49 protein-coding genes, 1 tRNA gene and 1 other RNA gene (1 of these 51 only partly in view) are annotated in these 57,671 nt (G+C 61.7%); 33 read left to right on the plus strand and 18 right to left on the minus strand.

The annotated features are described in order from the left end of the window. On the plus strand, positions 1–213 hold the final stretch of the coding sequence (locus tag INF35_RS11585) for a L,D-transpeptidase (RefSeq protein WP_193502602.1). The gene continues 954 nt to the left of window position 1, outside the view; 213 of the gene's 1,167 nt are visible here — the last part of the coding sequence; its start codon lies beyond the left edge, outside the window; it ends in the stop codon at positions 211–213. Positions 214–402: 189 nt separating this feature from the next. Here the strand turns inward: INF35_RS11585 and INF35_RS11590 are convergent, their stop codons facing one another. Further along, a complete protein-coding gene (locus tag INF35_RS11590) occupies positions 403–1,290 on the minus strand; it encodes a peptidylprolyl isomerase (RefSeq protein ID WP_193502603.1) in 888 nt (295 codons plus the stop codon). A 178-nt stretch (positions 1,291–1,468) separates the two neighbouring features. Here INF35_RS11590 and INF35_RS11595 point away from each other — a divergent pair, with 178 nt between their 5' ends. The 14 genes from INF35_RS11595 (at position 1,469) to INF35_RS11660 (ending at position 13,821) form a co-directional block, all read left to right on the plus strand. Further along, entirely contained in the window at positions 1,469–1,798 is a 330-nt protein-coding gene (locus INF35_RS11595) for a DUF1292 domain-containing protein (protein ID WP_193502605.1), read from the plus strand. 5 nt (positions 1,799–1,803) lie between these two features. Beyond that, a non-coding RNA gene (ssrS, locus tag INF35_RS11600) (6S RNA) lies at positions 1,804–1,994 on the plus strand. A gap of 145 nt (positions 1,995–2,139) precedes the next feature. Then, positions 2,140–2,916: a thioredoxin domain-containing protein gene (locus tag INF35_RS11605; protein ID WP_193502607.1), complete on the plus strand. Its 777-nt coding sequence runs from the start codon at positions 2,140–2,142 to the stop codon at positions 2,914–2,916. A 251-nt stretch (positions 2,917–3,167) separates the two neighbouring features. Then, positions 3,168–4,337, plus strand: a complete 1,170-nt coding sequence (locus INF35_RS11610; RefSeq protein ID WP_193502609.1) for a LegC family aminotransferase — start codon at positions 3,168–3,170, stop codon at positions 4,335–4,337. 49 nt (positions 4,338–4,386) lie between these two features. Continuing rightward, positions 4,387–5,436 (plus strand): nucleotidyltransferase family protein, encoded by a 1,050-nt coding sequence (locus tag INF35_RS11615; RefSeq protein ID WP_235983212.1) that lies wholly within the window; start codon positions 4,387–4,389, stop codon positions 5,434–5,436. A 34-nt stretch (positions 5,437–5,470) separates the two neighbouring features. Next, positions 5,471–6,466 carry an N-acetylneuraminate synthase gene (neuB, locus tag INF35_RS11620; protein WP_193502611.1) on the plus strand — a complete coding sequence of 332 codons (996 nt, stop codon included), beginning with the start codon at positions 5,471–5,473 and terminating at the stop codon, positions 6,464–6,466. Positions 6,467–6,538: 72 nt separating this feature from the next. Continuing rightward, positions 6,539–7,738, plus strand: a complete 1,200-nt coding sequence (gene neuC / locus INF35_RS11625; RefSeq protein ID WP_193502613.1) for a UDP-N-acetylglucosamine 2-epimerase — start codon at positions 6,539–6,541, stop codon at positions 7,736–7,738. Positions 7,739–7,761: 23 nt separating this feature from the next. Further along, on the plus strand, positions 7,762–8,574 hold the full coding sequence (locus tag INF35_RS11630; RefSeq protein ID WP_235983213.1) for an alpha/beta fold hydrolase: 813 nt from the start codon (positions 7,762–7,764) through the stop codon (positions 8,572–8,574). A gap of 31 nt (positions 8,575–8,605) precedes the next feature. After that, positions 8,606–9,592, plus strand: a complete 987-nt coding sequence (locus INF35_RS11635; RefSeq protein WP_193502615.1) for a Gfo/Idh/MocA family protein — start codon at positions 8,606–8,608, stop codon at positions 9,590–9,592. Between the two features lie 39 nt (positions 9,593–9,631). Continuing rightward, positions 9,632–10,579, plus strand: coding sequence for a Gfo/Idh/MocA family protein (locus tag INF35_RS11640; RefSeq protein ID WP_193502616.1), 948 nt, complete (start codon positions 9,632–9,634; stop codon positions 10,577–10,579). Beyond that, a complete protein-coding gene (locus INF35_RS11645) occupies positions 10,576–11,340 on the plus strand; it encodes an acylneuraminate cytidylyltransferase family protein (protein ID WP_193502617.1) in 765 nt (254 codons plus the stop codon). Before INF35_RS11640 ends, INF35_RS11645 begins: the two co-directional genes overlap by 4 nt. Continuing rightward, entirely contained in the window at positions 11,337–12,614 is a 1,278-nt protein-coding gene (locus INF35_RS11650; protein WP_193502618.1) for a YfhO family protein, read from the plus strand. The genes INF35_RS11645 and INF35_RS11650 overlap by 4 nt, the downstream gene beginning before the upstream one ends. Continuing rightward, on the plus strand, positions 12,605–13,378 hold the full coding sequence (locus INF35_RS11655; RefSeq protein WP_193502619.1) for a threonine/serine exporter family protein: 774 nt from the start codon (positions 12,605–12,607) through the stop codon (positions 13,376–13,378). The genes INF35_RS11650 and INF35_RS11655 overlap by 10 nt, the downstream gene beginning before the upstream one ends. Beyond that, entirely contained in the window at positions 13,375–13,821 is a 447-nt protein-coding gene (locus tag INF35_RS11660) for a threonine/serine exporter family protein (RefSeq protein ID WP_193502620.1), read from the plus strand. Before INF35_RS11655 ends, INF35_RS11660 begins: the two co-directional genes overlap by 4 nt. 67 nt (positions 13,822–13,888) lie before the next feature. Here the strand turns inward: INF35_RS11660 and INF35_RS11665 are convergent, their stop codons facing one another. From INF35_RS11665 to INF35_RS11680, 4 genes are all read right to left on the minus strand, one after another. Next, entirely contained in the window at positions 13,889–14,743 is an 855-nt protein-coding gene (locus INF35_RS11665) for a DegV family protein (RefSeq protein ID WP_193502621.1), read from the minus strand. Between the two features lie 159 nt (positions 14,744–14,902). After that, complete coding sequence (locus tag INF35_RS11670) at positions 14,903–15,427, minus strand: HdeD family acid-resistance protein (RefSeq protein ID WP_193502623.1); 525 nt, start codon at positions 15,425–15,427, stop codon at positions 14,903–14,905. A gap of 107 nt (positions 15,428–15,534) precedes the next feature. Continuing rightward, complete coding sequence (locus INF35_RS11675; protein ID WP_193502625.1) at positions 15,535–17,013, minus strand: DNA recombination protein RmuC; 1,479 nt, start codon at positions 17,011–17,013, stop codon at positions 15,535–15,537. Position 17,014: 1 nt separating this feature from the next. Next, a complete protein-coding gene (locus tag INF35_RS11680; protein WP_193502627.1) occupies positions 17,015–18,259 on the minus strand; it encodes a chloride channel protein in 1,245 nt (414 codons plus the stop codon). A gap of 320 nt (positions 18,260–18,579) precedes the next feature. Here INF35_RS11680 and INF35_RS11685 point away from each other — a divergent pair, with 320 nt between their 5' ends. Together INF35_RS11685 and INF35_RS11690 are read left to right on the plus strand one after the other, a co-directional pair. Further along, positions 18,580–18,915: a YerC/YecD family TrpR-related protein gene (locus tag INF35_RS11685; RefSeq protein WP_193502629.1), complete on the plus strand. Its 336-nt coding sequence runs from the start codon at positions 18,580–18,582 to the stop codon at positions 18,913–18,915. Positions 18,916–18,983: 68 nt separating this feature from the next. Then, positions 18,984–20,033, plus strand: a complete 1,050-nt coding sequence (locus tag INF35_RS11690; RefSeq protein ID WP_193502631.1) for an aldose epimerase family protein — start codon at positions 18,984–18,986, stop codon at positions 20,031–20,033. A 144-nt stretch (positions 20,034–20,177) separates the two neighbouring features. Here the strand turns inward: INF35_RS11690 and glgB are convergent, their stop codons facing one another. Next, positions 20,178–21,977, minus strand: coding sequence for a 1,4-alpha-glucan branching protein GlgB (glgB, locus tag INF35_RS11695; protein ID WP_193502633.1), 1,800 nt, complete (start codon positions 21,975–21,977; stop codon positions 20,178–20,180). A 167-nt stretch (positions 21,978–22,144) separates the two neighbouring features. On the opposite strand from glgB, the gene INF35_RS11700 reads away from it, so the two are divergent. Beyond that, complete coding sequence (locus INF35_RS11700; RefSeq protein ID WP_193502635.1) at positions 22,145–22,666, plus strand: TetR/AcrR family transcriptional regulator; 522 nt, start codon at positions 22,145–22,147, stop codon at positions 22,664–22,666. Between the two features lie 86 nt (positions 22,667–22,752). Here INF35_RS11700 and mgtE read toward each other — a convergent pair whose 3' ends face one another. Continuing rightward, on the minus strand, positions 22,753–24,114 hold the full coding sequence (gene mgtE, locus INF35_RS11705) for a magnesium transporter (RefSeq protein ID WP_193502637.1): 1,362 nt from the start codon (positions 24,112–24,114) through the stop codon (positions 22,753–22,755). A 503-nt stretch (positions 24,115–24,617) separates the two neighbouring features. Here mgtE and INF35_RS11710 point away from each other — a divergent pair. The 3 genes from INF35_RS11710 (at position 24,618) to INF35_RS11720 (ending at position 26,451) form a co-directional block, all read left to right on the plus strand. Next, complete coding sequence (locus INF35_RS11710; RefSeq protein ID WP_193502639.1) at positions 24,618–25,298, plus strand: HAD family hydrolase; 681 nt, start codon at positions 24,618–24,620, stop codon at positions 25,296–25,298. 81 nt (positions 25,299–25,379) lie between these two features. Next, positions 25,380–25,456: transfer RNA gene (locus tag INF35_RS11715), tRNA-Arg, on the plus strand. A 482-nt stretch (positions 25,457–25,938) separates the two neighbouring features. Further along, the gene (locus INF35_RS11720) at positions 25,939–26,451 is read left to right on the plus strand and encodes an NUDIX hydrolase (protein ID WP_193502641.1); all 513 of its coding nucleotides are present in this window, start codon (positions 25,939–25,941) and stop codon (positions 26,449–26,451) included. A gap of 120 nt (positions 26,452–26,571) precedes the next feature. On the opposite strand, the gene fucO is transcribed toward INF35_RS11720, so the two are convergent. The 4 genes from fucO to rhaB form a co-directional block, all read right to left on the minus strand. Beyond that, the gene (gene fucO, locus INF35_RS11725; RefSeq protein ID WP_193502643.1) at positions 26,572–27,720 is read right to left on the minus strand and encodes a lactaldehyde reductase; all 1,149 of its coding nucleotides are present in this window, start codon (positions 27,718–27,720) and stop codon (positions 26,572–26,574) included. 130 nt (positions 27,721–27,850) lie between these two features. Then, a complete protein-coding gene (rhaD, locus tag INF35_RS11730) occupies positions 27,851–28,678 on the minus strand; it encodes a rhamnulose-1-phosphate aldolase (protein ID WP_193502644.1) in 828 nt (275 codons plus the stop codon). A 64-nt stretch (positions 28,679–28,742) separates the two neighbouring features. Further along, positions 28,743–30,167 (minus strand): arabinose isomerase, encoded by a 1,425-nt coding sequence (locus tag INF35_RS11735; protein ID WP_235983214.1) that lies wholly within the window; start codon positions 30,165–30,167, stop codon positions 28,743–28,745. After that, positions 30,164–31,633, minus strand: a complete 1,470-nt coding sequence (rhaB, locus tag INF35_RS11740) for a rhamnulokinase (RefSeq protein ID WP_193502645.1) — start codon at positions 31,631–31,633, stop codon at positions 30,164–30,166. Before rhaB ends, INF35_RS11735 begins: the two co-directional genes overlap by 4 nt. Positions 31,634–31,774: 141 nt before the next feature. On the opposite strand from rhaB, the gene INF35_RS11745 reads away from it, so the two are divergent. Further along, positions 31,775–32,752 (plus strand): AraC family transcriptional regulator, encoded by a 978-nt coding sequence (locus INF35_RS11745; protein WP_193502646.1) that lies wholly within the window; start codon positions 31,775–31,777, stop codon positions 32,750–32,752. 99 nt (positions 32,753–32,851) lie between these two features. Then, positions 32,852–33,106 (plus strand): hypothetical protein, encoded by a 255-nt coding sequence (locus tag INF35_RS11750; RefSeq protein ID WP_193502647.1) that lies wholly within the window; start codon positions 32,852–32,854, stop codon positions 33,104–33,106. A 121-nt stretch (positions 33,107–33,227) separates the two neighbouring features. On the opposite strand, the gene INF35_RS11755 is transcribed toward INF35_RS11750, so the two are convergent. From INF35_RS11755 to INF35_RS11770, 4 genes are all read right to left on the minus strand, one after another. Then, complete coding sequence (locus INF35_RS11755; protein ID WP_193502648.1) at positions 33,228–36,614, minus strand: hypothetical protein; 3,387 nt, start codon at positions 36,612–36,614, stop codon at positions 33,228–33,230. Positions 36,615–37,138: 524 nt separating this feature from the next. Continuing rightward, complete coding sequence (locus INF35_RS11760) at positions 37,139–38,854, minus strand: ammonium transporter (RefSeq protein ID WP_193502649.1); 1,716 nt, start codon at positions 38,852–38,854, stop codon at positions 37,139–37,141. A gap of 242 nt (positions 38,855–39,096) precedes the next feature. Next, a complete protein-coding gene (gene ftsH, locus INF35_RS11765) occupies positions 39,097–40,983 on the minus strand; it encodes an ATP-dependent zinc metalloprotease FtsH (protein WP_193502651.1) in 1,887 nt (628 codons plus the stop codon). Positions 40,984–41,231: 248 nt separating this feature from the next. Next, positions 41,232–41,891: a lysoplasmalogenase family protein gene (locus tag INF35_RS11770; RefSeq protein ID WP_193502653.1), complete on the minus strand. Its 660-nt coding sequence runs from the start codon at positions 41,889–41,891 to the stop codon at positions 41,232–41,234. A gap of 183 nt (positions 41,892–42,074) precedes the next feature. Here INF35_RS11770 and INF35_RS11775 point away from each other — a divergent pair, with 183 nt between their 5' ends. Together INF35_RS11775 and INF35_RS11780 are read left to right on the plus strand one after the other, a co-directional pair. Next, a complete protein-coding gene (locus INF35_RS11775; protein ID WP_193502655.1) occupies positions 42,075–43,259 on the plus strand; it encodes a nucleotide sugar dehydrogenase in 1,185 nt (394 codons plus the stop codon). Positions 43,260–43,355: 96 nt separating this feature from the next. After that, positions 43,356–44,288 carry an NAD(P)/FAD-dependent oxidoreductase gene (locus tag INF35_RS11780; protein WP_193502657.1) on the plus strand — a complete coding sequence of 311 codons (933 nt, stop codon included), beginning with the start codon at positions 43,356–43,358 and terminating at the stop codon, positions 44,286–44,288. A gap of 102 nt (positions 44,289–44,390) precedes the next feature. Here the strand turns inward: INF35_RS11780 and INF35_RS11785 are convergent, their stop codons facing one another. Beyond that, a complete protein-coding gene (locus INF35_RS11785; protein ID WP_193502659.1) occupies positions 44,391–44,939 on the minus strand; it encodes a hypothetical protein in 549 nt (182 codons plus the stop codon). Positions 44,940–45,245: 306 nt separating this feature from the next. Here INF35_RS11785 and INF35_RS11790 point away from each other — a divergent pair, with 306 nt between their 5' ends. From INF35_RS11790 to INF35_RS11820, 7 genes are all read left to right on the plus strand, one after another. After that, the gene (locus INF35_RS11790) at positions 45,246–46,418 is read left to right on the plus strand and encodes a pyridoxal phosphate-dependent aminotransferase (protein ID WP_407925642.1); all 1,173 of its coding nucleotides are present in this window, start codon (positions 45,246–45,248) and stop codon (positions 46,416–46,418) included. A 17-nt stretch (positions 46,419–46,435) separates the two neighbouring features. Continuing rightward, on the plus strand, positions 46,436–46,933 hold the full coding sequence (locus INF35_RS11795) for a GNAT family N-acetyltransferase (protein WP_193502663.1): 498 nt from the start codon (positions 46,436–46,438) through the stop codon (positions 46,931–46,933). Positions 46,934–47,178: 245 nt separating this feature from the next. Beyond that, a complete protein-coding gene (locus tag INF35_RS11800) occupies positions 47,179–48,174 on the plus strand; it encodes a hypothetical protein (protein WP_193502665.1) in 996 nt (331 codons plus the stop codon). Positions 48,175–48,474: 300 nt separating this feature from the next. After that, complete coding sequence (locus INF35_RS11805; RefSeq protein ID WP_193502667.1) at positions 48,475–48,939, plus strand: MarR family winged helix-turn-helix transcriptional regulator; 465 nt, start codon at positions 48,475–48,477, stop codon at positions 48,937–48,939. A 69-nt stretch (positions 48,940–49,008) separates the two neighbouring features. Further along, positions 49,009–51,228, plus strand: coding sequence for an ABC transporter ATP-binding protein (locus tag INF35_RS11810; RefSeq protein WP_193502669.1), 2,220 nt, complete (start codon positions 49,009–49,011; stop codon positions 51,226–51,228). A 26-nt stretch (positions 51,229–51,254) separates the two neighbouring features. Continuing rightward, positions 51,255–53,069 carry an ABC transporter ATP-binding protein gene (locus INF35_RS11815; protein ID WP_235983238.1) on the plus strand — a complete coding sequence of 605 codons (1,815 nt, stop codon included), beginning with the start codon at positions 51,255–51,257 and terminating at the stop codon, positions 53,067–53,069. Positions 53,070–53,349: 280 nt separating this feature from the next. Then, on the plus strand, positions 53,350–54,078 hold the full coding sequence (locus tag INF35_RS11820; RefSeq protein ID WP_193502673.1) for a YoaK family protein: 729 nt from the start codon (positions 53,350–53,352) through the stop codon (positions 54,076–54,078). Positions 54,079–54,166: 88 nt separating this feature from the next. Here INF35_RS11820 and INF35_RS11825 read toward each other — a convergent pair whose 3' ends face one another. Then, positions 54,167–54,982, minus strand: coding sequence for a ZIP family metal transporter (locus INF35_RS11825; RefSeq protein WP_193502675.1), 816 nt, complete (start codon positions 54,980–54,982; stop codon positions 54,167–54,169). A 67-nt stretch (positions 54,983–55,049) separates the two neighbouring features. Next, positions 55,050–56,606, minus strand: a complete 1,557-nt coding sequence (gene cls, locus INF35_RS11830; RefSeq protein ID WP_235983215.1) for a cardiolipin synthase — start codon at positions 56,604–56,606, stop codon at positions 55,050–55,052. Between the two features lie 519 nt (positions 56,607–57,125). Between cls and INF35_RS11835 the strand changes: the two genes are divergently transcribed. After that, positions 57,126–57,539, plus strand: coding sequence for an Hsp20/alpha crystallin family protein (locus INF35_RS11835; protein WP_193502677.1), 414 nt, complete (start codon positions 57,126–57,128; stop codon positions 57,537–57,539). The last annotated feature ends 132 nt before the right edge of the window (positions 57,540–57,671 follow it).

Raw genomic sequence — 57,671 nt, forward strand, 5'->3', positions numbered from 1 at the left:
GACGACGAGAGCATGCGCGGCTGGGACCCCACCGATCCCGATCCGGAGAACCCCTGGGATGATGCCTATCTCACCGGCACCACCATCCGCAGCGAGGAAGCCTGGGCTGAGTGGGATGCCGCTCAGGACGATGCCCGCTGGAGCTACAGCCTCACCGAGCCCGATCTGCAGGGCTGGAGCACCGACTACAAGACCGAGGGAACCCGCGGTTAAGCCTCCGCGGCAGCTTTGTCCGTTCCCCTGCGATTATCAAAACAGCAAAAAATCCTCCCGGAGAAATATCTCCGGGAGGTTTTTTCTTTGATCTGATAAGATATCCGAGGGAGCGGAAGGCCGGCTTTCCTGCTCCGGCTTCTGTGGCTAAACCGCCGAGCTCCTGCATATACTAGGGTCAGCGGCGGGTCACTGGCCGTCCTGGCCGTCCTGGCCGTCCTGGGATTCCGGGGAATCCTCAGACGCCTGGGACTCCGCCCCGTCATCGGAAGTTTCCGCCTCCTCGGCCGAGGCTTCCTCTGCTTTGGCCAGCTCCTCGGCGGTGGGGCCGGGGTAGGTGGCGATGGTCACCTTCTCAATGGTGATGGTGTCCTCCTCGGTGGGGCGGAAGGTATCGTTGCCTTCCTCATCCAGCACCGTGTCTACACAGGCCATCCGGTCCACCACATCCATGCCCTCGTACACCTGGCCGAACACCGTGTCGGTGTTGTCGAGATAAGGCAGTCCCCCCGCCGCCCCGTAGGCTGCGATCTGGGACTCGGAGTAGCCGTTCTGGCTCAGCTGGGACTGCATTTCCTCATCCACACTGTCGGGCAGGGCCGTCACAAAATAGAACTGGCTCTCCCCGCTGTTGGGGTCCCCCTTGGTGGTGGCGGCGCACAGGGCTCCCGCGTAATGCCGCAGGGAGGAATCCGCCTCCAGCGGGATGGGATTGTCCGAGTAGATGGTGCTGCCGCCGGTGCCGGTACCGGTGGCGTCGCCTCCCTGCACTGCAAAGCCGTACTCGCTGCGCCAGATGACGGTATCGTCATAGTAGCCGCTGCGGGCCAGGCCCACAAAGTTGTACACTGCCATGGGCGCGGCGTCGGGGTAGAGCGCCACCCGCACCTCCCCCAGGGAAGTGGTGAAAATGGCGATGAGGTCCCCGTCCGAAGGGGCGGTGAACTGGCGCTCGGAACTTTCCACTTCCTCCCGTTTGGGTACCGGATACCGGCTGCTCTCACAGGCTGCAAGAGGAAGGGCGATCAGCAGTGCTGCGCACAGGGCGCAGAGATTTCGTTTTGCGATGGGTGCCAACGGCGGCCCTCCTTTCCGCCCCGCAGGGCGAAGCCCGAGGCTGCGGCCCGGGCGAAAATATCTATAATATTATACCACAGGACGGGGGAAATAGATAGCGCTTGACGGCAGTACAAAAAACAAGTAAACTAGTAGCATAGTAACGGGGCTGCGCCCCGTGGAACGGAGATTTAACATTATGTCTGACGAGCTTACCCCCGAAATGATGGAAGAGACTGCGCCCGATCTTCTGACCCTGGAGGACGAGGACGGGCAGGAATGCACCTTTGAAGTCGTGGACGCCACTGAGGTTAAGGGCACCCGCTATCTGGCGGTGGTCCCCTATGTGGAGGACCCGGCAAACCTCAACGATGATGCTGAGCTCATCATCATGCGCGTGGGCACCGACGACGAAGGTGAATATATGGATATCGTGGATGACGACGAGGAACTGCTGGAAGTGGGCCATGTCTTTGAGGAACGCCTGCGTGCCATGTTCGACATCGACGATTCCGAGCTGGAATCCTGAGTTAATAGCCCCTGCACGGTTCGATTTGTTGCAGCTTTATATAATCCTACTAATCAAATTCAGGGAGCCTGGCGTCGGCCGCCGGATTGCAGACCTCCCGCCGCTGGCGGAGGAAGGGAGCGTGAAAGCGTCCGCAGGGCACCCACCTGCCAAACGGTAGGTTTTGATTGGCTGCAGACGGCCGCGCGGGGGTTGTTTTGTATCTCACAGGCAGGGCGCGCAGATTGTGCAGCTCTGCCTTTTTTGTTGTCCGGCTTTGCGGCGCCGGACACATACGGAACAGAAAACCCGTCCGTCCCCTTTTCCTCACCCCGGGGCGGACAAGGAGGAGGGAAATTTCCATGGGCAAACGGATTGCCCCCGGGGACAAAATCCCCTTTTTTCAGTATGACACCCCATACAGCGCACAGAACAGTTTCCGCGCCCTGCTGGAGCAGAACGCCCCCCTGGTGCTGGTGTTCATGAGCAATTTCGGTCATCCGGTCACCCGCACCTTTGTGTCCCGGTACTCCCATTCCCGGTACAAGCTGACAGGGGGCGGGTTCGCCATGGTGGTGCGCTCCTACCCTGAAAAGCTGGCCGAGAACATCGGTCCCCGCAGCCTGCCCTATCCCCTGCTCTGCGATGCGGAGGGTGTTTTGTACGATCTGCTGGACATTCCTTCCAAAACGGGCTTCTGGCGGACCTGCTCTCTGGAAGGCTGGCGCATCCTGAAAAAGGCCCGCCGCCGGGGCTATGTCATGCCTGCCCACCAGCCCCAGCAGATGCCCCTGACCCTGATTCTGGATGCCGACGGCACCGTGCTGTTCAGCCACTACGGCTCCAGCCTCACCGATGTGCCCGAGGACTGCGGCGCCATGCAGAATCTGCTGGCCGAGCTGGACCTGCTGCCCGAGGAGCCGGAGGAGGAAACCGACGACTTTGCCTCCGACGACTACGAGGAAGAGGGCTACGACGAGGAGGAAGCCTACGACGAGGGCGAAGAGGAGGACTACGACCCCGACGCCGACGACTTTGCCCATGTGCCCGATGACAGCGATGTACGGGAATACAACTCTCCCAAGCTGTCCCACACGGTACTTCTGGGCCTGCTGGACGACCCTTACGAGGACGACTGAACTTTTTCCCTGTATTACCCTGTATGTTCCCGGCCTTCCGGTGGCTGTACCCGGAAGGCCGGGTTTTGTTTTTGGCCGCATTCTGCCGTGAGGGAAGGGTTTTGCCGCCCCTCTACTTGCTGTTTGGGGGCCGACAGGGTATAATGGACTGTGTATACCTGTCCGCACCGTTTGCCGGTGCGGGAGAAGTGCAAAAACTCCGGCCGACCGGGCGCTGCCGCCCGCCGACGCCGTTTTGGGAGGGCAATCTCATGTCTGAATTTATCCCGCTTTCCGTTCCGAATTTCGGTGAGGGCGAGGCCGAAGCCGCCCGCGCCGCCGTGCTGTCCGGCTGGGTCTCCACCAGCGGAGCCCGCGTCGGCGAATTTGAACAGGCCATCGCCGACTACGTGGGCATGCCCCGGGCCGTGGCCACCAACGCGGGCAGCTCGGCGCTGCACATGGCCGCCCTGGCCGCCGGCATCCACGCCGGTGACGAGGTCATCGTCCCCACCCTGACCTTCATTGCCGCCGTCAATCCCCTGACCCGCTACATCGGCGCCGAGCCGGTGTTCATCGGCTGCGACGACTCGCTGTGCATCGACCCCGACGGGGTGGAGGACTTCTGCGCCAACCACTGCACCATGCACGACGGCAAGCTCTACAACAACAAGACCGGCGCCCATGTGGCGGCCCTGGGAGTGGTACATGTCTTCGGCAACATGGCCGACATGCCCCGCCTGATGGACATTGCCAAACGCTACGGCCTCATCCTCATCGAGGACGCCACCGAGGCCCTGGGCACCCATTACATTTCCGGCCCTCTGGCGGGCAAGTTTGCCGGCACCATGGGCGACGCGGGCTGCTACAGCTTCAACGGCAACAAGATCATCACCACCGGCGCCGGCGGCATGATGGTCTCCAACCATCCCGACTGGGCCGAGCACGCCAAGCATCTGTCCACCCAGGCCAAAGCCGACCTGCTGCAGTTTGTCCACGACGAGGTGGGCTACAACTACCGCATGACCAACGTCCAGGCAACCCTGGGTCTGGTCCAGCTGGAGCGCCTGGAAGGCTTCATCGAGAACAAAAAGGCCCGGTATGAGCAGTACGTGGCCGGGCTGGACGGCAAAAAGGGCCTGCGCATCCTGCCCTTCCGGGACGAAGCCCAGGGCGTGCGCCCCAACCGCTGGTTCTTCAGCCTCTATCTGGGTGAGAGCGACCTCGACCGGGATGCCGTTATCGGGAAACTGCAGGCTCAGAACATCCAGACCCGCCCGGTGTGGGCCCTCATTCACGAGCAGGCCGATTACCCCAGAAACGAAGCCTACCATCTGGACAAGGCCCTGGATTATCGCAAGTACATCGTCAACCTGCCCTGCTCCACCGACCTGTCCGAGGAGGATTGCGCCCGCGTCATCGACGCGGTGCTGGCGCTGTAAGGCGTCCATTCCGGGTATCTCACCCCACTGATAAGGAGGTCGACCCGCCTTGCTCAAGGTAGAGGAACTGTTCATCGACGAAAATGCCACCGTGCTGGACAGCATGAAAAAGCTGGACGAGACCGGTCAGCGCATTCTCTTCATCGCGCCGGGGGGCAAGCTGCAGGCTGTCCTCACCGACGGCGACCTGCGCAAATTCCTGCTTCGCGGCGGCACGCTGACTGCCCCTGTCTCCCAGGCGGCAAACTACCATCCCAAAAGCCTGACCGTTTCCGAGCGCGGCCGTGCCCGGAAGATGCTTAAGGACTGCGGCATCGACGCAGTGCCCATTCTGGATCTGAAGGGCAGCATCACCGACATCGTCTTTGCCCACGGGCTGGACATCGACAACCGCAAGCAGGCTCCCATTCCGGTGGTCATCATGGCGGGCGGGCTGGGTACCCGGCTCTACCCCTACACCAAGATTCTGCCCAAGCCCCTCATCCCGGTGGGAGAGCATCCCATCGCCGAGCTCATCATCGACCGGTTCCGGGATTTCGGCTGCCGTCAGTTCACCATGATCGTCAACTACAAAAAGAACATGATCAAGTCCTATTTCGGCGATCTGGAGACCGACTACACCGTGGACTTTGCCGACGAGGAAGTCTTTATGGGTACCGGCGGCGGGCTCTGCCTGCTCAAAGGCCGGATGAATTCCACCTTCTTCTTCACCAACTGCGACGTGCTGCTGGACGCTGACTTCGGCGACATCTACGCCTACCACAAGCGGCAGGACAACCTCATCACCATGGTCTGCGCCTTCAAGCACTACACCGTGCCCTACGGCGTGGTGGAGCTGGGCCCCGACGGAGGCATCGCCGCCATGAAGGAAAAGCCGGAACTCAACTTCCTCACCAACACCGGCGTCTACGTGGTGGAGCCCCGTGTGGTGGAGGAGATGAACGACGGCGAGAAGATCGGCTTCCCCGATGTGATCGAGCGCTACCGCGCCGCCGGGGAAAAGGTGGGGGTCTACCCCATCAGCGAGAGCTCCTGGATGGACATGGGCCAGATGGAGGAGCTGGAAAAAATGCGCCGCAAGCTGGAAGAACAGACCTGAGGCGTTCCACTGGAATTTTGTAAGGAGGCTGCACATGCCCGTCACCATCATTGCCGAAGCCGGAGTCAACCACAACGGCGACCTGGAAATGGCCAAGAAAATGGCCCTGACCGCCAAGGAGTGCGGGGCCGATATCGTCAAGTATCAGACCGCCGTGCCCGAGCTGGTGGTCAGCCGCTTTGCCGAGAAGGCGGAGTATCAGAAGCAGACCACCGACGCCGCCGAAAGCCAGCTGGAGATGATCCGCAAGCTGCACTTTTCCTTTGAGGGCCACCGGGAACTGAAGGAATACTGCGACGAGATCGGCATTCAGTACCTTTCCGCGCCCTTCGACATTCCCAGCGTGCGGTTTCTGGGCACACTGGGGCTGCCCCTCATCAAGATTCCGTCCGGGGAGATCACCAATCTGCCCTATCTGGAGGAGGTCGCCAAGCTCAAGACCCCGGTGCTGCTTTCCACCGGCATGAGCACCCTCAACGAGATCACCGACGCCCTGGGCATTCTGGACGACAACGGCTGCCCTGAGGCCACCGTGCTCCACTGCAACACCCAGTACCCCACCCCCTACGCGGACGCCAACCTCTCGGCCATGCTGGAGCTGTTCGACCAGTTCGGCCTGCCGGTGGGCCTGTCCGACCACACCCCGGGCTGGGAGTGCGACGTGGCCGCCACCGTGCTGGGCGCCACCGTCATTGAGAAGCACTTCACGCTGGACAAGTCCCTGCCCGGCCCCGACCAGAAGGCCAGCCTGGACCCCGCCGAGTTCAAGGCCATGGTGGACGCGGTGCGCCATGTGGAGGCTGCCCTGGGGGACGGCCGCAAGCATGTGACTGCCAGCGAGGCCCCCAACAAGCCGGTGGCCCGCAAGAGCATTGTGGCGGCCAGGGCCATCCGTGCGGGGGAAGTGTTCACCACCGACAACCTGACCACCAAGCGTCCCGGCGACGGCATCAGCCCCATGCGCTGGTACGAAGTCCTGGGCCAGACCGCCAAGCGGGACTTTGCCGAGGACGAAAAGATCGAGCTGTAATCAGACTGTCGCGCGCGGAATGGGGCCTTGCCCTGTTCCCGCGCATTTTGCAGGTTTTCCGGAGGTTTTTCTATGTCTACGGTCGCCGTTGTCACCGCCACACGGGCGGAATACGGACTTTTGCGCCCCGTCATCGGGCGGCTGGCTGCCGGGCAGGAGCCCGGGCTGCGCCTGGTGGTGACCGGGGCGCACCTCTCTGCCCGGCTGGGCGCCACCGTGAGCGAGATCGAGGCCGACGGCTTTCCCATCGACGCCCGGCTGCCCATCTTCTCCGACGATCCGGCCGAGCCGGTGGCCCGCACCATCGCCCGCACCATGACGGTGTTTGACGACTACTTTGCTGCCCGCCGCCCTGATGCAGTGCTACTTTTGGGGGACCGGTTTGAAATTTTTGCCGTAGCCGCCGCCGCGGCGGCCCGGCACATTCCCATCGCCCACATTTCCGGCGGGGACGTGACCCTGGGCGCGGCGGACGAATACTACCGCCACTGTATCAGTAAGATGGCCGCTTTGCATTTTCCCTCCTGCGCCGACAGCGCCGCCCGCCTGGTCCGCATGGGGGAGGAGCCTGGCCGTGTCTTCTGCGTGGGCGGCCTGGGGGACCAGAATATCCGCACTCTGCCCAAAATGACCCGGCAGGAATTGTGCAGTTCCACCGGATTCGACCTGATGCAGCCCTTTGCCCTGGTGACCTTCCACCCCGAGACGGGTGCAAACGCTCCCGACCCTGCCGTCCAGTCGGCGGCCCTCTGTCAGGCCATGGAGGCGGTGAAAGGCGTGTTCTGGCTCATCACCGGCTCCAACGCCGACGCCGGGGGCGAGATCTGCTCCGCCGCCATGCGTTCCTTTGCCGCCGCCCACCCCGACCGGGCGGGCTTTGTCCAGAGCCTGGGGCTCAAACGCTATCTTTCCGCCATGGAGTACGCCTCCCTGGTGGCGGGCAATTCCAGCTCCGGCGTGGTGGAGACCCCCTCCTTCAGAGTGCCTGCCGTCAACATCGGCAGCCGGCAGGCGGGGCGCATTCTCTGCACCAACGTGATCTCCTGCGGCGGGGATGCCGGGGAGATTGAGGCCGCCCTGCGCCGGGCCCTCTCCCCGGAATTTGCCGCTTTGGCCAAGACCGCCCGCAGCCCCTACAACGGCGGGGACACGGCGGGCAAAATCGTCCGGGTGCTGGCCGCCCGCATGGGCACCCCGGCCATGACCGGGGCCAAGACCTTCTACGCCGGGCCGGTGCCCGCTTTTGACCCGCTGGCTGAGCCGGCGCTGTGATTTTCCTTTTGTGAGGGGTTCTTATGGCTGTTCCCATGCTGGAAGAAAAAACCGTCACCTCCCCCCGGGGCACCGCCCACTACTGGGTGAGTATGCCCGCTGCGGCCGCCGGCCCTGCCCTGGTATTTCTGCCGGGGCTGACCGCCGACCACCGGCTGTTTGAGGGGCAGATTGCCCACTTTGCGGGGCGGTATCCCCTGCTGGTCTGGGATGCCCCCGGCCACGGCAAATCCCGCCCTTACGCCGATTTTACCTATGAAAACCACGCCCGGGAACTGGAGACCATTCTGGACGCCGAGGGCCTTTCCCGGGTGGTGCTGGTAGGGCAGAGTGCCGGGGGCTTTACCGCGCAGCTGCTCATCGCCCGCCGCCCCGACCTGGCCGCCGGGCTGTTCACCATCGGTTCCTGCCCCTGCGACCCGGCCTATTACAGCGCTTCCGACCGGTTCTGGCTGAATCAGACCGAATGGATGCTGCGGGCCTTCCCCGACAAAATCCTGCGCCGGGCCATGGCCCACGCCTGCGGCGTCACCGAAGCCGCCCGGCAAAGAATGCTGAACATGCTGGTGCCTTATGATAAAAAGGAACTCTGCCGCCTGATGGCCCTGGGCTTTGCAGGCTTTGTGCCGGAAATGCGGGCGGTGGACATTTCCTGCCCGGTCTGGCTCACCGTGGGGGAGCAGGACAAAACCGGCAAGGTCCGCCAATACAACGAAGCCTGGTCCAAGCGGACAGGCTATCCCCTGCACATCATTCCCGGCGCGGCTCACAATGCCAACGATGACCGGCCGGAACTCATCAACAACCTGCTGGAACGGTTTTTGCCGCAACTCTGACCCCGGCCCGCCGGGGAGAAAGGACCCTGTCATGAAACTTCTCATTGTGGGTCTGGGCAGCATGGGCAAGCGCCGCGCGCGCCTGGCCCGGGGCCTGGACAAGGACATCCGCATTGCGGGCGTGGATACCGCCGAAGCCCGCCGGGACGAGGCCGTCAATCTGGGGCTGGCCGACGCCGCCTATCCCTCCATCCCCGAGGCTGTGGAGGCCTTTGCCCCCGACGCCGCCCTGGTCTGCACCGCGCCTCTGTCCCATGCGTCGGTCATCGGGGAGCTGCTGGACGCGGGGCTTCCTGTCTTTACCGAGTTGAACCTCGTCTCTGACGGCTATGCCGAGAACCTGGCCAAGGCAAAGGACCGGGGTCTTGTCCTGTTTTTGTCCTCCACCATGCTCTACCGACGGGAGATCCAGTACATTAAGGCACAGACTGCCGCCTTCGGCAAGCCGGTGCACTACATCTACCACATCGGTCAGTATCTGCCCGACTGGCATCCCTGGGAGAATTACAAGAACTTCTTTGTGGGCAACGCCCGCACTGGCGGCGTGCGGGAGATCCTGGGCATCGACCTGCCCTGGCTGCTGGACACCTTCGGCCCGGTGGAGGGTCTGACTATCCAGTGCGACAGCATCAGCGGCCTGGGTCTGCCCTACCCCGACTGCGCCACCCTGCTGCTGCGCCATGCCTCCGGCGCCCAGGGCCTGCTGGCTGCCGACGTGGTCAGCCCCAAAGCGGTGCGCAACTTTGAATGCTTCGGCGACGGGCTGCACCTCTTCTGGGAGGGCAACCCCAAGGCCCTCTACCGCTTTGCCGACGGCGACAAGCAGTTCGTGGACACCTACGGCGACTTCACCCACGACCCGCGGTACAGCGACAACATTGTGGAAAACGCCTATGTGGACGAGCTGGCCAACTTCTTCGCCGTGCTCAAGGGGGAGGAAGCCCCCCGTTGGAGCTTTGAGAAGGACCTGGCCGCCATTGATATCATGGATAAGGTCCAGGCCGCCGGTCAGGCGTGACCTGAGCTTATCGTCATTTATCCGGGAGGGGATCATCCCATGCAAACGCTCTCCGCGCTCTTCATCGGCCTTGGGTCCATCGGGACCCGGCATCTGAAAAACCTGCACGCCATCTGCGCCAGACGGGGCATCCGGCTGGAGGCCGACGCCCTGCGCAGCGACCTGTCCCGCCCTCTGCGCCCCGGCGTGGCCGAACTGCTCCGCGCCCAGTACACTGATGCGGCGGCCCTGGGGCAGTATGACCTGGCTTTCATCACCAACCCCACCAGCCTGCACGCCGACGCCCTCAGAGCCATCCGCGGCAAGGCAGGGGCACTGTTTATTGAAAAGCCCATCTTTTCCGCCGAGCAGACGGGGCTGGACCCCGCCGACCTGGTGCCCGCCGGGCAGAAGGCCTACGTGGCGGCTCCTATGCGCTGGTGCGGCGCCATGCTGGCCCTGAAGCAGCTGCTGCCCACCCTGCACCCCTACTGTGCCCGGGTGATCTGCTCCTCCTATCTGCCCGACTGGCGGCCGGGGGTGGACTACCGAACGGTGTACAGCGCTCACCGGGCGCTGGGAGGCGGGGTCACCATCGACCTCATCCACGAGTGGGATTATCTGGTGGACCTCTTCGGCACACCGGAGGAGGTGCACAACTTCAAGGGCACCTACTCTGAATTAGAGCTGGACTCGGACGATCTGTCGGTGTACATTGCCCGGTGGCCCCGCATGCTGGGGGAGGTCCATCTGGATTACTTCGGCCGGGGATACCGCCGCAGCATCGAGCTGTTCTGTCCCGACGGCAGTGTGGTGGCGGATTTCGGCGCGGGCACTCTTACCCTGCCCGACGGCACGGTGCAGTCTTACGCCGAGGACGTGAACGAACGCTACCTGCGGGAGATGGATTATTTTGTGGACTACGCCCTCGGTGAGGAAACCGAGAGCCTGAACTCGCCTGCCACGGCCTGCCGTGTGCTCAAACTGACATTGGGGGAACTGGTATGAAGGAACGTCTTTTGATCTCTGTCTGCGGCCGCGCAGGCAGCAAGGGTTTTGCCAACAAGAACCTGAAAAACTTCTGCGGTCATCCGCTGGTCTACTACACCCTGAGCGCCGCTGAGCTGTTCGCCAAGGCCCACCCGGAGGTGGCGGTGGACATCGCCCTCAACACCGACTCCGACCTGCTGGCCGACCTGGTGGCAAAGGAATACCCCGAGGTTGTCTACCTGCCCCGGGGCGAGGAGCTGGGCGGGGACTCGGTGCCCAAAATGCGGGTGTTTCAGGACACCCTGGCCCGCATGGAGGAGCGCACCGGCGCCCCCTATGACTACCTCATGGACCTGGACATCACCAGCCCCCTGCGCACCGCCGCCGACGTGGAGAACGCCGTGGCCAAAAAGCGCAGCCGTCCCGACCTGGACCTGGTCTTCAGCGTCACCGAGGCACGGCGCAATCCCTGGTTCAACATGGTCAAGGATGCGGGGGACCACGTGGAGCAGGTCATCCACAGCCCCTTCACCGCCCGGCAGCAGGCCCCCGCCGTCTACGATGTCAACGCCTCCATCTATGTGTTCCAGCGGGACTTTCTGGCCAGCAACACCGACGGTATGCTGTGGAGCGGCAAGATTGGCGTGTCGGTCATGATGGACACCGGCATCATCGACATTGATTCCGAGGCCGACTATCTGCTCATGGAGGCCATCGGCGCCCATCTCTACGCCCACAACCCCGCCTTTGCCGCCGTGCGCGACAACATCCGCGGATGACTGCCCGCTCTGAGGAAGCCCTCCGCCGTCGGACGCTGCAGCTCAGTCTGCTGGCCGGGCTGGGGGTGCTGCTGGCTCTCTATCTGGCGGGCGGCTGGCGGCCTTACGTCAATGCTCCTTCTGGCTTTCATTACGGCATCAACAGCCCCCTGGACGCCCTGACATTGCTTCTGCCTCCCGGCTGGCGGGTGCTGACCCAGCAGGGGCTTTTGATCCTGCGGGCCACGGCGGCCGGGGGCGTCATGTGCTGGTATCTTATGCGGCACTTTGACCGGGCCGACTGTCTGTTTGCTCCCATGTGCGCCGGGTATTCCGCCGCCGTCTACACCGGCTGCATCATCAATCTGGTCTGGGTGGACGCCGCCACCCTGCTGCCCCTCATGCTGGACGCCGCCGACCGTTCCCTGCGCACCGGGCGGGTCCGCCGCCTCTTTGTGCTGACCTTTTTCTGCGTGGCGGTCAACTGCTACACTGCCTGGCCGCTGTGTGTCTACTGCCTGTTCTACATGATCTGGCAGTTTCTCCGCCGTCCGGGACCCATGGACTGGCCGGGATTCTTCCGGGCCATGGGCAGCGGCGTCAAGGCCATGCTGCCCGGCATGGCAGTGGCTTTCCTGCTGGTTTTGCCTGTGGTTCTGTCCCAGTACCAGAGCGACGCCTTCCACCTGGCTGCCTCGGGGGAGGAGTTCGGCTTTTCCCCCATGGAGCTCATCTACTGCCTGTTTTTCGGGCGGTATTCCTCGGCCTGCGCGGCGGCAGGCATGCCCTATCTCTATATCGGCAGCATTGTCATGATGCTGGCGCTGCTCTATTTCATGAGCAACAGAGACTCCACCCGTGCCAAGTTTGCCAGCGCCTTTCTGTTGGTGGGGGTCCTGGCCAGCTACCTCTTCAACCTGCCCGGCCTGACCTGGCAGAACGGCGATGATCTGGCTGTTTTTCCCTTCCGGTACGGCTTTCTGCTCAGCGCCATGCTGCTGATCCTGGCCGCCGATACCGTGGTACAGGACCCGCCTCCCGTCTCGTCTCTGGCTGCCGCCATGTTCGTGCTGGCCATCTACCTGCTGGGCTACCGCGGCACGGTGGGCCACGCCGCCCGACTGTGGCGGCTGGGCATCGGGGGCGGGCTGTATCTGGCCTGCTGCCCTCTTCTGCGCATGCGGGCCCTGGATCGGTACCGGAAAGCCGCGGGCATTCTGCTGGCTGTGCTCATCCTGGCCGACACCATCGCCAGCAGCTGCATCACTTTGTATGGAGCATTTTTATGGATATGAACACTCCCGAAACCCAGCGCCGGGCCATGCGTCTGGTCATGGATGCGGGCAAGCTGCTTTTGGAAAACGGCGGCGAGGTCTTCCGCGTCCAGCAGACCATGCAGTTCATGGCCGAAAGCCTGAATATTGAAGGCTTCAACACCTACGTGGTGACCAACGGCATCTTTGCCTCCGCCAACGCCTGCAATGAGGTACGGCACATTCCGTCGGTGTCCATCCATCTGGCCCGGGTGGAGGCTGTCAACGAGCTGTCCCGGGAGCTGGCCGCCGGCGCTATCGATCTGGAAGGCGCCGAGGCACGGCTGGACAAGATCCGCTCCCTCCCGGCATGTCGCCCGGCCATGCTCATCGGAGCCGCGGCCGCGGGCAGCGCCTGCTTCGGTTATCTGTTCGGCGGCGGTCTGCCCGAGACGCTGGCCGCGCTGGCCGCCGGTGCCGTGGAGAGCATTCTGGTCCAGCTCTGCCGCCGGTGGCACATCAGCCGCATCTTTTCCGATATCATATCTGCGGCTGCCGGAACCGCTGTGGCTCTGCTCTGCCGGGTGCTGTGGCCTGCTCTTGATGTCAGCACCGCGGCCATCGGCGCCCTGATGGTGCTGACCCCCGGTGTCTCCCTGGCCATGGGCATCCGGGACATCATCAACGCCGACTATCTTTCCGGCGCCATCCGCCTGCTGGACGCGGTGCTGGTGGCAGGATGCCTGGCCGGCGGCGTGGTGCTGACCTACACCGCCGCGCTGGCGATCTGGGGGGTGGCCATATGAGAAATCCGCTGTTTCAGTTTGTCATGGCAGCCTTTGCCACCATCTTTTTTGGGGTGACCTTCCATGTGCCCCGCCGCCACTACATCGCCTGCGGCATTGTGGGCGCGGTGGGCTGGGTGACCTATCTGGCCTGCCACGATGTGGCCGGGTTCTCCCCCGCTACCGCCACTCTGGTGGCCGTGCTGCCGCTGACTGTCCTGTGCCGGGTATTTGCCGTCCGGTTTCGCGCCCCGGTAACGCTGTATCTGCTGTGCGGCATCTTTCCTCTGGTGCCCGGCGCCGGCATTTACTACACTGCCTATTACTTCCTGCAGGATCAGGGCACCCTTTGTGCCGAACGGGGCTTCGAGACCCTGAAAATCGCTCTGGCCATTGCCTTCGGCATTGCGCTGGTGTCCGCCATTCCCCTGCCCAGACACCGGGCCCTGCCTCCCCGCAAATAAATCCGCATAAAGCAAACCGCCCGCCTTCCCCTTTGCCGGGAAAGCGGGCGGTTATTTTGTATTAGGATTACTGCTCCGGCGGAATGACGAAGGCAATGCCTGCCGCCGAAGGTCCAATGTGGGTGCCGATGACCGAGCCGATCTGGCTCATGTGGCCGCCCTCCAGCTTGAGGTTGTTGCGGACATAATGCTGGATGGGGCCCAGCACCTGCTTGTCGCTGGAATAGACCATGACGAAGTCGTAGCGGGTATCAATACCGCCCATCTTGTCCATCTGCTTGAAGAGGGCAACGTAGGCGCCGGGACGGCCGCGGGCTTTGTCGGCCAGATGGACCGCGCCGTCATACACCGACAGCACCGGTTTGATGCCCAGTGCTCCGCCCACCAGCGCCACAGCGGCGGGCAGACGTCCGCCCTTGTGCAGGTGCTTGAGGCTGTCCACCACGGCCAGAATGCGGATGCGCTTTTTCAAAAGGTCCAGAGCCGCGGCGATCTCAGCAGCGCTGACTCCCTCGTCCCGCAGGCGCACGGCTTCCTGAATGAGAATATACTCGCCGGGGGAGGCTGTGTCCGAGTCCACAAAGTAGACATCGTTGAACTCGCAGTCCTCGGCGGCCAGCTTAGCGCACTGGAAGGTGCCCGACAGCTTGGAAGAGATCAGAATGGCGACCACCTCATCCCCGGCCGCCTTAGCCTCCTCAAACACCTGAATGAAGGACTCGGGAGAAGGCTGGCTGGTGCGGGGCAGCTTGTCCGCCTGCTGCAGACGGTCGTAGAAATCCGCGCGGGTCATATCGATGCCGTCGCGGATGGTTTCGCCGTCCTCAAACAGAACGTTAAGGGGAACAATGTGAAGCCCCGGGATGGCGGCAGCCTCCTTTGCGGTCAGGTCGGCGGCGGAATCAGTCAGGATACGGATCATGGCAGACACCTCTTATCTCTGTACGGCACGGCAGCTCCGCACCGGTCCGGGTGGTTACGGGCGACCCATATAGGTCAATTATTTTATATATTTTACCACATTTTCCGGAAATGTCAAAAATCGGACAGCTGTACAAAGCTGCCCGATAGATCGTGAGATTCAGTGGGTCCGCACAAAGACCGCCAGCAGGTTGACGGCACTGCTGACAATGAGAGAGATACCGATGAGGCGCATCATCACCGCAGTGGAAGCCACCGGCGCGAAGAGGGCTGCCAGTCCCAGCGCCAGGCAAAGAATGCCCACAACCAGGGGCAGCCACCAGAGGCTGTCACCCCAGCGATGGCGCTGGATGGCATTTTGCAGGCTGTTGACGCCCGCCACCAGCAGAAAAACGCAGATGATCATGCCCACGATCTCCACCAGAATGGTGGGGCGGGTCACAATGAAGATGCCCAGCACCGTGCCTGCCACGCTCAGCGGCAGGAAGGGGTCGCTGAGCAGAGTGGCACGCCGGAATGTGGCCGAATTGATGAGCCCCGCAATGCCGGAAATGAGCACCAGCCAGCCAATAAGGGAACAGATGGCCCCCGTGGCGCTCCAGGGCCGTACCACCAGATAAATGCCCAGCACAATGCCCATCACCGGCATGACGATACGATCCCATTGAATATTTACATGGTTCATATTTCTACCATCCTTTCGCGCGGCGTTTCGCGCAGGTTTTGATACCTATAGTATAACACAGCAATGGGCCGGAATCTCCGGTCATCTGCCGGAATTCGTCCCACAAATCAGGATTGTGCATCACTGTCGCTGCGCCGGCGCAGGCGGGGTGCGGTTGCCGGAACCGGGGCGGGGTCGGAGGTATACGCCCCCGCATCGCCGGACCCGCCGGCATCCCGGGAAACCGGACGCACCGCGTCGGCCAGGCCCAGAAGGTCCTCGGCCTCCCCGGGGTCCAGCTGCTGCACCTGTTCCAGCTTGCGGGTGATGGCCCGGCTGCGGGTGCCGATGAGTTCCTCCAGGTCGCTGCCCGTCTGGTTGAGGTGGCGCTGCATGGCCTGCAGGCCGGCGCCGAACTTTTCAAATTCGGTCTTGACGGCCCCCAGCACTGTCCAGACCTCGCCGGAGCGCTTCTGGATGGCCAGGGTGCGGAAGCCCATCTGCAATGCGTTGAGCAGCGCCGCCATGGTGGAGGGCCCCGCCACGCTGATCTGGTAATCCCGCTGCAGCGTCTCGGTCACGCCGCTGTTGACCACCTCGGCATAGAGCCCCTCAAAGGGCAGAAACAGCACGCCGAAGTTGGTGGTGTAGGGCACCTCGATGTACTTGTCGTGGATGTCTTTGGCCTCCTGGCGCAAAACGGTATCCAGCCGCTTGGATGCCGCCGCCACCGCCGCCGCGTCGCCGGATTCTCGGGCCGCCTGGAGCTGGGCGTAGGTATCCCCGGGGAACTTGGCGTCAATGGGCAGGTAGACGGTGCCGTCCCGCCCGGGCAGCCGCACCGCGAACTCCACCCGGTTGGTGCTGCCCGGCACAGTGGCTACATTCTCCTCGTACTGGCCGGGGGCCAGGATCTCCTGCAGAATGGAGCCCAACTGGACCTCGCCCAATATTCCCCGGGTCTTGACGCCGCTGAGCACCTGTTTCAGGCTGCCCACGTCCGCCGCCAGGGACTGCATCTCACCCAGACCCTTGTACACCTGTTCCAGCTGGCTGCTCACCGTGCGGAAGGACTCGGAAATGCGCTTTTGCAGGGTATCCTGCAGCTTCTCCTCCACCGTGCCCCGGATCTCGTCCAGCTTGCGGTTGTTGTCGGTGCGGATGGCGTTCATGCCCTGGATCAGCGCCCCGCGCACCCCGTCCAGGCGGGCGGCGTTGGAGTCCTCCAGGTTTTTCAGGCGGGTCTCCAGCATGGAGAGCTGGGCCACCACCGCGTCGTTGGCGGCCTTCTGGCGGGCGGCTCCCGCCCGGTCGATGCTCTCCAGCCGGGCGGTGGAGGCAGAGGCCCCCTGGCGCTGGCTTTCCGCCAGCATGCTGCCCAGGTCCCGCATGGAGGACACGGTATTGCGGCCGATCTCCCCCTGCATGGACCGCAGCTGATCGGCCAAAACCTCAGTCTCCTGCTCCACACAATCCTGTACGGCCTGGAGCAGCTCGTCCCGGTCGTTGCCCTGTTCCCGGCTGCGGTAGAGCCGAACCAGCGCCACCGCCAGCATGACATCCCCCGCCACAGCCAGCACCAGCAGAATTACAAGCATTGTTTCCATATCAGTGTGTATCCTCCCCGGAGGCGCAGACCGCGCCGTCCTTCCAGAAATCCGGCAGACTGCGCTGCGGATAGATCGAATGGTTGCCGTTGCAGGCATAGGCCACAAGGCTCACCAGGAAAAAGCAGCCGAAATACTGGCCTCCGAACAGTTCCATCCCCACCAGCACCGGGGCCACCAGCGTGTTGGTGCCGGCGCCGAACACCGCCGCATAGGCCAGGGCCGCGCACAGAGGCAGGGGCAGGCCCAGAAAGCCCCCCACCACAACGCCCAAAGAAGCGCCGATGGTAAACAGCGGAGCCACCTCTCCGCCCTGATAGCCCGCCGCCAGACAGAGGGCGGTCAGGGCCAGCTTGACCAGCCAGTCCCAGGCGTAGAGGGACTCTCCGGCAAGGGCCGCATTGGAAAGCCCGGTGCTCAGGCCGTTGTAGCGCCCCGCCGTCAGCAGGCCGAACACCGCCACAAAAGCCCCCACCAGCACGATGCGCAGATAGGCATTGGGCAAAAGCCGTCCCAGCCGATCCTTGAGGCCGTGGAGCAGAAAGACGAACAGCCGTCCCGCCAGACCACTGGCGATCCCCAGAACCACCAGAGCCCCCAGGGTGGGCAGGGTGAGTTCCGGCACGGCACAGGTGAGCAGGACACCGCCCCGCTCCAGGCCCAGTGCGCCGCTCACCGCGCTGGCGATAAAGGCCGCCGCAGCAGCGGGAAGCAGCGCCGCATACTCCATCATACCCACGTGGAAGAGCTCCATGGCAAAAAAGATAGCTCCCACCGGTGTGCGGAAGAGCCCTGCAAATCCGGCGGCCACCGCTGCCGTAAGCAGATGCCGGCGGGCGCGGGCATCGGGCAGGCGGGGCATGATGAGCCCTGCCGCCGAGGTGCTGATCTGCACCGCAACGCCCTCCCGGCCCACGCTGCCGCCGAACAGGTGGGTGATCCAGGTGGAAAGGATGGCCATGGGAATGAGCCGCGTGGGCACATGGTCCCGGCGGGCATCCGCCGTCTCAAAGACCAGCCCCATGCCCCGGCGGCAGTCCCCGCCGAAGCGGTCATAACAGAAACAGATGAGCGCGCCCCCCGCCGGCAGCAAAAGCATCAAAAGCGGCCGGCTTTCCCGCACCTGGGTGCACAGCAGGATGCCCCGCCCGAACACCGCATCCAGCACGCCTGCCATCACGCCCACGGCAGCCGCACAGACAAGCAGCAGCACTCTGCCGCCCATCACCGAAAGTTTGTCCTGCATTTTTTCACGTTCCCCCTCAATTCTGCCGCGCCCGCTGCGCGTGCAGTTACTTACCTATGATAGCACAGCAGCCCCCGCCGGGCAACCGTACTTTCCCACGGCAAAGCGAAAAATTCACCAACTTATGCGGCAAAATATTTTACAGGTCAAAATTCCCGTTTTGCCCGTGATTGCGCCCAAAAACAGCCCCGTCCGCCTTGACTTGAACTGTACATATTGTTAAAATAAAGGTAACCTGTCCGGGTGTGTGAACGCACCGGACACACATTCCCGCCCCGTCACAGCCCGGCTTTGGCTGGGCGCTTTGCAAGGAGGCGCCCATGCGCACTCAGACACCCGGGTCCCGTGACCCCCACAGCCTCGCGCTGTATCAGGCCATCCTCCGCCTGGACAATCTGGAGGATTGCATCCGCTTTTTTGACGACCTCTGCGCCGTGACCGAGCTGCGCGCTCTGGAACAGCGCTACGATGTGGCAGGCTGCCTTTTGCAGGGCAAGGTCTATGCCGAGATCCGCCGGGAGACCGGCGCCTCCAGCGCCACCGTCTCCCGCATCAACCGCATGCTCAACTACGGCACCGGCGCCGTGGCCGACAGTGTCCGCTACGACCTGGAGCACGCCGACAACACCGAAAAGAAAGACCCCGACGAGGGCTGACCCCTGCCCTCCCTGACCGGAACAAGAAAAACAGGCGGCAGCTTCTGCCGCGAGAGGAGGTATCCCGGATGTCTGTCACGATTTCCAATTTCGGCCGCGCCACCGACGGCACCCCTGTCCAGAAGGCCGTGCTGAAAAACGACAAGCTGGAAGTGCACATCCTCAGCTATGCCGCCATCCTCCACCGCATTCTGGTGGCGGACCGCCGCGGCAATCTGGTGGACGTGGTGCTGGGCTATCCCACTGTGCCCGACTATGAGCTCAACTCGGGCGATGCCATGGGCGCCGTGGTGGGCCGCTATGCCAACCGCATCGGCGGGGCACGCTTCTATCTGTACGAGCAGGAATACCACGTCACCGCCAACCAGCGGGGCAACTGTCTGCACAGCGGCCTGCACGGCTTCAACCGCACCGTATTTGCCATGGAGGCCATCCCCGGGGAGGATGCCGTCAGCCTGACGGCGGAAAGCCCCGACGGCACCGACGGCTTCCCCGGCACCATGCAGCTGGAGGTCCAGTATTCCCTGGCCGGCAGCGGCCTGGTCGTCCGGTATTACGCCACCACCGACGCCCCCACTGTGGTCAACATCACCAACCACAGCTACTTCAACCTCAACGGCCATGCCTCCGGCAGCGTGCTGGGACACCGCCTTTCCCTGGAAAGCCCCGCCTATCTTGAGACCGACGACGCCAGCATTCCCACCGGCCGCCGGATTCCCGTGGCCGACACCCCCATGGACTTCAATGAGGAGAAAACCATCGGCCGGGACATCGGGGAGGACTACCCCGCCCTGGTACAGGGCAAGGGCTACGACCACTGCTATCTGCTGCCCGACACGGGGCTTCGCCACGCCGCCTGGCTGGTGGGACCCGAGACCGGCATCCGCATGGAGACGCTGACCACCCAGCCCGCGGTGCAGCTGTACTCGGCCAACAATCTGGACCCCGCCACCGACTGCAAGGACGGCGCCCATTACAGTGCCCGGGATGCCGTCTGTCTGGAGACCCAGAACTGCCCCGACAGCCCCAACCATCCCGATTTCCCCGACGCCACCCTGCTGCCCAAGCAGACCTACGACGAGACGACAGTCTACAAGTTTGACATCGCCCCGCTGTGACGGCCTTTTCCCTGCGGCATCCTCCCGCCGGGCATGCTTTTCCCGACGGGGTTGACATCCCAAGGCATGAAAACAGCCGCCTTTTCCGGTTTGGAAAAGGCGGCTGTTTTGTTGTACTGCAGGCAGCCTGTCAGGCACGGGGCATCAGGCGGGGGCGTCGGGCATCCACCGGTAGAGCCGGCCGCTGTAGGGGGCCAGGTCCAGGGTCAGCATGCCGTCCCCGGCGGCGGTCAGCGTCTGAGGCTCCCGGGGGATATTGCCGCCGAAGCACTGCCAGTCGCTGTCCAGAAGCAGCTCCGCCCCGCCCGAGCCGGGCAGGGTCAGGCGGTAGTCCCGGGCAGGCTGATCGCTCAGGTTCACCACCCCGAACACCGCGCTCTCCCGCCCCGTGCGCAGCATGGCAAAGGTGCAGTGCCCTGCCTCGTCGCAGTCCAGCCAGCGGAATCGGGCGGGGTCATACTCCCCCATCCAGAAGGCGTCATAGCGGTTGTACAGCCCCGCCAGCTCCTGCCGGAAATGGCGGAAGGCGTCGTGGTTGGGGTAGCGCAGGATCTCCCAGTCCTGAGCCCGGGCCTCGTCCCACTCCCGCAGCTGGCCGAACTCATTGCCCATAAAGTCCAGCATCTTGCCCGGGTGCACCGCCATATACAGGTAGAGGGCCCGCCCCTGGGGGAATTTGCCGTCGTAATCGCCGTACATCTTCTGCAGGATGGTGGCCTTGCCGTGGACGTTCTCGTCGTGAGAGAAGGGCAGGATATAGTGCTCGTTGTAAAAGTACATCATGGAGAAGGTCAGCTTGCCCTGATTCTGGGTCCGCTCCTCCGGGGTCTTTTTGAAGTAGTCCAGGGTATCGTTCATCCAGCCCAGGTCCCACTTGTAGTCAAAGCCCAAACCGCCGTACTCCACCGGAGCGGTGACCTTGGGATAGTTGGTACTGTCCTCCGCAATGAGCATGGCGGTGGGATGGCGCTGCTGGAGGCCGGCGTTCATGGTTTTGAGGAATTCCAGCGTGCTGCCGTTGACGCCCCGGGCCGGGTCTCCCTGCCAGTAGATCAGGCGGCTGACCGCATCCATCCGCAGGCCGTCGGCGTGGAAGTACCGCAGCCAGTAGTCGGCGCAGGACTGTACAAAGCAGCGGATCTCCCCCCGGGAGTGCATGAAGTTGCAGCTGCCCCACTCGCTCTCCCCCACCGCGTCGGCGGGGTACTCGTACAGCGGGGTGCCGTCAAAACGGCGCAGGCCGTAGGCGTCCACCGCAAAGTGCACCGGCACAAAGTCCAGGATGACGCCCACCCCCGCCCGGTGGCAGGCGTCGATGAGGCGGCAGAGACCCTCCGGCGTACCGTAGCGGCTGGTGGGGGCGTAAAAGCCCGTGATCTGGTAGCCCCAGCTGCCGTCAAAGGGATGTTCGGCCAGGGGCATGAGCTCAATGTGGGTGTAGCCGTTCTCCCGGGCATAGGCGGGCAGGCGGTCGGCCAGCTCATCATAGCTCAGCCAGCTGCCGTCCTCCCGCCGCTGCCAGCTTCCGGCGTGGACCTCGTAGATATTGAGAGGGGCATCAAAATTTTTGGTGCGGCGGGCCATCCAGTCCCCGTCGGAAAAAGGATACTCCGGCAGCCCAGCCACAATGCTGCGGCCGTCGGGGCGCAGGGTCATGGCAAAGCCATAGGGATCGCAGTGGTCCACCGTGGAGCCGTCGGCGCCGGTCACCCGGTAGGTGTACGCCATGCCCCGGCCCGCACCGGGGACAACGCCCTCCCACACACCGCTGATCTCCCGGCTGCGCTGGAGGGGTGTCTCCCCTTCCGGCCAGTCCCCCGCCACGCTCACAGCCCGGGCCGAGGGTGCCCATACAGCAAAGTGAGTACCCTCCGGCCCCGGATGGGCTCCCAGAACCTCATAGACATCAAAAGCGTGACCGGTGTAAAAGTCCTGTATCTTCATACCTGTAACAGCTCCTTGTTTTGTCCCCGATGCCGCGGCCGCGCTGGACAGGCGGCCGCTCTCATACTATAATCAGTATACAGTCTGTCCAAAAATGGGACTACCGTCAGCTTACGCCAAGTGTCGGTTATCCGACATCCGGCACAATGTGTTGGGGAAGATGGAAAATGGATCTGCGGGCACAAAAAACACAAAAAAGCATTGCCGATGCCTTTTACCGGCTGCGGGCACACAAACCGCTGGAAAAGATCACGGTGCGGGAGCTCTGCCGTGAGGCACCGGTGAACCGCTCCACCTTTTACGCCTATTACAAGGATGTCTACGACCTGTCGGAGCAGCTGGAAAACGAGCTGGTCCGCTCCATTCTGGCAGGCCTGCCCCACCCCGAGGCCGTCCTGACCGACACGGCCCGCTTTGTCCAGGACCTGTTCCGGGCCTGTGCCCCCCATCCACAGCTGGCGGTGCTCTTCTCGGGCAGCCGGCGGGGACTGCTCATTGCCCGGTTTTCCGCCGAGCTGAAACGGCTGATCTTCGACCTTTACCCTGAGCGCAAAGGCGATCCCGCCTTTGAGGTTTCCCTGAGTTTTCGCATCTATGGCTCCTACTATGCTTTTCTGGAAAACCGCCAGTACGGCGAGGAGAAGGTGGTGGAGATCCTGGGGCGGCTGTCCTCCGGTCAGCCGCTGTGACCGCCGTTTGCTTCCAAAAGAAAACGCCCCGTGCAGATCCTTTCCGGACTCAGCACGGGGCGTTTGTTTTTATGGGATTCGGCGCATTACAAATGCAGGATAACGCGGGCGATGTTGAAGTAAACCAGCAGCGTGGTGGTATCCACGATGGTGGTAATGAGGGGGGACGCCATGACCGCCGGGTCAATGCCGATACGGTTGGCGGTGACGGGCAGCAGAGTGCCCAGCAGCTGGGAGATGAGCACCGTCAGCACCAGCGTCAGGCAGACGACCGCCGCCACCGGCACGGCGATGTGATCGAAGACCAGCAGTTTGACAAAGTTGCAGATGGCCAGGGTGCCGCCGCAAAGGATAGCGATGCGGAACTCCCGCCACAGAACACGGGGCAGGTCCCGGCCGTGGATCTCACCCAGGGCGATGCCGCGGATGATGGTGGAAGTGCTCTGGCTGCCCGCATTGCCGCCGGTATCGGTGAGCATGGGGATGTAGGCGGTGAGCACCGTCACAGCAGCCAGGGCATCCTCGTAGCTGCGGATGACCATGCTGGAGAAGGTGGCGCTGACCATCAGAAACAGCAGCCAGGGGGCGCGGCTCTTGTACAGATCCCACATGCTGCGCCGGAAATAGGGCTTGTCGGTGGGGGCCATTGCGGACATCTTGGCGATATCCTCGTCGGCCTCGTCCTGCAGGATGGAGATGGCGTCGTCCACCGTGACGATACCCACCAGGCGCTTTTCCCCGTCCACCACGGGCACGGCCAGCAGGCCGTACTTTTCAAACAGATGGGAGGTCTGCTCCTGGTCGGTGGAGGTGGTGACGCTGACTACGTTGGTATCCATGAAGTCGTCGATGCGGCGGTCCTCATCTTTTTCCAGCACCAGGGAGCGCAGGGATACCACACCCACCAGAGTGCGGTCGGCGTTGGTGACGTAGCAGTTATTGATGGTCTCCTTGTCGATGCCGTTTTTGCGGATGGCATCCATGGCCTGGCGCACCGTCATGTCGGGGCGCAGTTCCATGAACTCGGTGGTCATGACGCCGCCGGCGGAATCCTCCGGGTATTTGAGCAGCTCGTTGATCATCTTGCGGGTGTCGGGGGCCGCCTGGGCCAGGATCCGCTTGACCACGCTGGCGGGCATCTCCTCCACCAGATCGGTGGCATCATCCACAAACAGCTCGTCAATGACCAGCTTGAGCTCCCGGTCGGACAGGCCCTGGATCAGGGCCTCCTGAGTCTCGGGGGACAGCTCGGCAAAGACTTCGGCGGCCAGGTCCTTAGGCATCAGCCGGAAGAGCACCGGCATCTTCTCCTGGGGCAGGTCCTCGAACACGGCGGCCAGATCCGGCGCGTTGAGGGTCTCCATCACATCCCGCAGGCTCTGGTATTTTTTGGCGTCATCCAGGTGCGCCAGCATATTCTTGAGGGTCTGGATTGCAGTATCGGACATTGGGGTTGCCTCCTTTTTTCAGGCAGCCGGTGTTTCCGATGCGCATACGCCGCACAGTGCCTTCAGGGGGCAGAGATCCCCTGAAAAAGGCAAAAGAAAAGGCGCGTCATGCAGTGCAGACGCGCGCCAAACAAGCAGGCCGACCGGTCACGGATTTTCCCGCAAGCCGGTCCGTCTGTCTTTTGCGCATATGCACCCAAACATCGGTTGCCGTTATTTTGTTCCATCGGTTCACTGGACTACCGGGAATCTCCATGCCGTACCACCTGCCTTTGCAATACAAGATTTGAACGGGACACACCCGTACAGGGTTATCGTACCATCCCTCCGCCTGCAAGTCAAGGCAAAATTCCACTGTTTTGCAAACAAATTTTGACGGCTGTTCAAGGCCGCTGCCGGGTTGCAATGGCCCGGGAAATCCGATACAATAAAACTGCCGTGCGGAGCACGGCAAAACCTGTTGCGAGGCCGAAAGGCCCCTGTCTGAAAGGAAGTTTTCTGCCATGATCCAAGGCGTTATTTTTGATATGGACGGTCTGATGTTCGACACCGAGCGCATCTGGACCACGCTGTGGGCTCCTGCCCTGGAAAAGCTGGGCCTGCCCGCCCCCTGCGAGGCCTTTGTTTCGGGAGCCCGGGGCCTGGCCGGGGAAAACATGCTGCGCCATCTGCGGCAGTACTATCCCCAGTGCGACCCCAACGTCCTGCTGGCCGCCGTGCGGGCGGAGGGCAAGACTGCCCTGGCCAACGGCGCCCCCGCCAAGCCGGGACTGTTTGCCCTCTTGGACTATCTGGAGGAGAAAAAGATCCCCCGCATTGTGGCCAGTTCCAGCTCTCATGAGACCATCCAGCGGTATCTGCGCATCTCGGGGGCGGACCGGTACTTTACCGACACCGTCTGCGGCGACGACGCCAAGGCCTCCAAGCCCGACCCGGAGATTTTTCTGGTGGCGGCGCGGCACCTGGGTCTGCCTCCCGAACACTGCCTGGTGCTGGAGGACAGCTTCAACGGGGTGCGGGCAGGCCATGCCTCCGGCGCCGTGACCGTCATGGTGCCCGACCTGCAGCAGCCCACCGAGGAGATCCTTTCCCTGTGCGACGCCTGCTGCAAAGACCTGAACGAGGTGCTGGACCATCTGCGCCATGGCGGGGAGGAACCCTTCCCCCGAAAAGCCGCCCTGTAAGCGGCCACGAAAAAGATCAAAAAAAATTCTTCCAAATACTTGACATTGCACACCCCCTGTGTTATTATACTTATTGCAGTCGCGCTGGTAGCTCAGCTGGATAGAGTGTCTGACTACGAATCAGAAGGCCGGGGGTTCGAGTCCCTTCCAGCGCACCAAAGAAGAGGTTTTACAGAAATGTAAGACCTCTTCTTTTTTTGCCGTTTCCGGAATGCCTCAGGAAGGGACGAGAACAGCCCGTCCGGCCGGTTTATGTCCCGGCCGGGTCCGACAGTCCGGCGGACTGTCGGAAAGGGCGCGGGAGAGGGGCCCCTTCCAGCGCACCAAAGAAGAGGTTTTACAGAAATGTAAGACCTCTTCTTTTTTGTTGTTTTCGGAACACCTCGGGAAGGGACGTGAAAAGCTGCGAAGGCGACCGCCGCCTGCGGCGGAAACAGGGAGCCAGAGCAGGGGCCGCGGTCGCAGAGGACAAGACCCTTCCAGGGGGCGCCGTCCGATGCGGGCACCGCAACCCGTAAGGACGGCCGGTTTGCGTCCCGGCCGAGTCCGACAGTCCGGCGGACTGTCGGAAAGGGTGCGGGAGAGGGGCCCCTTCCAGCGCACCAAAAACATATCGTAGGCCAGAAATGGAGGAAGTCAGATGGAACTCTGGGACCTGTACAATGAAAACCGTGAACTGTTGGGGCGGGATCACATCCGGGGAGAGGAAATTCCCGAGGGCTGCTATCATCTGGTGGTCCACGTATGGATCCGCAATTCCAAGGGGGAATATCTCATCTCCCGGCGCAGTGCCAACCGGCCGAGCTTTCCCCTGCTATGGGAATGTGTGGGAGGCTCCGTCCTCAAGGGGGAGGACAGCCTGCAGGGAGCTCTGCGGGAAACCCAGGAGGAGGTGGGCCTGCAGCTCTCCCCCGCCGACGGCAAGCTGGTGCGCTCGGTGATCCGGGACCGGGTAAACGGCGTGCGCTTTGCCGACCTGCTGGATATCTGGCTATTTTTCTATGACGGCGAAGTTTCGCTGGAAAAGGCCACCACCCGGGAAGTGGAACAGGTCGCCTGGATGACCCCAGACCAAATCCGCACATTGTCGGATGCCGGCAAATTGGTTCCCACTCTCGGCTACTTTTTCGAAGAAGCCGCTTTTACCCGGTAATTGCCTTCTTCCCATCACAAAAAATTCAGCGCTGCGGAAAAGCAGAAGCCCCCATCCAACCGGATGGGGGCTTCTGCCTTTATTCAGGCGGGGCGGGCCTGCCTGTGGATTCAGATGGAATTACAGCTGGCTCTTGTACAGCTCGGCGATCTCGGCCACGCTGGTGTCGCGGGGGTTGCCGGGGCAGCAGGCATCGGCAAAGGCGGACTCGGACAGGAACTGGATGTCCTCCTCCTTCAGGATGCCCTGGAGGTTGGCGGGGATGCCCACGTCGGCGGAGAGCTTCTTGACGGCGGCGATGGTGGCGTCGGCGGCTTCCTCAGCGCTCATGGCGTCGATGCCCTCCACGCCCATGGCCTTGCCCACAGCGCGGTAACGCTCGCCGGCAACGCTCTTGTTGTACTCCAGGCCCACCGGCAGCAGGATGGCGCAGGCCACACCGTGGGGGGTGTCATACAGGGCGGACAGGCCGTGGGCCATGCTGTGGACGATGCCCAGACCCACGTTGGAGAAGCCCATGCCGGCGATGTACTGGCCCAGAGCCATGCCCTCGCGGCCTTCCGGCGTGTTCTGGACAGCGCCGCGCAGGTTCTCGGAGATGAGGCGGATGGCCTCCAGATGGAACATATCAGAGATGGTGCAGTGGCCCTTGGTGATGTAGCCCTCAATGGCATGGGTCAGGGCGTCCATACCGGTGGCGGCGGTCAGGCCCTTGGGCATGGAGGCCATCATATCGGGATCGACCACGGCAACCTCGGGGATGTCGTTGGTGTCCACGCAGACGAACTTGCGCTTCTTTTCCACGTCGGTGATGACGTAGTTGATGGTGACTTCGGCAGCGGTACCGGCGGTGGTGGGCACGGCGATGGTGAAGACCGCGTGCTTCTTGGTGGGGGCAACGCCCTCCAGGCTGCGCACGTCGGCAAACTCGGGGTTGTTGATGATGATGCCGATGGCCTTGGCAGTGTCCATGGAGGAGCCGCCGCCGATGGTAACGATGCAGTCGGCCTCGGCAGCCTTAAAGGCAGCCACGCCGTCCTGGACGTTCTGGATGGTGGGGTTGGGCTTGATCTCGCTGTAGACCGAGTAGGCAAAGCCTGCCGCATCCAGCAGGTCGGTGACCTTCTTGGTGACGCCGAACTTGATCAAGTCGGGGTCGGAGCAGACGAAAGCCTTCTTGTAGCCGCGGGAAGTCAGCTCGGGAACGATGTTCTCGATGGCGCCGTGACCGTGGTAGGAAATGGTGTTCAGAACAATGCGGGATACCATGACAATACACTCCTTTTAATTTGGATAGTTTGGTACGGACGATCCTGCCTTTTCTGGCGGCAAGGCATCTGTTGATTTCAGCTTACCATACCGGGAAAGGCGATGGCAACCATAAAAATTTATTTCACACTCAGTCCAGGAAGTTCTCGTTCAGGGTGACGCCGAAGTCCCGGGCGATGGCGCGCAGGTCGTCGTCCTCGATGGTCTGACGGATCAGGCCGCCGCCCATGGACAGCACCTTGACATAGATCTCGGCGCTCTTCTCGATGGTGTGGGCCAGGCCGAAGGTGGTGTCGTAGTCGGGGCCGGAGGCGAACAGGCCGTGCTGGGCCCAGACGGCGGCCTGATAGGTCTTCATCTTCTCGCTGGTGGCCATGGCGATGTCAGCGCCGCCGGGCACCATCCAGGGGCAGACGCCCACGCCCTCGGGGAAGACCACCGGGCACTCGGTGGCGCTCTGCCACAGGGCTCGGCTGAAGGCACGGTCGGTGAGCGGCAGAATGTAGGTCAGGGCGATGACATTGGTGGCGTGGCAGTGGTAGATGACCCGGTTGGCGCCGTCGGTGGCCGCCTTGCGGACGCTGTGGTTCATGAAGTGGCTGGGGAACTCAGAGGTGGGCTTGGCACCCTCAGCCAGACCCCAGACGATGCGCCAGCTGTCACCGGTGGCGTTAATCTCCACAATGCCGATGGAGTGGATGGGGTCGGGCTCCACGTTGCGGAAGTACTTGCCCGAACCGGTGGTGATGAAGTACTCGCCAGCCAGGTTGTCCGCCTGGACGCCCATCTTGACCCACTCCCGGGGGGTCTCGTCGAAGTAGGGACGGCAGGCTGCCACGTCCTCCTCCGTCATGCGGTAGGTCAGGTTGCCGCCGTTGCGCTCGTGCCAGCCCTGCAGCCAGCCGTCGTTGCACATGCGGATAAAGCCCTTCACACAGGGGATGTCATAGATTTCCATATTGATTTCCTTTCCGTATATAATCTATTTATTCGTTTTGTATAAAGTCATTGAGAGCAACCGGTTATCGGGTAATCACATCCACCGGCACGTTGAAGATCTCGGCCACTTTGAGGATGGTGTCGATGTGACGGCCGCAGGCGGCGGCCATGTGGTGGGTGGGGCCCGCCTCGCTCCAGCGGTTGACGAACTCCCGGGCGCCGCAGGCAAAGCGGGTGCGCATGTTGGTATCGCCAAAGGTGAAGATGGGGCCTTCCTCGTTGATGCCCTCGGCCACCACAAACTTGAAGTGGCCGTCCTTGTCCTGGGTGATGCCCAGGTAGGTCACGGGGCCCAAATGGGGATAGAACTGGGTCAGGTAGCCGCCGCCGGTCTTGCCGTGGAAGACAGGCACAATTTTCATGGTGGGCTTTTTGGCGGAGATGGCCGCGTCGCCGGAACCGGAATGGCCGATGATGCAGATGTCCTTGTCGAAGTCGATGGAGTACATCTCGGACAGCTGGCCCTGGCCGGAGATGGTCTTGAGGATGGACATGGCCATGGAGACCTTGATGTCGCCCTCCACGGCGCAGGCGACCCCCTGCTTGATGAGCATGGAGAAGGCGGGGATCAGCATGGAATCCAGCACGCCCGCCTTGCCCTGGGCAAAGCCGTCGTAGTGGGAAGCGATAAAGGCGATCTTCTCGTCCTTGACCCACTGCTCAAAGGCCACCACGTAGCGGGCCATCTCCCAGACCTTCTCCACCGTGCCGCCGCCCTCGATGTCGAAGGTGTCGAGGATCTCCTCGGCCTTGGCGCGGATGACCGCCTCGTCGGTGACGTTGTCGGCGATGGCCCACATCTTCTCCCAGTCGAACTGCTTGGTGTAGAGCCACATCCGGTTATAAAGGTTGGTCTCGTCGATGTACAGGTCCATCATGCCGGGGTAGGGACGGCCGATCTGGGCCAGGTTGGTATCCCGGAAGCGGCGGCGCACCTGGGCGGCCTTGCACCAGTCGTTGATCTCGGCCTGGACGGTGGGGTCGCCCCCCTCCACCACGCCGGTGATAACTGCATGGCGCTTGCCGGCCCGCTCCAGGTCGGCCACCATCTCGCCCACGGCGCCGCAGGCGTAGAGCTCGCCCAGCCACTTGGCGGTGTCGGTGTGCTCGTAGTCGGGGGCGCGGAGTTTCTGGACGTTGACCAGCACCACCGGCACATCCAGGTCCCGCACGGCGGGCAGCATGTTGTAGGAGGTGGCGTAGGTCAGCAGTTGCAGAATGACCAGGTCCACGTCGGCGGCGCGGAACTTGTCCCCCGCGGCCTGGCTCAGCTCCTTGGTGGTGACGATGCCGCCGTCCACCAGCTCCACCGAGTCGGGAATCATCGTCTTGAACTGCTCGTACTGGGCCTGGAACTCTGGCACCAGGCTGGGGAACTGGGGCAGGTAGGCGCCCAGGGCGATGGCAAACACACCCACCCGGGCTTTGGTTTCCACTAACATGCTCATTGGGGAAGAACCTCCTTGATATCGAAACTTTCGCGGATACTATGTCTTGCGGCGGCCAGGTCGGCAAACTCGCCGCCGTGGATCATCTGAATGACCAGGTTGCCGATGGCAGTGCCCTCCACCGGGCCGGCGTAGACCGGCAGGCCGGTAACCTGTGCGGTCATATGGTTGAGGTAATTGTCCTGGCAGCCGCCGCCCACAATGTTGATGCTGGTGTACTGCCTGCCGGTGAGGGCGGACAGCCCCGCGATGGCATCCCTGTAGCAGCGGGTCAGGCTGCGGTAGACGCACTGCATGAGCTCTCCCACCGTGCGGGGCACGGCCTGGCCGCTCCCGGCGCAGGCCTTCTGCACGGCGGCGATCATGCTGTCGGGGGCCAGGAAAGCGTCGTCGTTGGCGTCCACCACCGACGGGAAATCGGCGGCAGATTCAGCGGCGGCGATGAGGTCGGGGAAGCTCCACTGCCTCTCCCCTGCCTTCACATCCAGCGTCCAGGCGGCCCGCTCCTTGCCGGCCACGTAATCCACACCGTTGAGCTCCCGGCGGATGGACTGGATCATCCACAGGCCCATGATGTTTTTCAGATACCGGAAACGGTGCCAGGCGCCGCCCTCATTGGTGAAGTTCTGCCTGCGGCTTTCCTCAGTGGTGATGGGGTCCCTGTTCTCCACCCCCAGCAGGCTCCAGGTGCCGCTGGAAAGGTAGACGGCGTTGTCATCCCGGGCCGGCACCGCCAGAAAGGCCGAACCGGTGTCGTGGGTGGCGGGCAGGATGACGGTGGTCTGGAAACCGACCTCTTTTGCAATCTCCTCCCGCAGAGGGCCCACCACCGTGCCGGGCATGGACAGGGGGCCGAAAAGCCTCCGGGGCAGGCCCAGGGTGTCCAGCAGTTCCCGGTCCCAGGTCTTTTTGACGGCGTTCACCAGCCCGGTGCTGGTGGCGTTGGTGTACTCCTGCTTCTGCACCCCGGTGAGCAGGTAGTTGAAGTAGTCGGGGATCATCAGCAGGCTGTGGGCAGCCTCCAACTGCTCGGGGTGTTCTTTCTGCAGCGCGGCCAGCTGGTAGATGGTGTTGAAGAGCTGCTTCTGGATGCCGGTCTTTGCGTAGAGGGACTGGGGCGGGATCAGGGCCTCCACCCGCTCATCCATGCCTGCGGTGCGGCCGTCCCGGTAGGCCACCGCATCTCCCAGGCGCTTGCCCGCACTGTCCAGCAGGACGAAATCCACCGCCCAGGTATCGATGCCCACAGTGGCGGGAATGACCCCTTTTGCCTTGCAGGCCTTGAGGCCGTCCAGAATGCCCTGCCAGAGATGGTCCACATCCCAGCAGTCATGGCCGCCGCTGCGCACCTGGCGGTTGTCGAAGCGGTGGATCTCCTCCAGCTGCATGCGGCCGTCCACCACACGGCCCAGAATATGGCGCCCGCTGGAGGCGCCGATGTCGATGGCAAGATAACTGTTTTCCATCCGGACCCTCCCTGTCTCAGATTTTCTGACTCTATTGTAACGGTTCTTATTTGCACGCAAAAGGACGATTTTGGGGAACAATCAGGACCTTATTTGCAGTTTTTCGTCATTTGTGCTATGCTGAGGGCGGGAGGGTTGTGCATGAATGCCAAACTGTTGGAACAGCTGCAGAAAATCACCGAGGAGGAGCGCGCCATCCTGGATGGCGACAGCGAGGTCCAGCGGGAGCGCTATACCTCCCGCCGGGATTTTGTCATCGACAGCGAGAAGCTGCTGGAACACGGCAAGCTCATCGAGATCCGTCCCCACACCCGGTTTGTCCACTTTCCCCGCCACCGGCACAACTATGTGGAGATGCTCTACATGTGCAGCGGGTCCACCACCCATATCCTCAACGGAACCCGCAGGCTGGTGCTGGAAACGGGGGACCTGCTCTTTCTCAACCAGGCGGCCTACCATGAGATCCTGCCCGCCGCAGCCGGGGATGTGGGGGTAAACTTCATTATTCTGCCCCAGTTTTTCGACCGCTGCATCCCCATGCTGGAACAGGAAAACGTATTGCGGGACTTTCTCATCTCCACCCTGGCGGGGGAATCCACCTTCTCGGGCTATCTGCATGTGTCGGCCCACGACATCCTGCCGGTGCAGAATCTTCTGGAGAACATGATCTGGACCCTGCTGGAAAAAAAGTCCGGGGTCAACACCCTCAACCAGACCACTATGGGGCTGCTGCTCCTCAACCTGGCTCAGTTTGCCGAGGAGATCAACCGCACCGGCCCCGGCGTACAGGATGAAAACACCGTTTTCACCGTCCTCAAGTACATCGAGACCTATTATAAAGACGGCACGCTGGAGGATATCTCCGCCCAGCTGCATCAGCCGCCCTACTGGGTGAGCCGTCTGCTCAAGCACCACACCGGGCAGAACTTCAAGCAGCTTTTGCAGCAGCGCAAATTGCAGCAGGCCGCCTATCTGCTGGCCAACACCCGGCTGGCGGTGGATGCCGTGCGGGAGGCCATCGGCTACGAGAACAGCAGCTACTTTTACCGCAAGTTCCGGGAGAAATACGGCTGCTCCCCTGCCGATTTCCGCCAGCAGAAGGCCTCCGCCGCCCGCTGAACCCGGCCTTTTGCGTTGCCTTTTCCCGCCGCCTCTGCTATACTGAGAAAAAGAACGGTTCCGCCTTGCAGGCGCACCGGCAGAGAAAGGGGCAGGAAGATGATTTCCATTTTCAACCGCAGTGAGCTGACTGTCTGCGGCACGCTGGAACAGAGCCGGAAGGTTTCCGCCGCCCTGGAGCAGGCAGGCATTGAGTATCATGTGGCATCCCGCAGCCGCACCTCCCCGTCGGTCTTTGCGGCGGGCAGCCGGGAACGGTCGGGGACCTTCGGCCAGAGCATGGCGGATTCCTGGACCTACACCATCTATGTGAAGCGCGACGACCTGGAACGCGCCCGGGCCTGCCTGCGCTGAGAGTTTCCTCTCCGGACAAAAGCAAAAAACCTCCCCGTCTGTGCACACTGCACAGGCGGGGAGGTTCGTTTTTATGTTTTCTGCCCCTTGTCAATGACGGGGCAAATTTTGACAGTCCGGATCAGCGCTTGCGACGCTTACGCAGAACGATCAAAACCACGATCGCAACCACGGCGACAACAGCCAGCCCGATCAGCAGGCCCAGGGGCATGTCGTCACTGGTCTGCGGGATCACAGACGCCGCGGCCGGGGTGGGTGTGGGCTGACCCCAGGTCCCGTTCTCCTTTGCCTCGGCGATGTCGGGATGCTCGTCCGGCTGTTCCTCGGTGACGGTGGTGGTCTGGGTGTTATCCCACATCAGAACAAAGGGAGAGAAGCTGTCCGTGGTAAAGGAAATACCATAGGCATCGGTTTTGACGGAAATCGTCTCCACAGTGGCTGTTTCGATCTTGCTTTCCGCTTCGTCCGCCGTCATTTCGCGGTCCATCCCCACAAAATGAACCAGGCGGAACTGGGTGTTGGCATCGGTGCCGTCAGGATAGGGCCAGTAGATGGTGACCGGCTTGTCCGCCTTGATCCAGGTATTGCCGTTTGCCGCATCCACCAGGTCCAGATACCGGGCCTCGGATGCAACATTCTGGAAGTCTTTGGCCGCCGTTTCCACCGCTTTGTCCGTCAGCAGTGTACGGAAGTCCTTGCCGTTCTGGGTGTTGTCCGGGGATACGATCTCGTCCACCAGCAGCGCAGGAGCTCCGTCCACGACCTGAACATCGCTGTCATTGATGGTGTAAGTGGTATCCGCAGGCAGAACCGCGGTAATATTGCTTACTGCCTTGTCCACCTGTTCCACGATTGCCGTCGTGGTACCGGACTGGGTCACGCCGCGGATGGTCAGGCTGCCGCTGTACGCCACAGCCGCGTAGGTGGTATAACTGATCTTGCTCACGTCACCGCCGGCCTGGGTAACCTTATCGGTGTCAATCTCGGCATAGACGGTGTTCTGTTCCACCGCGCCGGGATAAATTTCCATGGTGTAGCGATTGTAAAGAGCATTGACCAGATCAAACGTATCGCTGATGTGTACCGTTCCCTCTGCATCCGTAAACTGCATCCGGACCGGGTCCTGTCCGTCGGCAGCAACCAGGCGGTAGATATACTTTCCGTTTACCGCGCTGGTTTCTTCGCCATCATACCGCTCGATTGTCCAGGTCTTGGTACCGTTGGAGAAAGACAGGTAGGGCGACAGATCCAGTGCTGCTTCGGGATCCGCACCGAGAGCTTCTTTAAGCTGTGCGTTCAGATCCTCGGGCAGCATAATGTAGAACCCGGCCTCCGGGAGACCATTATCCGAACCGATGTTGGCGCCATTTTCGTCCACAACACCGTCGTATCCGGCGCCACCCATGTAAATGGTGATGTCGGCGGGCGTCAGTTCCACAATGGGCATCCAGCGCAGCTCATCCTTGGTCAGCATAACATTGCTGCCGTCCTGAACCGTTTCATACAGGGGATAATTGATCTGCTTGGCTCCGGTGTCCTCTGTGTAATAGGCATAACGGTTGGCGTTTTCCCCATTCTGGACCCGCACATTGGCTTCACCATCGCTGGCGGTCACCGCAAAGGCGCGATAGTCGGCGGGAATGGTCAGTTCACAATCGACAGCGCCATCCTTGAGAAGGTTGATGGGGCTCTCCGTATCTTCAGCGGAGGAATCGGCCGGGGTCACTTCGCCCTCGGCAAAACGGCCGTTGAGCACGGTATCCGTGACATTGACCTTGCCGCTGCCGGTGGTATCCACATCGATGGCAAACTTGCTGCCGTCGGCATACGCGATAACGGTAGTGCCTGCGGTGATGGAAGTGGTTCCCGCCACCTTGCCGCTGTCACCCGCACCGATGGCCGATGCTCCGGCACCGCCGGTGGCCGTCACATTGGCAGTACCGGTAATGGTAATGTTGCCGGAATTATTTTTCGTAAAGCCGCTGCCCGAACCAATGGCTGCTGCACCGTAGCCGCCGGTCGCATTGACGACCGCCTGATCTTTGATGGTGATTTCGGTCATAGCGGAGGTATCCCCCACCGACATGCTTGTGCCAATGCCCGCGGCATAATCTTTTCCTACAGCAGTCACATTGGCGGAGCCCCCGATGGTAATGCTGAGATCAGACTGACTGCTGGTGGAGGCAATGGCGCTGCCGATACCGGCGCCCACTTCACCGCCGGTGGCTTTGACCACCGCATTGCCGGTAATCTCAATCTCCCAGGGGCTGACAAATCCATTGGCGCCCATGCCGATGGCTGCGCCACAGTAAAGCCCTATGTTTGTATAAACAGTTTGTGCCTCGACACGGGAATTTCCGTCAATCAGAATTTTGGATACTCCCTCCGGCGAAGTGCCGCCCAGGGTACTGCTGACAACAGAAGCACCAATCGCAGCCGAAGCCCCGTATGTCGTAGCCTTAACATTGGCATCGCCGGTAATATGAATCAGGCTGTCCTTATCCGTCGCTCCGATACGGCCCGTGCCAATGGCTGCTCCGGAATAGTTACTGCCTTTATTCTTTGCTTCAGCTTCTACCGTTCCGCCGGAGATCACGATGGTATTGGTAATTCCGTCGCGCCCCGCACTCGGAACCGTATAATAATTGATGCCAGGTCCAATGCCGCAGCCGCCGCCGTAGTTGTCCACTGCCTGCACAGACACTTGGACCATGCCGCCCTCAATGGAGATGTTGCCGCTGTCACCGGTACCGCCGGTAGAGCTTGTCGGTCCGCCGCCGCCAATGCCTGCACCGGGACCATACTGCTCCACATGGATGGTGCCGCTCTTGATGGTGATGGTGCCGCCAGCTTCTCCGGCGCTTCCGCCCATGGCTGCGCCATGCGCTGCCGCGCTGTCTGTTCCGTTATGGATGGTCAGAGAGCCATCGCCCTCGATGGACAACGCCTGATTGCCAGAAACGCGCAGGACGGCGTTCATGCTTTCCGCCGAATTTGTAAGAGTATTTTCACCGGCCAGCGTAATTTTTGCGCTGCCGCTCCGAACATCGATCAAACTGGCTCCCGTCGAAGTCGTGAGATCAAGGCCGTTGATGGTGAAACTTACCTCCAGGCCTTCGCCGGGGTCCACCGTGATTGTATTTTCGTTGGAAGTACCGCTGATGACCAGACCTTCGTCCGGGATCTGCAATTCTTCACCATTTCCCTGAGTATAAGTACCGTTGCCAAGTACAATGGAACCGTCGGCGATGTTCAGCACCGATGATGTCCGAAGGTCACTGCCTCCATTGTCACCAGAATCTTCCTCTCCGGTGAGCAAAGCGGGGGCGTCCGTGTCCGCAGCCGCATTGGAGGCAGGCTGAGAGGTTTCCTCCGACATAACCTCCTGGCCGGCCGTATTTGGCTCTTCCTGTTCACTGTCCACCGCAAAAACGCTGACCGTGGAGAAGGTCAGCAGCATTGCGCAGGCCAGCAAAATGCTGCCGATTCGTGTTCGCATTTTTCTCATTGCGAAATCCTCCCATTCATTTTTCTCTGTCTCCTGCAATCCGCGTCCGGACGCAGGCGATATACAAAACCAGCTGAAAGCCGGGGCGAAGCTGCCAACAAAGCAAGTTTTTTTCTTTACCGCTCTGCCGTATTTCAGGGGCGTAATTCTACATAATTGTTATTTTATTGTATTAGTGCCGCCAAAAAAGCCGGCATGCAGCGCCGTGCCGATTTCCGCTGATTTTTGTTCTATTGTATCGTAACATGTTATTTTTTCTTTTTCAAGCGATAACATATGGTTCCTGTGGCAGAAAGCCGCAATTCGTCAAAAAGCATTCATTTGTTCCATATCATTTTATACTTTTTAACATTTTCTGTTGTTTTTATGAGTGTCATTTCCCTTTCTCTGCCCGTTTCAGCCGCGGGATGCCGTTCCGTCAGCAGGGCGCAAAAAACCGCCCTGCGGGCGCGGGGCTGAGCTTGCTGGCAGGCCCCGCCCCTCAGGGCGGAAAAGAGATAAGAAAATATGGATGTTGCGGGGAGTTACTCCACATCCTGCAGAGCGGCATAGTCGCTCTCACCGGTGCGGACCTTGACAACACGGGCAACGTTATAGACAAAGATCTTGCCGTCGCCGATGTGGCCGGTGTACAGGGTACGGGTGGCGGTATCGATGATCTTTTCCACAGGGATCTTGCTGACGACGACCTCCACCTTGACCTTGGGCATCAGGGTCATGTCGACTTCAGCACCGCGGTATTTCTCACCGCTGCCTTTCTGCAGGCCGCAGCCCATGACCTGGGTCACTGTCATGCCGGTGACGCCGATGGCATTGAGGGCACGCTTGAGCGCGTCGAACTTGGCAAGCTGCAGGATGATGACCACCTTGTGCATGCCGCTGTCCAACTCGGCGGGCAGGGGGTCCTCCCGCTGGACCTTGACGGCGGCGGCAACCTTGGCCGGGCTGGCCTTTTCCAGGTCGTCCTCACCCAGGTCGGTGTTCTCATTGACAGACAGGTCGGCATAGGTGGCATCGTTGATGGCAAAGCCGGAGTAGGCGGAAGCCAGGCCATGCTCGTGGATATCCAGACCGTCGATCTCTTCCTGCTCGGTCACGCGCAGGCCGACGGTCTTCTTGATGATGGTGAAGATGATGAACATAGCAACCAGGACCCAGGCTGCAACGCTGACAGCGCCCAGAGCCTGAACGCCCAGCTTGGCGAAGCCGCCGCCGTAGAAGAGGCCGCCCTCGGTAGCGAAGAGGCCGACAGCCAGGGTGCCCCACAGGCCGTTGGCAAAGTGGACGGAGACAGCACCCACGGGGTCATCGATCTTGGCGATGTTGTCGAAGAACTCAACGGAGAAGACGCACAGGACACCGGCAACGATACCGATGATGGCAGCGCCGAAGGGATCGACCACATCGCAGCCTGCGGTGATGGCGACCAGGCCGGCCAGAGCGCCGTTGAAGGTCAGAGAAACATCGGGCTTGCCGTAGCGGATCCAGGTGGTGATCAGGGCAGCGCAGGTAGCCAGAGCAGCGGCCAGGTTGGTGTTGAAGCAGATGAGGCCGGCGGAAACCATGGTGTCGTCACCGGTCATGGAGACGGTGGAACCGCCGTTGAAACCGAACCAGCAGAACCACAGGATGAAAACGCCCAGAGCCATAGCCGTCAGGTTGTGGCCGGGGATTGCACGGGCCTTGCCGTCCTTGCCGTACTTGCCGATACGGGGGCCCAGCATGGCAGCGCCCAGCATAGCGGTGAGGCCGCCCACGAAGTGGACTGCGGTGGAACCGGCAAAGTCATGGAAGCCCAGCTGGCTCAGCCAGCCGCCGCCCCAGATCCAGTGACCGGAGATGGGGTAAACGATGAGGCTGATGGCTGCCGAATAGAGGCAGTAAGCGCTGAACTTGGTGCGCTCGGCCATGGAACCGGAAACGATGGTGGCGGCGGTGGCGCAGAACACAGTCTGGAACACCACGTAGACCCACAGGGGCAGGGAACCGAAGTCGTAGCTGCCCTGGATGAAGGGATCAAAGCCGCCGATCAAAGCGCCGGAGCCCGCAAACATGACGCCGAAGCCAACCAGCCAGAAGCAGGGGGTGCCGATACAAAAATCCATCATGTTTTTCATGAGGATGTTGCCGGTGTTTTTTGCGCGGGTCAAGCCTGCTTCGCACAAAGCAAAGCCCGCCTGCATAAAAAAGACCAGAAACGCCGCAACCAGCGTCCATATCACGTCGGAAGAATTGTACATATACGATCTCTCCTCTCAGCATACTCCCCACCGCGGTACCTCCCGGGGAGAAGGTTGTACCGCAAACAGGAAAGGCGCCGAGGATGATCTCCTCGGCGCCTTTGCCTTGGCACTAGTATATGCACGTTTTTCCGCCTGCGTCAAGCGGTTTTTTCAAAATCATGCGATTTGCTCAAACAGCGAGGGAAACTTCCCGGCCATGTTTGTGCAGTTTTGGAGGAATCGTCATCGGTTTACCCGCATCATGCCTGGATATCCTGTTTCAGCAGGTCCATGAATTCCTCGCCGGTGATGGTCTCCTTCTCCAGCAGATAGGCTGCCAGACGGTCCAGGGCAGCACGGTTTTCGCTCAGGATCTTGTAGGCCTTGTCGTGGGCCTGCTTGATGGTGGTGCAGACCATCTCGTCCACACGGCCCGCCGTATCCCCCGCACAGGTCAGGGAGGTATCGCCGCCCAGGTACTGGTTCTGCACCGTCTCCAGGGCCATCATGCCGAACTCCTCGGTCATGCCGTAGCGGGTGATCATGGCCCGGGCCAGCTTGGTGGCCTGCTCAATGTCGTTGGAGGCACCGGTGGTCATCTGGTCCTCGCCGAAGACCAGTTCCTCGGCGCAGCGGCCGCCGGTGAGGGTGGCCAGCTTGTTGCGCAGTTCCACCCGGCTCATGAGCATCTTGTCGCCCTCGTCCACCTGCATGGTATAGCCCAGCGCCCCCGAAGTGCGGGGAATGATGGTGATCTTGGTCACCGGGGCGGAGTTGCTCTGCAGGGCTGCCACCAGGGCATGGCCAATCTCGTGGTAGGCCACGATGCGCTTCTCCTTGGGGGAGACAACGGCACTCTTGCGCTGGGCGCCCGCGATGACCGTCTCCACGCTCTCCTCCAGGTCAGACTGTTCCACCGCCGTGCGGTTCTGCCGGACGGCGCGCAGGGCGGCCTCGTTGATGATGTTGGCCAGCTCGGCACCGGAAGCTCCGGCCGTGGCCCGGGCAATGAGGGACCAGTCAATGTTGCCGGACAGCTTAACGTCCTTGGCGTGAACTTTCAGGATCGCCTCGCGGCCCTGCAGGTCGGGCAGCTCCACCGGCACCCGGCGGTCAAAGCGGCCGGGACGCAGAAGGGCCGGGTCCAGGCTTTCGGGGCGGTTGGTGGCAGCCAGCAGCACAACGCCCTTGCGGGCATCAAAGCCGTCCATCTCTGCCAGCAGCTGGTTGAGGGTCTGCTCCCGCTCGTCGTTGCCGGTGAGCCCGCCTGCATCCCGCTTTTTGCCGATGGCGTCGATCTCATCAATAAAAACGATGCAGGGCGCTTTTTCATTGGCCTGTTTGAACAGGTCGCGGACCTTGGCGGCGCCCATGCCCACAAACATCTCCACAAATTCCGAGCCGGACATGGAGAAGAAGGGCACCTTGGCCTCACCGGCCACCGCCTTGGCCAGCAGCGTCTTGCCGGTGCCCGGAGGGCCTACCAGCAGCACGCCCTTGGGCAGTTTGGCGCCGATACTGGCGTATTTTTCCGGGTCATGGAGAAAGTCCACAACCTCCAAAAGCGATTCCTTGGCCTCGTCCTGGCCCGCCACATCGGCAAAGGTGACACCGGTCTCGGCCTGTTCCACATAGATCTTGGCACCCGATTTGCCGAAGGCCATGGCATTGCCCATGCCCCCCATATTGCCCATCCGCTTGGTCATCCAGCGGGAAATCAGCTCGCCGATGAGCAGGAAGAACAAAATGGGCGCCACCCAGGAAACGATGAAGCTCAGAATAGGGTTGGCCTGGGTGGGAATTTCGGCGCTGAAGCTGATATCCGGATCGGATCGCAGCTGTTCCAGCAATCGCTGACCGTCATCGGGCCAGATACCGGTCTTATAGATGCCGATTTTATCGCTGTTGTCCGGCTGCTCGGCGGTGAACACCAGCTGTCCGGAGCTTTCCTCCAAAGCGACCTCCTGAACCAGGCCGTCGTCCACCATGGTCAGGAAGTCACTGTAGGCGACCTCCACCACCTTGGTTTCAAGCACTGAGGGGAAAAACAGGGCGTTGAGCAAAAGCACAACCACCATGGCAATGATATAGTAATAGATCAGTGGTTTTTTCGGGGGCTTGCGGTCCTTATCCTGGATCTCCTGCATAAGACATCCTCCTCATGGTAAGAAAGCGGCGAACGCCCGCGGCGCGGGAAATGGCGCTGCGGTGCTGCTTTGCAAGGATATGATACCAGACCAAATGCAAAGCCTCTGTGAACAAACGCTGAACGGTTTATAAACTTTTGCCGCGGCAACCGCAATGGGCCGGCTTTTTGGGTATTCTCCCGATTATAGTATACCCGTGCGCCGCGGCGGGCGTCTATGGACGGTTGCGGGATTTTGTCTCAATTTTCTCAAAAGATGCCGCGGATACTCAGGGCCATGAGCAGAATGCCGCCGTAATAAGTGACAAGATTGGCAATATGCAGGGCAGGCGTTTTCCCCTGCCGCCCGAAATAGAGAAAGAGCAGTATAAAATCCGATGTCCAGAACAGCGCCGCTCCTGCGCAGAGCAGAAAGGCAGCGGGCGTCCCCAGGGCAAGCGCCACCGACAAGCTCTGGGCCAGCAGGGTGCTGACCGCAAAGCAGTAACATACTCCAAAGGGCGCCAGCCTGCCCATATGGACAACATCCCGGTGCAGCAGCGCCGCCATGGAGGCTGCCGCAGCCGCAGGCAGCAGCAGCCAGGCCGGTGCGGCGGCGTGCAGATGCCACAGCCCGGCCAGAAAGCAGAGGTGCCCGCAGAAAAACACGCCGATGCCCCCTGCCATCCACGCCTGCCGTCCATACAGATTGTAAATGCCCAGGGCCACATCCCCGGCGGCACACAGGGCAAAGCCTGCCGCGAAGATCCTTACCCCGGCGGCACCGCTGCTTTGCAGGGCGCACAGCACCGCCAGCACGGTGAATGCAATGCCCGCCGCGGCCTTGGCTGCCGGATAGGCCCGCCGTCCCCGCAGGACAAGCACCCACACCGCCAGCGCCAGATATACCGCCGAAACCGCCAGCTCCATCTCACGACCTCCCTGCCGGGGCAGCGTTGCAAAGCGGCCCCGGATACGATATAATCAACAACAGTACAACATTTGTACCTTACGAAATTCACACTGGACGGCGATTTTGCCCGCAGTCCAGATTTAGTATAGCGGAAGCGCCCCGCGGCGGCAAGGGGCACAGAAGAAAGGCAGGTTTTTGGCATGAAAATCACCGTTGCCGGTACCGGGTATGTGGGCTTGTCCATCAGCGTGCTGCTGTCTCAGCACAACGAGGTGTGGGCCATGGACATTCTGCCCGCCAAGGCCAAGGCCATCAATGCCCGCCGCTCCCCCATCGCCGACCCTGAGATCGAGGACTATCTGGCCCACCGGGAGCTGGATCTCCACGCCACCACCGACGCAGCCCGGGCCTATCCCGGCGCCGATTTCATCGTCATTGCCACCCCCACCAACTACGACCCCGACAAGAACTACTTCGACACCTCCAGCGTGGAGGCTGTGCTGGACCTTGCCCGGCAGTATGCCCCCCAGGCCGCCGTCATCATCAAGTCCACCGTGCCGGTGGGCTACACTGCCCAGATCCGCGGCCGCTATCCCGGCCAGCAGATCCTGTTCAGCCCGGAATTCCTGCGGGAGGGCCATGCTCTCTATGACAACCTCTACCCCAGCCGCATCGTGGTGGGGTCCCCCGCCGGGGACAACGCCGCCCTGGCAAAGGCAAAACAGTTTGCCGGGCTGCTGGCAGAGGGCGCTGTCAAGGAGGACATCCCCACCCTCTTCCCCAGCCTGACCGAGGCGGAGGCCATCAAGCTGTTCGCCAACACCTACCTGGCCCTGCGGGTGGCCTTCTTCAACGAGCTGGACACCTACGCAGCCTCCCGCGGGCTGGACACCAGAGGCATCATTGAAGGGGTCTGCCTGGACCCCCGCATCGGCAGCCACTACAACAACCCCAGCTTCGGCTACGGCGGTTACTGTCTGCCCAAGGACACCAAGCAGCTGCTGGCCAACTACCGGGATGTGCCCCAGAACCTCATCCAGGCCATTGTGGATTCCAACCGCACCCGCAAGGACTTTATCGCCGAGGACGTGCTCTCCCGCCATCCCAGGGTGGTGGGCGTCTACCGCCTGACCATGAAGGCCGGCAGCGACAACTTCCGCCAGTCCAGCATCCAGGGCGTCATGAAGCGCATCAAGGGCAAGGGGGTGCCGGTGGTGGTCTACGAGCCCACCCTGCAGGCCGACGAATTCTACGGCAGCCGGGTGGAACACGATCTGGACGCCTTCAAGAAGGAATGCGACATCATCCTGACCAACCGCGCCGCCCCGGAACTGTCCGACGTGGCGGACAAGGTCTACACCCGGGACATCTATTCCCGGGACTGATCCGAATTTCACCGGTCCCGGCGGGGCAGACTTTTTTGGAACCGTACCCTGCGGGATTTCTTGCAACCATTTCACAATCTGCGGAGGAAAACTCTTATGACTCAAACCACTGATATTGTCGTCATCGGCGCGGGCATCGCGGGCATGACGGCAGCCGTTTACGCCGTGCGCGCCGGCAAGCGCGTGATCATGCTGGAGTGCGAGGCCTTCGGCGGGCAGATCTCCTCCTCCCCCCGGGTGGAAAACTATCCCGGCATTGCGGGCATCTCCGGCGCCGACCTGTCCGACGCCCTCTACAAACAGGCTTCCGACCTGGGTGTGGAGTTTGCCTTTGCCCAGGCCCAGTCCATCGCCCCCCAGGCCGACGGCGGCTTTGTGGTGGAGAGCGACGCGGGCCCCTACGCCTGCCGCAGCGTGATCCTGGCCTCCGGCGCCCATCACCGGGGCCTGGGCCTGCCCCGGGAGAAGGAGCTCACCGGCCATGGCGTGGCTTACTGCGCGGTGTGTGACGGCGCATTTTATCGTGACGGCAAGACCGCCGTTGTGGGCGGCGGCAGCGCAGCTTTGCAGAGCGCCGAGTATCTCTGCGGCGTCTGCAAAGAGGTGGTGCTCATCCACCGCCGGGACGAGTTCCGAGGCGAGGCCGCCCTGGCGAAGCGGGTCTGCGCCAACCCCAACCTGACCCTCATGCTGGACAGCAATGTGGTGGAATACCTGGGCGAGGACAAGCTCACCGGCATTGTGGTGGAGAACAAAAAGACCGGCGTCCGCACCGAAGTGGCGGTGGACGGGCTCTTCCTCTCGGTGGGCCAGCAGCCTGCCAACGAGCGGTTTGCTCCCCCGGTGGCGCTGGATGCCTCCGGCTATGTGCAGGCCGGGGAGGACTGCCGCACCAACGTGCCCGGCCTTTATGCCGCAGGCGACTGCCGCGCCAAGTCGGTGCGCCAGCTGACCACCGCCGCCGCCGACGGCACCGTGGCCGCTCTGGCCGCCTGCACCTGGGTGGACGAGCATCCCGCAGCCGAATAAGCCCCTATATATAAGCCCCCATATAGATAAAAATACGGCGGATGCCCGGGAAACTTGCTCCCGGCATCCGCCGTTTTCTTTGTATCGCTGTCACAATCGCTGTTACAGGATTCGCTTTGTCTTTTTCACCCGCAGGACGTTGTAGGTGCTGAGCATCCGGGTGCCGTACCAGATAAGTCCCAGAGAGAACAGTACAAACACACCGGCCCCCGCCACTCCCAGGGGAATCAGGTCGGGCAGGGCGGTCTGGGCAAACAGCAGCACCGTCTGGACGGCCAGCAGCACCGTCAGGATGGGGCGCAGCAGGCGATGTTTTGCGGTGTAGGTCTCGTCATTCCGCACCTGCTCCGCCGCCGTCAGAGTGACCCAGGCTCCGGCCAGCACCAGCCACAGGTCGGCGGCGCGCAGCACCGGACGCAGCCAGCCGCCGCCCTCCATGCTGCAGAGCAGCACTTCCATCACAAACTGACCGCAGTAGGCGGCCAGCCCCAACCGGCACCGGGCCCCCAGCAGGGCAGCCCCCAGCCCGGCCAGCACCGTCAGGGTGACCTCGGCGGTGGAGCTGGTGTCCTGCACCCCCAGCAACGCACGGCCGATGGCCGCAATGCCCAGCAAAAGAAAGCCCAGTGCCGGGCGGTTGTTTTTATCCATAAGGCAAGTCCTTTCTGCGCCGTTGCGGCAGGAAACAAAGCTGCAAAATTCTGTGAGGAAAGCGGCGTCTGCCGCCTTGCCGCGGTTTTGCCATGCTTTCCGGCTCTTGCAGGGCCTTCATCTCCTGATGTCACGGGCGCTTTCTGCAACGATCTCTTTTGTGATTGTAACACGCAGGACGGTTTGCTGCAATACAGGCGGATTTTTGGCTTGCATCGGCGGGGCAGGACTGCTACAATGAAAATTATGCAGCGGTCCCGGCGGCACATTCTCGATTTTCCGCCGTCCGCAGCCTGTGAGGGGGTTATGAATATGCAGTTTTCCAAACGTCTGGACCTGTTCGGGCCCGAGATTTTCGCCGCGCTCAATGACAAAAAAGTCGCGCTGGAACAGCAGGGCAAGGCTTTGTACAACCTTTCGGTGGGCACACCCGATTTTCCGCCTGCACCGCACATCAAACAGGCGCTCATTGACGCCGCCCAGTCGGACGAGAACTGGAAGTACAGCCTGCGGGATATTCCCGAAATGCTGGAGGCGGTCTGCGCCTACTACAAGCGCCGCTTTGGCGTGGAGGGCCTGACCCCCGACCAGGTCATGAGCTTTTCCGGCAGTCAGGACGGCATCGGCCATCTGGGCATGACTCTGTGCAACGACGGCGACCTGGTGCTTCTGCCCGATCCCTGCTACCCCGTCTTTATGACCGGGTCCCTTTTGGGCGGCGCTGAGCCCTGGTACTATCACCTGACCAAAGAGAACCACTTCCTGCCCGATGTCTCCGCCATTCCCGATGACGTGGCCGACCGGGCCAAGTACATGCTGGTCTCCCTGCCTGCCAACCCGGTGGGCAGCGTGGGCTCTCCTGAGCTCTACCGGGAGATCGTGGACTTCTGCCGCAAGCACGACATCCTGCTCATCCACGACAACGCCTACAGCGACATCATCTTTGACGGCAAGGTGGGCGGCAGCGTCTTCAACACCCCGGGAGCCGAGGAGGTTGCCGTGGAATTCTTCAGCCTGAGCAAGAGCTTTAACGTCACCGGCGCCCGCATCAGCTTTCTGGTGGGCCGCCGGGATGTGGTGGCCGCCTGCAAAAAGCTGCGCACCCAGATCGACTTCGGCATGTTCCTGCCCATCCAGAAGGCAGCCATTGCCGCCCTCACCGGCCCCCTGGACGGCGTCAGGGCCCAGTGTGCCGAGTATCAGCGCCGCCGGGACGCTCTCTGCGGCGGGCTGCGGGGCATCGGCTGGGATGTGCCCGACAGCCACGGCAGCATGTTCGTCTGGGCGCCCCTGCCCGGCGGCTACACCAACAGCATGACCTTCTGCATGGACCTCATCGAGAAGGCCGGGGTCATCTGCACCCCGGGTTCCAGCTTCGGGCCTTCCGGCGAAGGCTACGTCCGTTTTGCCCTCACCATGCCGGTGGAGCGCATCCAGGCCGCCGTGAGCGCCATTGCCGCCAGCGGCATTCTGGGCTGAGAGAGGCGGGAATCCCTATGCCCATTCCCGGCATTCAACAGCCCGACATTCTTACAATAGATACCACCCTGCGCTTGAAAAAGGTGGGGAACAGGTTTGACTTTGCCCTGCCCTGGTACCAGGACCCCGAGACTCTGATGCTGGTGGACGGAAAGACCGACCCTTACGATATGCCCCACCTCGCAGAAATGTATCGCTATCTGGAACAGCACGGCGAGCTTTACTGGATCGAGCTACGCACTCCTGACGGCACCTTTGAACCGGTGGGCGATGTAACGCTGTGGCCGGAGGACCTTCCCATCGTCATCGGGCGCAAAGATCTCCGCGGTCAAGGGATCGGCCGCCGCACCGTCGCGGCGCTGATGGAGCGGGCCCGCTGCCTTGGATGGCGGGAATTGTATGTGAACGAAATCTATTCCTTCAACACCGCTTCCCGCGCCCTGTTTGAAGGGTTGGGTTTTGTACCCTGTGCCCGGACGCCCCGGGGCGCGCGGTATCGATGTCCGCTGGACTGACATCCTTTTGACAGCCTCAGGGCCCGGTGTCGGCCCTGCCGGAGCCTGTGAGCATGCCGGCCGCCATCACCGGGATCTCCGAAAGAGCCCTGTGAGGCCGTATTGCCTGTAAAATCCATACCAGTTTTGCCGAAAAATCTTCCGGTTTTGTCCGGCTTATGGAAAAGCATCCTGCGACATGGTATTGTCGAAGAGGGAGGGGAAAATCCCCTTCCTCATTTTTGTTTTATAAGGAGGATGTTTCCATGAAGCGCATTGCCATTTCCCTGCTGGCTGCCGCTTTGGCGGTCTCCCTCACCGCCTGCGGAGGGCCAAAACTGTCGGACAGCGACCTGATGGACATTGCCCAGCAGCAGGTGTCCTACGACCGGGAAGGTCTGGAAGTGACCGCCGTGAAGCTGGTCAGCAGCACTGAGGGCAAGGATAACTGCAGCGACGTGGTGGTCACCGTAACTTCGGAGACGGACTACGTCACCTACGAGGACCAGTACACCCTGACGCTGAAATACGATGAGGACAGCAAGCAGTGGAGAAATGCTTCCGGTGATGATGTCCAGCGGACCACGCTGCGTGCGGAAGCCAAAACCATTCCGGACAGTGACTCCCTGGCCGATATTATTTATGAGAATCAGCAGGACGGCTACGGCCAGCTGGAAATCGAGACCGACGACGATACATATCGCAGCCGCATTATGCCTTTTGATTACACGGTGGGTGAGCCGGTTTCGGGAGTCAGTGAGAATGGGTCGGCCATTCTGACCGTGCCCCTGCAGGTGGAGGGCTGCCGCTTCGGCTGGCTGATCTTCCACGGCACCATGGAGGCCGAACTGGGCATCTGGCCCGACACCGGCAAATGGCAGCTGCACAGCGTGGAACCCTCGGACGGTTTCTCGGTGAGCTCGGTGCTGGACGGCCGCAGCTATACCAGCGATGTCTATGACCGGACCGGCCCCTTCCAGGATTACCCCCGGCAATACACCGATACCATCCACTTCGGCACCTTTGACTGGGAAACCCAGAGCTTCCCCGGCACCACCATCACCACCAACAACCTGACCGAAAATACCGAGGAGACCGAAGAAGTAGACTGCTATCTGTCGGAAAATACCATGGCGAAAGACAGCAATCTGAGCCTGCACCTCTCCACCTGGTCTTTCTACGCGGAGCTTCCCCAGGATGACGCCGACCCGCTGGATGGGAACAGCTCCTATCTGGGTGACTGGCACTTCACCCTCCAGTAAGGATGTTTTGGCAGGCCTACGGCTTAGCCAGGAGCCTTGCTGCCCGGGCTGAGGCCTGAAAGTTTCCACAATTCCACCAAAACAGCACCCCCGCCGGAGCCGCAAGGCATCCCGGCCGGGGTGCTGTTTTCGCATTCTGCCCAAAATCGCCGCATAGAATTTGTGAACAATTTTAAAATTCTTGGGTTTGCCTCTTGCATCTGGAACAGGACGGGGTATAATGTTGCATACAGCAGATATTTAACATCCGTTAAGTTTTACCATTTGTTAAGTATCTACCCAAGGAAAGGTGGTGGAACCATGGAATCGGATCATGCCCTGAGCGATCTGGTCCAGCTGTTCTGGCAGATCCGCAAGACGGTACAGCTGAGCATCCAGCAGGCGGACCCCGACTGTCCCCGCACTGAGCTGGCCATGCTGGAGCGGCTGCATTACATCATCCGGTGCAGCGGTCACGACGGCGCCGTGCCGGTGTCGGCCCTGCCTGAGCATCTGCGCATGCTGGCCCCCGCCGTCTCCCGCACCCTGCGCCAGCTGGAGGAAAAGGGGCTGGTGGAGCGTATCCCCGACCCTCACGATCACCGCAAGGCACTGGTGCGGCTGACGGAAAAGGGCGAACACATCCGCCTGAAGGCTGAGGACCGCATGCGGGAATACATGCACCGGGTCATTGACCGTGTGGGGGAGGAAACCTTCGCCCGCATGCTGGACGATCTTTCCACCTGGGAGCAGGCCATGCAGGCCGAACTCAAGAGGGAAGAATGACCCTTATGCATCACCGTCCCACCCTTTTTCACCAAACATCAAGCCCCGACTTGCAAGGAGGATTGTCCCATGCTCAATATTTTCCGTAATCTGGGCAAACACTGGGTCGCCTGCCTGGCTGTGGTGGCGCTGCTCATCGTACAGGCAAGCTGTGACCTTGCCCTGCCGGGCTACACGTCGAACATCGTCGACGTGGGCATCCAGCAGGGCGGCGTGGACAGCGCCCTGCCCGACACTCTGCGCGACACCACGCTCCAGGCCCTCAAGATCCTGATGTCCGACGAGGAGGCCGCGGCCCTGGAAGCCGCCTACGCCCCCGCCGATGAAAACGGCGTCCGCGCTCTGCTGGACACCGCCGACACCGAGACCCTGGCTTCCAGCCTGACCATGCCCGATGTGGCCCTGTATATGGCCGCTGCAGCCCAGTCGGCCCAGCGTCAGGGGGTGGACACCGCTCTGCCCGAGCCCCAGGACCTGGACACCGCTGCCGCCATGGTGAGCACGGCTGCCGCCCAGCCCGGTTTTGACCATCAGGCCATGCTGGACCAGATGGCTTCCGCCCAGGCAAGCCTCGCCCCCGATACCGAGAGCACTCTGGCCTCCCAGGCGGTGCAGCTGGTCCGTCTGGAATACCAGGCCCAGGGCATCGACGGCGATGTGCAGATGTCCTATCTGCTCTCCACCGGCGGGCAGATGCTTCTGTACAGCCTGCTCATGGTGGCTGCCGCCGTGTCGGTGGGCTTCATTGCATCCCGGGTATCCGCTGCCATTGGCCGGGATCTGCGCCGCCAGGTGTTCAACAAGGTGGTCTCCTTCTCCAATGCGGAGACCGACCGCTTCTCCACCGCCTCCCTCATCACCCGCACCACCAACGACATCCAGCAGGTGCAGCAGACCTCCGTCATGCTGCTGCGCATCGTGGCCTATGCTCCCATTCTGGGCATCGGCGGCATCGTCCGGGTGGCGGGCACCGCTACCGGCCTGTCCTGGATCATCGTGCTGGCTGTGGCTCTGCTCATGAGCATCGTCTTTGTGCTGATGCAGGTGGCTCTGCCCAAGTTCAAGCTTATGCAGACCCTGGTGGACCGCCTCAATCTGGTCAGCCGGGAGATCCTCACCGGCATCATGCCCATCCGCGCCTTCTCCCGGGAGAAGTACGAGGAGGAACGCTTTGACGTGGCCAGCAAGGATCTCATGCGCACCCAGCTGTTCACCAACCGGGTCATGACCTTCATGATGCCCGCCATGATGCTCATCATGAACGGCACCACCCTGCTCATCGTCTGGTTCGGCGGCCACGCCATGGCCGAAAGCGGCATGCAGATCGGTGACCTCATCGCTTTCATCACCTACACCATGCAGATCGTCATGTCCTTCCTCATGCTCACGGTCATCTCCATCATGCTGCCCCGTGCGGGCGTGGCCGCCGACCGTATCGAGGAAGTGCTGCGCACCGAGCCGGTCATTGAGGACCCCAAACCCGAAGCTCTGCCTGCCGGGCTGGACCACAAGGACTGGAAGGGCGTCGTCCGCTTTGATCATGTCCACTTCCGCTACCCCGGCGCCGACGAGGACGCCCTGACCGACATCGACTTTACCGCCGAGCCGGGCAAAACCACCGCCATCATCGGTGCCACCGGCTGCGGCAAGTCCACCCTGCTCAACCTGATCCCCCGCTTCTACGATGCCACCGAGGGCAGCGTGACGCTGGACGGCGTGAACATCCGCGACATTCCCCAGCAGACGCTGCGGGCCCAGCTGGGCTATGTGCCCCAGAAAGGCGTGCTCTTCTCCGGCACCATTGAAAGCAACCTGAAATTCGGCGGCAGCTTCATCACCGACGACGACATGCACCAGGCCGCCGACATCGCCCAGGCCACCGACTTCATCACTGCCAAGTCCGAGGGTTTTGCAAGCCCCATCGCCCAGGGCGGCACCAACGTTTCCGGCGGCCAGAAGCAGCGCCTGTCCATCGCCCGGGCCATTGCCAAGGCGCCCAAGGTCTATCTGTTTGACGACAGCTTCTCGGCTCTCGACTACAAGACCGACGTGGCCCTGCGCCGGGCCCTGCGGGAAAAGACCGGCGACGCCACCGTCATCATTGTAGCCCAGCGCATCTCCACCGTACTCCACGCCGACCAGATTCTGGTATTGGACGAGGGCCGCATCGTCGGCCGCGGCCGCCACAGCGAACTGATGGAGACCTGCCCCGAGTACCAGGAGATCGCAAAGAGTCAGCTGAGCCAGAAAGAACTCGGCCTCAATTCCACCGAAGGGGGTGTATCCTGATGGCAGAACCTGTAAGACGCGGACCCATGGGCGGCCGTCACGGCCCCGGCGCCGTGGAAAAGCCCAAGGACCTGACCGGTACCCTGCGGCGCCTTTTGAACGCCCTGGGCAAATACCGCATGGCCTTCTTTGCCGTGCTGGTGTTTGCGGCCCTGTCCACAATTTTCAACATTGCGGGCCCCAAGATCCTGGCCAAGGCCACCACCGCCCTGGCTACCGGCTGGTATGCCATGATCACCGGCACCGGCAGCATCGACTTCGGCTACATCGGCAGGATTCTGCTGATCCTGCTAGGCATGTATCTTTTGTCCGCCGGGTTCAGCTTTGTGCAGGGCTGGCTGATGAGCGGCATGTCCCAGCGGCTGTGCTACGACTTCCGCCGCCAGATCTCCGAAAAGATCAACCGCCTGCCCCTCTCCTACTTTGAAAAGCGCACGGTGGGCGAGGTTTTGAGCCGCATCACCAACGACATCGATACCCTGGGCCAGAGCCTGAACCAGAGTGTCACCCAGCTCATCACCAGCATCACCACCATGATCGGCGTGCTCATCATGATGCTGTCCATCAGCCCCCAGATGACCCTCATCGCCATCCTGATCCTGCCGGTGTCTGTGATTCTGGTGCTGCTGGTGGTCCGGTTCAGCCAGCGGTACTTCAAGGACCAGCAGAACTATCTGGGCGTGGTCAACGGCCAGGTGGAAGAGATTTACTCCGGCCACAACGTGGTCAAGGCCTTCAACCGGGAAGAGGCCGTGCTGGAGGACTTCGGCAAGGCCAACAACAGGCTGTTCGAGTCCGCCTGGAAAAGCCAGTTCCTCTCGGGCCTGATGATGCCCGTCATGACCTTTGTGGGCAATCTGGGCTATGTGGCGGTGGCCGTGGTAGGCAGCATCTTTGCCGCCCGGGGCATCATCACCATCGGCGACATCCAGGCTTTCATCCAGTACGTCAAGAACTTCACCCAGCCCATCCAGCAGCTGGCCCAGGTGTCCAACATGCTCCAGAGCATGGCCGCCGCGGCCGAGCGCGTCTTTGAGTTTTTGGGCGAGGAGGAGGAAGACCAGAAGGCCGACCCCGCCCGCCGTGCCGACCCCGCCATCATCGACGGCACCGTCCGCTTCGATCACGTCAAGTTCGGCTACACCCCCGACAAGACCATCATCCACGACTTTACCTGCGACGTGAAGCCCGGCCAGAAGGTGGCCATCGTGGGTCCCACCGGCGCCGGCAAGACCACCATGGTCAAGCTGCTCATGCGCTTCTACGACGTGGATTCCGGCGCCATTCTGCTCAACGGCCACAACGTCAGGGACTTTGACCGCAGCGCCCTGCGGGAGGGCTTCGGTATGGTATTGCAGGACACCTGGCTGTTCAAGGGCACCATCATGGAGAACATCCGCTACGGCCGTCTGGACGCCACCGACGAGGAGGTCATCGCCGCGGCCAAGGCCGCCCATGCCGACCACTTTATCCGCACCCTGCCCGGCGGCTATCAGATGGAGCTCAACGAGGACGCCTCCAACGTCAGCCAGGGCCAGAAGCAGCTGCTGACCATCGCCCGGGCCATTCTGGCCGACAACCGCATCCTGATCCTGGACGAGGCCACCAGCTCGGTGGACACCCGCACCGAGCAGCGCATCCAGAAGGCCATGGACAACCTGATGCGGGGCCGCACCAGCTTTGTCATCGCCCACCGGCTGTCCACCATCAAGGACGCCGACCTCATTCTGGTCATGCGGGACGGCGACATTGTGGAGCAGGGCACCCACGACGAACTGCTGGCCCAGGGCGGCTTCTACGCCGATCTGTACAACAGCCAGTTCGAGGACGTTACTGCCTGATTTCTTTTCTTCCTTCGTTCCCCGGATCTGCCCCGGCAGGCCCGGGGATTTTTGCGGGGATCTGTCTCCGCCGGTTCGACAGCCTTTGACATCCCGGGAGGGCTGCTGTATACTGTTTGCCGGGAAAGTATGCGGCCGCCTCGGGACGCGGCCGCGACGGTGCGGGGGCCGTTTTTCCTCCGCAAAAGCGGAACTGTACGGGAAAGTCAGGGCTTTGCCGTTGAAGCATTCAAGCCCGGGTATCCTTGTGCGGAGCCGCAAAACAAGGAGGGGTCTATATATGAACGGCTATTCTATCTCTCTGCCCGCACCCCGGCGGGAGGAGGCACGGTTTGCCGCCCTGGCTGTCAACGCCGGATTTGCGGGGTCTTTCGGCAGCGTGTACTGCTCTCATGTGTTTGCCAACGCCCAGACCGGCAACATCATCAGCCTGGCGTCCGAGATCCACAGCGGCGACTGGGCGGGCGTCTGGTCCCGCACCGCTGCCGTGGGACTGTTTATCCTGGGCATCTACCTGTCCATCCGCCTGCCCTACCTCTGGTTCGGCGGCGACCAGCGGCGGTGGAAGCGCTGCTGTCTGCTCATTGAGACAGCCTGCTTCCTGCTGCAGGGCCTTCTGCCCTTTGAGCAGCTGTCCGCCATCTCCCCCGCCATGTACCTGTGGCCGGTGTTCTTTGCCTCGGCTTTGCAGTACAACACCTTCACGGCGCTGCACGGCGTGCCGGTGTCCACCCTGTTCACCACCAACAACCTCCGCCAGATGACGCTGCACGCCACCATCTGGCGCCAGAAATGCCGCGGCCTCACCCCCGCCTCCCAGGAGGAGGCCCGCCAGGAACGCCGCATCACCCTCATCTACATCGCGGTGTTCATCGCCTTCTTCGGGGGCATTCTGGGCGGCGTTTACCTCACCTATCTCATGGAGACCCGCCTCATGTTCCTGTGCGCCGCCATCCTCTTTGTGGTGTGGATCTGGCAGCGGTGGGATGACCGCCATACCGCCGACTGACCCGGTATCACGGGCAACCATTCAACAGAAAAAGGTTCCCTCTTTCCTGCCGTCCAAAGGGACGCGGAAGAGAGGGAGCCTTCTTTTTTCAGCCAAGGAAAACGTCCAGCATCATCATGACCAGAAAGCCGGTCAGGACGCTGAGGGTACCGGTGTTGGAGTGTTCCCCCAGGCGCGCCTCGGGGATGAGTTCCTCCACCACCACATAGAGCATGGCGCCGGCGGCAAAGGCCAGCAGCCAGGGCATAACGGTCACCGACTGGCCCGCCGCCAGCACAATGAGCAGGCCGAATACCGGCTCCACCACACCGGACAGGGCACCGCAGACAAAGGCCTTGCCGTTGCCCACCCCCTGGGCCTTGAGGGGCAGAGATACCGCCGCGCCCTCGGGGAAGTTCTGCAGGGCCATGCCCAGAGCCAGGGCCACCGCACCGGCCAGCGCCCCCTGGGAGGGGTCCGCTGCCGCCACCGAGAAGGTCAGACCCACGGCCATGCCCTCGGGGATATTGTGCAGCGTAACGGCCAGCACGATCATGGTGGTGCGCTTGAGCCGGGCGGGCAGGCCTTCCGGCTCGTCGCTGCCCATGTGCAGGTGGGGCATCAGCCGGTCAAGAAGCAGCAGGAACGCCACTCCCGCGGCAAAGCCTACAAAGACGGGCACCCCCACCGCCAGGGCCCGGGGTGTGCCGGGGGCAGCCTGCTCTTCGGCCATCTCCATGGCCGGGATGAGCAGGCTCCACACCGAAGCCGCCACCATGACGCCTGCGGCAAAGCCGAGGAACAGCTTCTGGGTCAGCGCACCCATCTCTTTTTTGAAGAAAAATACCATGGCGGCGCCCAGGACAGTGGCCAGGCAGGTAAAGCCGGTGCCCAGGGCCGCGTACAACAATTCTTTTTGCAGCATGAGGTCTCCTTTTGAGTCGGTCGAAGGGTCCGAGGTCGGGAAAAGGGGTTGCCCCGTCGGTGCCTGGTCAGAACAAAGGCGCCATGGTGCGCAGCACCGCCGACAGCAGGGTGCCGAAAAAGCTGTTGCGGCACTCGTTGAGGGTGATGGCCCGGCAGTGGGATTCCAGCTCGATCATGTCGGCACGGATATCCGCCAGGGCGCGGCAGCCATACAGCAGCGTGCTGCACTCAAAATGCAGGTAAAGGCTGCGGTAATCCAGGTTGACGGTGCCCACTGCGGCAATGCGGTCGTCGCACAGCCAGGTCTTGCTGTGGAGAAAGCCCGGGGTATAGCTGAAGATGCGAACCCCCGCCTGCAGCAGCGGCGGAAAGTAACTGCGGGTCAGCTGGTAGGTCATCTTTTTGTCGGGGATACCGGGAGTGTAGATGCGCACGTCCACTCCCCGCTTGGCCGCCAGGCAGAGAGCGGTCAGGATCTCGTTGCTCAGGATCAGGTAGGGCGTGGTGATGAACAGGCTGTACCGCGCCTGATTGATGAGCTCCAGATAGACGTTCTGGGAGACGTTCTCCCGGTCCACCGGGCTGTCGGCAAAGGGCTGGACCATGCCGTCCGCCACAAAGGGAGCAGGACGGTGACGCTCCGGCCGGAAATGTTCAAACTCCCGGTCGGTGGGGCGGATGGCGTTCCAGAATTCCAGGAACATGATGGTAAAGCTCCAGGCCCCATCTCCCCGCAGGCGGATGGCCGTGTCCCGCCAGTGACCGAAGCGTTCCAGCTTGTTGATGTATTCGTCCGCAATGTTGGCCCCGCCCGAAAAGGCAATGTAGCCGTCGATAACCATGATCTTGCGGTGATCCCGGTTGTTCATGACCAGGTTGAGCACCGGAACAAAGGGGTTGAAGGGCAGGCAGTGAATGCCTTCCTCCTCCAGTTTGCTCCAATAGCCCATGGGCAGCACGCTGACACTGCCCACGTCGTCATAGATGACCCGGACATCCACCCCTTGGGCCGCCTTGCGCCGGAGGATCTCGTGGATCTGGTCCCACATGGTGCCCAGGCCGATGATAAAGTATTCAATAAAGATGAAGTGCTCGGCGCTTTCCAGGGCGGGGAGCATATCGGCAAACATGTCGTCGCCCAGGGGATAATACCTGACCTCGGTGTCTGAGAATACCGGATACCGGCCCTGACGGCTGAGATACCGGGCGGTCAGTGCCCCCCGGGAATCGGTTTGCCTGAGATGCTCCATAGGTTCCGGCTCCTGGGCCAGCAGCGGATGGATGCGGGCCGCCGCCCGGTCCAGTTTGCGCCGCAGCCGGAAAGCCGGCCGCTTGTTGCCCCAAAGCAGATACAAAATACCGCCCTGCACCGGCATGAGCAGAAACAGTGCCATCCAGCTGATTTTGAACTCCGGTTCAATGGAATCCACCCGGATCAGCAGCAGGCACATCATCACACTGAAAGCGGTACACAGGCCGTTGATCCAGGGCATATAGTCGGTGAGGCGCAGAAAGAGAAACGCCATCCACACCGCCTGACTGAGAATCAGAAGTCCCGTCAGGACAAGACGGCTGAACACAGCACTGTAAACCCGTTTGAAAATACGGTTGATCTTGCGCAAGAAGTACTCCTTTCCCGTTTGACCGGCATGGTCGGAACCCGGTTGTTGCGGCCCCGGGCCGGCACAAAAATAATATCCCTACTGTATCACTATGCGGCGAAAATTGCAAGACGGCGTCGAAAAACCGCTTTCTGCCGGGTACCGTCCGCTCTGTCCCCGCGCCCCATGGAATCCGGAAGACCGACAGCCCTCCACCGGAAAAGGCAGTGAAAATGTGCCCTCTTTCCGCAGCCAAAAGCAGAGTAACCTTCTGCAAATTTCATCATTTCATCCGTCTGCCAGCCACGCAAAAAGTACTTTTTCGAGAATCAACAGTATATTTTTATCGTTTAATCGTATTATTTTTAATATTTTAGCACTCTGCCTGTTCAAGTGCTAAAGTTTCACAATTTGATAATACTTTATTCATAATTGAGAGGTATCCTATAGTTGTTGAAAGGGAAAGCCCCTGAGACAAAAACAAAACACACTTACACGTGACCGGCGCCAAAGCGCCGTTTTGAAAAGGAGATATGACTTATGGCACTTCTGATGGATCGTCGTTACAATCCCTTCCGTGATTTTGAGGACATCAACCGTGCGTTCTTCGGTGACAATTCTCTGGCCGAGTTCAAGACCGATATCCGGGACGTGGGCGATGGCTTTGTGCTGGAGGCCGACCTGCCCGGCTTCAAGAAAGAGGACATCAAGCTGTCCCTGAACGGTGACACGCTGACCATCAAGGCAGAGCGTCACAGCGACTTTGAGGATCAGGACAAGAAGTCCGGATACCTGCGCTGCGAGCGGAGCTACGGTTCCTACAGCCGCAGCTTTGATGTGACCGGCGTGGATGTCAGCCAGATCTCGGCCAGCTACAACGACGGTGTGCTGCGTATCCGCCTGCCCAAGCAGGCGCCGAAACAGCCTGACGCCCGCACCATTGTTATTGAGTAACGGATTTCCGGCTTTTGAATCCAAAAGGTGAATGACCGCGGAGAAAGTTCCGCGTCCCATACCGGGGAAGGCCCGGATGCTCAGCTGAGCATCCGGGCCTTCCCCTTTACTGTTTCAATTTTTCGGTTTTCC

The sequence above is a fragment of the Gemmiger gallinarum genome, assembly GCF_014982805.1.
Taxonomy (GTDB): domain Bacteria; phylum Bacillota; class Clostridia; order Oscillospirales; family Ruminococcaceae; genus Gemmiger; species Gemmiger gallinarum.

What these genes read in the sequence shown, in the direction of transcription:
- INF35_RS11595 (WP_193502605.1), top strand. Translation starts at nt 1,469, where the DNA reads ATGTCTGACGAGCTTACCCCCGAAATGATGGAAGAGACTGCGCCCGAT.
- INF35_RS11605 (WP_193502607.1), top strand. Translation starts at nt 2,140, where the DNA reads ATGGGCAAACGGATTGCCCCCGGGGACAAAATCCCCTTTTTTCAGTAT.
- INF35_RS11610 (WP_193502609.1), top strand. Translation starts at nt 3,168, where the DNA reads ATGTCTGAATTTATCCCGCTTTCCGTTCCGAATTTCGGTGAGGGCGAG.
- neuB (WP_193502611.1), top strand. Translation starts at nt 5,471, where the DNA reads ATGCCCGTCACCATCATTGCCGAAGCCGGAGTCAACCACAACGGCGAC.
- neuC (WP_193502613.1), top strand. Translation starts at nt 6,539, where the DNA reads ATGTCTACGGTCGCCGTTGTCACCGCCACACGGGCGGAATACGGACTT.
- INF35_RS11630 (WP_235983213.1), top strand. Translation starts at nt 7,762, where the DNA reads ATGGCTGTTCCCATGCTGGAAGAAAAAACCGTCACCTCCCCCCGGGGC.
- INF35_RS11635 (WP_193502615.1), top strand. Translation starts at nt 8,606, where the DNA reads ATGAAACTTCTCATTGTGGGTCTGGGCAGCATGGGCAAGCGCCGCGCG.
- INF35_RS11640 (WP_193502616.1), top strand. Translation starts at nt 9,632, where the DNA reads ATGCAAACGCTCTCCGCGCTCTTCATCGGCCTTGGGTCCATCGGGACC.
- INF35_RS11645 (WP_193502617.1), top strand. Translation starts at nt 10,576, where the DNA reads ATGAAGGAACGTCTTTTGATCTCTGTCTGCGGCCGCGCAGGCAGCAAG.
- INF35_RS11650 (WP_193502618.1), top strand. Translation starts at nt 11,337, where the DNA reads ATGACTGCCCGCTCTGAGGAAGCCCTCCGCCGTCGGACGCTGCAGCTC.
- INF35_RS11655 (WP_193502619.1), top strand. Translation starts at nt 12,605, where the DNA reads ATGGATATGAACACTCCCGAAACCCAGCGCCGGGCCATGCGTCTGGTC.
- INF35_RS11660 (WP_193502620.1), top strand. Translation starts at nt 13,375, where the DNA reads ATGAGAAATCCGCTGTTTCAGTTTGTCATGGCAGCCTTTGCCACCATC.
- INF35_RS11665 (WP_193502621.1), bottom strand. Translation starts at nt 14,743, where the DNA reads ATGATCCGTATCCTGACTGATTCCGCCGCCGACCTGACCGCAAAGGAG.
- INF35_RS11670 (WP_193502623.1), bottom strand. Translation starts at nt 15,427, where the DNA reads ATGAACCATGTAAATATTCAATGGGATCGTATCGTCATGCCGGTGATG.
- INF35_RS11675 (WP_193502625.1), bottom strand. Translation starts at nt 17,013, where the DNA reads ATGGAAACAATGCTTGTAATTCTGCTGGTGCTGGCTGTGGCGGGGGAT.
- INF35_RS11680 (WP_193502627.1), bottom strand. Translation starts at nt 18,259, where the DNA reads ATGCAGGACAAACTTTCGGTGATGGGCGGCAGAGTGCTGCTGCTTGTC.
- INF35_RS11685 (WP_193502629.1), top strand. Translation starts at nt 18,580, where the DNA reads ATGCGCACTCAGACACCCGGGTCCCGTGACCCCCACAGCCTCGCGCTG.
- INF35_RS11690 (WP_193502631.1), top strand. Translation starts at nt 18,984, where the DNA reads ATGTCTGTCACGATTTCCAATTTCGGCCGCGCCACCGACGGCACCCCT.
- glgB (WP_193502633.1), bottom strand. Translation starts at nt 21,977, where the DNA reads ATGAAGATACAGGACTTTTACACCGGTCACGCTTTTGATGTCTATGAG.
- INF35_RS11700 (WP_193502635.1), top strand. Translation starts at nt 22,145, where the DNA reads ATGGATCTGCGGGCACAAAAAACACAAAAAAGCATTGCCGATGCCTTT.
- mgtE (WP_193502637.1), bottom strand. Translation starts at nt 24,114, where the DNA reads ATGTCCGATACTGCAATCCAGACCCTCAAGAATATGCTGGCGCACCTG.
- INF35_RS11710 (WP_193502639.1), top strand. Translation starts at nt 24,618, where the DNA reads ATGATCCAAGGCGTTATTTTTGATATGGACGGTCTGATGTTCGACACC.
- INF35_RS11720 (WP_193502641.1), top strand. Translation starts at nt 25,939, where the DNA reads ATGGAACTCTGGGACCTGTACAATGAAAACCGTGAACTGTTGGGGCGG.
- fucO (WP_193502643.1), bottom strand. Translation starts at nt 27,720, where the DNA reads ATGGTATCCCGCATTGTTCTGAACACCATTTCCTACCACGGTCACGGC.
- rhaD (WP_193502644.1), bottom strand. Translation starts at nt 28,678, where the DNA reads ATGGAAATCTATGACATCCCCTGTGTGAAGGGCTTTATCCGCATGTGC.
- INF35_RS11735 (WP_235983214.1), bottom strand. Translation starts at nt 30,167, where the DNA reads ATGAGCATGTTAGTGGAAACCAAAGCCCGGGTGGGTGTGTTTGCCATC.
- rhaB (WP_193502645.1), bottom strand. Translation starts at nt 31,633, where the DNA reads ATGGAAAACAGTTATCTTGCCATCGACATCGGCGCCTCCAGCGGGCGC.
- INF35_RS11745 (WP_193502646.1), top strand. Translation starts at nt 31,775, where the DNA reads ATGAATGCCAAACTGTTGGAACAGCTGCAGAAAATCACCGAGGAGGAG.
- INF35_RS11750 (WP_193502647.1), top strand. Translation starts at nt 32,852, where the DNA reads ATGATTTCCATTTTCAACCGCAGTGAGCTGACTGTCTGCGGCACGCTG.
- INF35_RS11755 (WP_193502648.1), bottom strand. Translation starts at nt 36,614, where the DNA reads ATGAGAAAAATGCGAACACGAATCGGCAGCATTTTGCTGGCCTGCGCA.
- INF35_RS11760 (WP_193502649.1), bottom strand. Translation starts at nt 38,854, where the DNA reads ATGTACAATTCTTCCGACGTGATATGGACGCTGGTTGCGGCGTTTCTG.
- ftsH (WP_193502651.1), bottom strand. Translation starts at nt 40,983, where the DNA reads ATGCAGGAGATCCAGGATAAGGACCGCAAGCCCCCGAAAAAACCACTG.
- INF35_RS11770 (WP_193502653.1), bottom strand. Translation starts at nt 41,891, where the DNA reads ATGGAGCTGGCGGTTTCGGCGGTATATCTGGCGCTGGCGGTGTGGGTG.
- INF35_RS11775 (WP_193502655.1), top strand. Translation starts at nt 42,075, where the DNA reads ATGAAAATCACCGTTGCCGGTACCGGGTATGTGGGCTTGTCCATCAGC.
- INF35_RS11780 (WP_193502657.1), top strand. Translation starts at nt 43,356, where the DNA reads ATGACTCAAACCACTGATATTGTCGTCATCGGCGCGGGCATCGCGGGC.
- INF35_RS11785 (WP_193502659.1), bottom strand. Translation starts at nt 44,939, where the DNA reads ATGGATAAAAACAACCGCCCGGCACTGGGCTTTCTTTTGCTGGGCATT.
- INF35_RS11790 (WP_407925642.1), top strand. Translation starts at nt 45,246, where the DNA reads ATGAATATGCAGTTTTCCAAACGTCTGGACCTGTTCGGGCCCGAGATT.
- INF35_RS11795 (WP_193502663.1), top strand. Translation starts at nt 46,436, where the DNA reads ATGCCCATTCCCGGCATTCAACAGCCCGACATTCTTACAATAGATACC.
- INF35_RS11800 (WP_193502665.1), top strand. Translation starts at nt 47,179, where the DNA reads ATGAAGCGCATTGCCATTTCCCTGCTGGCTGCCGCTTTGGCGGTCTCC.
- INF35_RS11805 (WP_193502667.1), top strand. Translation starts at nt 48,475, where the DNA reads ATGGAATCGGATCATGCCCTGAGCGATCTGGTCCAGCTGTTCTGGCAG.
- INF35_RS11810 (WP_193502669.1), top strand. Translation starts at nt 49,009, where the DNA reads ATGCTCAATATTTTCCGTAATCTGGGCAAACACTGGGTCGCCTGCCTG.
- INF35_RS11815 (WP_235983238.1), top strand. Translation starts at nt 51,255, where the DNA reads ATGGGCGGCCGTCACGGCCCCGGCGCCGTGGAAAAGCCCAAGGACCTG.
- INF35_RS11820 (WP_193502673.1), top strand. Translation starts at nt 53,350, where the DNA reads ATGAACGGCTATTCTATCTCTCTGCCCGCACCCCGGCGGGAGGAGGCA.
- INF35_RS11825 (WP_193502675.1), bottom strand. Translation starts at nt 54,982, where the DNA reads ATGCTGCAAAAAGAATTGTTGTACGCGGCCCTGGGCACCGGCTTTACC.
- INF35_RS11835 (WP_193502677.1), top strand. Translation starts at nt 57,126, where the DNA reads ATGGCACTTCTGATGGATCGTCGTTACAATCCCTTCCGTGATTTTGAG.